At 63.5% G+C, this 57,671-nt stretch carries 52 protein-coding genes and 2 pseudogenes (2 of these 54 only partly in view); 25 read left to right on the forward strand and 29 right to left on the reverse strand.

Annotated features, from left to right (window positions below; genetic code table 11):
- From M511_RS05125 to M511_RS05165, 9 genes are all read right to left on the reverse strand, one after another.
- Positions 1-532: the 5' portion of an aldehyde dehydrogenase (NADP(+)) gene (locus tag M511_RS05125; protein ID WP_085501550.1), read on the reverse strand. 983 nt of this gene lie to the left of the window's left edge; the window shows 532 of its 1,515 coding nt (coding positions 1-532); its start codon is at positions 530-532; its stop codon lies beyond the left edge, outside the window.
- Positions 533-560: 28 nt separating this feature from the next.
- Entirely contained in the window at positions 561-1,562 is a 1,002-nt protein-coding gene (locus M511_RS05130; RefSeq protein ID WP_176224512.1) for an ABC transporter permease, read from the reverse strand.
- Positions 1,563-1,588: 26 nt separating this feature from the next.
- Complete coding sequence (locus M511_RS05135; RefSeq protein WP_085501551.1) at positions 1,589-3,100, reverse strand: sugar ABC transporter ATP-binding protein; 1,512 nt, start codon at positions 3,098-3,100, stop codon at positions 1,589-1,591.
- Positions 3,101-3,167: 67 nt separating this feature from the next.
- Positions 3,168-4,250 (reverse strand): sugar ABC transporter substrate-binding protein, encoded by a 1,083-nt coding sequence (locus tag M511_RS05140; protein WP_010399500.1) that lies wholly within the window; start codon positions 4,248-4,250, stop codon positions 3,168-3,170.
- 208 nt (positions 4,251-4,458) lie between these two features.
- Complete coding sequence (gene rpiA, locus M511_RS05145; protein ID WP_085501552.1) at positions 4,459-5,166, reverse strand: ribose 5-phosphate isomerase A; 708 nt, start codon at positions 5,164-5,166, stop codon at positions 4,459-4,461.
- 45 nt (positions 5,167-5,211) lie between these two features.
- The gene (locus M511_RS05150; RefSeq protein ID WP_010399503.1) at positions 5,212-6,051 is read right to left on the reverse strand and encodes a MurR/RpiR family transcriptional regulator; all 840 of its coding nucleotides are present in this window, start codon (positions 6,049-6,051) and stop codon (positions 5,212-5,214) included.
- Positions 6,052-6,067: 16 nt separating this feature from the next.
- Positions 6,068-6,739 carry an HAD family hydrolase gene (locus tag M511_RS05155; RefSeq protein ID WP_010399504.1) on the reverse strand — a complete coding sequence of 224 codons (672 nt, stop codon included), beginning with the start codon at positions 6,737-6,739 and terminating at the stop codon, positions 6,068-6,070.
- Between the two features lie 18 nt (positions 6,740-6,757).
- Positions 6,758-8,260: a xylulokinase gene (xylB, locus tag M511_RS05160; RefSeq protein WP_085501553.1), complete on the reverse strand. Its 1,503-nt coding sequence runs from the start codon at positions 8,258-8,260 to the stop codon at positions 6,758-6,760.
- Between the two features lie 3 nt (positions 8,261-8,263).
- A complete protein-coding gene (locus M511_RS05165; RefSeq protein WP_139824537.1) occupies positions 8,264-9,745 on the reverse strand; it encodes an aldehyde dehydrogenase family protein in 1,482 nt (493 codons plus the stop codon).
- 236 nt (positions 9,746-9,981) lie between these two features.
- On the opposite strand from M511_RS05165, the gene M511_RS05170 reads away from it, so the two are divergent.
- The 4 genes from M511_RS05170 to M511_RS05185 all read left to right on the forward strand — a co-directional run bounded on the left by M511_RS05170 (position 9,982) and on the right by M511_RS05185 (position 14,214).
- Positions 9,982-11,124, forward strand: a complete 1,143-nt coding sequence (locus M511_RS05170) for a fumarylacetoacetate hydrolase family protein (protein ID WP_085501554.1) — start codon at positions 9,982-9,984, stop codon at positions 11,122-11,124.
- The gene (locus tag M511_RS05175) at positions 11,121-12,086 is read left to right on the forward strand and encodes a C-terminal binding protein (RefSeq protein ID WP_139824538.1); all 966 of its coding nucleotides are present in this window, start codon (positions 11,121-11,123) and stop codon (positions 12,084-12,086) included. The genes M511_RS05170 and M511_RS05175 overlap by 4 nt, the downstream gene beginning before the upstream one ends.
- Before the next feature lie 10 nt (positions 12,087-12,096).
- The gene (locus M511_RS05180) at positions 12,097-12,858 is read left to right on the forward strand and encodes an SDR family NAD(P)-dependent oxidoreductase (RefSeq protein WP_010399515.1); all 762 of its coding nucleotides are present in this window, start codon (positions 12,097-12,099) and stop codon (positions 12,856-12,858) included.
- Positions 12,859-12,933: 75 nt separating this feature from the next.
- Positions 12,934-14,214: an NAD(P)/FAD-dependent oxidoreductase gene (locus M511_RS05185; protein ID WP_010399518.1), complete on the forward strand. Its 1,281-nt coding sequence runs from the start codon at positions 12,934-12,936 to the stop codon at positions 14,212-14,214.
- A 145-nt stretch (positions 14,215-14,359) separates the two neighbouring features.
- Here the strand turns inward: M511_RS05185 and M511_RS05190 are convergent.
- From M511_RS05190 to M511_RS05225, 8 genes and pseudogenes are all read right to left on the reverse strand, one after another.
- A pseudogene (locus M511_RS05190) lies at positions 14,360-14,622 on the reverse strand (electron transfer flavoprotein subunit beta/FixA family protein); the annotation flags it as partial.
- Positions 14,619-16,436 carry an oxepin-CoA hydrolase, alternative type gene (locus M511_RS19120; protein ID WP_240547540.1) on the reverse strand — a complete coding sequence of 606 codons (1,818 nt, stop codon included), beginning with the start codon at positions 16,434-16,436 and terminating at the stop codon, positions 14,619-14,621. The pseudogene M511_RS05190 and the gene M511_RS19120, both read right to left, overlap by 4 nt.
- Positions 16,433-16,870: a PaaI family thioesterase gene (locus M511_RS05200; protein ID WP_085501555.1), complete on the reverse strand. Its 438-nt coding sequence runs from the start codon at positions 16,868-16,870 to the stop codon at positions 16,433-16,435. Before M511_RS05200 ends, M511_RS19120 begins: the two co-directional genes overlap by 4 nt.
- Positions 16,870-17,964 carry an acyl-CoA dehydrogenase family protein gene (locus M511_RS05205; protein ID WP_010399528.1) on the reverse strand — a complete coding sequence of 365 codons (1,095 nt, stop codon included), beginning with the start codon at positions 17,962-17,964 and terminating at the stop codon, positions 16,870-16,872. Before M511_RS05205 ends, M511_RS05200 begins: the two co-directional genes overlap by 1 nt.
- A gap of 4 nt (positions 17,965-17,968) precedes the next feature.
- A complete protein-coding gene (locus M511_RS05210; RefSeq protein WP_085501556.1) occupies positions 17,969-19,153 on the reverse strand; it encodes an acyl-CoA dehydrogenase family protein in 1,185 nt (394 codons plus the stop codon).
- A gap of 4 nt (positions 19,154-19,157) precedes the next feature.
- Complete coding sequence (locus M511_RS05215) at positions 19,158-21,251, reverse strand: 3-hydroxyacyl-CoA dehydrogenase NAD-binding domain-containing protein (protein ID WP_085501557.1); 2,094 nt, start codon at positions 21,249-21,251, stop codon at positions 19,158-19,160.
- An 8-nt stretch (positions 21,252-21,259) separates the two neighbouring features.
- Complete coding sequence (locus tag M511_RS05220) at positions 21,260-22,447, reverse strand: acetyl-CoA C-acyltransferase (RefSeq protein WP_085501558.1); 1,188 nt, start codon at positions 22,445-22,447, stop codon at positions 21,260-21,262.
- Positions 22,448-22,451: 4 nt separating this feature from the next.
- A complete protein-coding gene (locus tag M511_RS05225; protein ID WP_176224513.1) occupies positions 22,452-23,942 on the reverse strand; it encodes a class I adenylate-forming enzyme family protein in 1,491 nt (496 codons plus the stop codon).
- 362 nt (positions 23,943-24,304) lie between these two features.
- Between M511_RS05225 and M511_RS05230 the strand changes: the two genes are divergently transcribed.
- From M511_RS05230 to M511_RS05260, 7 genes are all read left to right on the forward strand, one after another.
- Entirely contained in the window at positions 24,305-25,096 is a 792-nt protein-coding gene (locus M511_RS05230) for an IclR family transcriptional regulator (RefSeq protein WP_176224514.1), read from the forward strand.
- Between the two features lie 422 nt (positions 25,097-25,518).
- Complete coding sequence (locus M511_RS05235) at positions 25,519-26,664, forward strand: ABC transporter substrate-binding protein (protein ID WP_217809575.1); 1,146 nt, start codon at positions 25,519-25,521, stop codon at positions 26,662-26,664.
- A 65-nt stretch (positions 26,665-26,729) separates the two neighbouring features.
- Complete coding sequence (locus tag M511_RS05240) at positions 26,730-27,605, forward strand: branched-chain amino acid ABC transporter permease (protein ID WP_085501562.1); 876 nt, start codon at positions 26,730-26,732, stop codon at positions 27,603-27,605.
- A complete protein-coding gene (locus tag M511_RS05245) occupies positions 27,602-28,564 on the forward strand; it encodes a branched-chain amino acid ABC transporter permease (protein WP_217809576.1) in 963 nt (320 codons plus the stop codon). The genes M511_RS05240 and M511_RS05245 overlap by 4 nt, the downstream gene beginning before the upstream one ends.
- Positions 28,548-29,264: an ABC transporter ATP-binding protein gene (locus M511_RS05250; RefSeq protein ID WP_217809583.1), complete on the forward strand. Its 717-nt coding sequence runs from the start codon at positions 28,548-28,550 to the stop codon at positions 29,262-29,264. Before M511_RS05245 ends, M511_RS05250 begins: the two co-directional genes overlap by 17 nt.
- Positions 29,248-29,976, forward strand: a complete 729-nt coding sequence (locus M511_RS05255; RefSeq protein ID WP_217809577.1) for an ABC transporter ATP-binding protein — start codon at positions 29,248-29,250, stop codon at positions 29,974-29,976. The genes M511_RS05250 and M511_RS05255 overlap by 17 nt, the downstream gene beginning before the upstream one ends.
- Positions 29,977-30,047: 71 nt before the next feature.
- Positions 30,048-31,508, forward strand: coding sequence for a hypothetical protein (locus tag M511_RS05260; RefSeq protein WP_085501563.1), 1,461 nt, complete (start codon positions 30,048-30,050; stop codon positions 31,506-31,508).
- 324 nt (positions 31,509-31,832) lie between these two features.
- On the opposite strand, the gene M511_RS05265 is transcribed toward M511_RS05260, so the two are convergent.
- Entirely contained in the window at positions 31,833-32,309 is a 477-nt protein-coding gene (locus tag M511_RS05265) for a MarR family winged helix-turn-helix transcriptional regulator (RefSeq protein ID WP_227493543.1), read from the reverse strand.
- 62 nt (positions 32,310-32,371) lie between these two features.
- Between M511_RS05265 and M511_RS05270 the strand changes: the two genes are divergently transcribed.
- Both M511_RS05270 and M511_RS19125 read left to right on the forward strand, forming a co-directional pair.
- Positions 32,372-33,883 (forward strand): FAD-dependent oxidoreductase, encoded by a 1,512-nt coding sequence (locus M511_RS05270; RefSeq protein ID WP_085501565.1) that lies wholly within the window; start codon positions 32,372-32,374, stop codon positions 33,881-33,883.
- Between the two features lie 61 nt (positions 33,884-33,944).
- A pseudogene (locus M511_RS19125) lies at positions 33,945-35,072 on the forward strand (MFS transporter).
- Between the two features lie 13 nt (positions 35,073-35,085).
- Here M511_RS19125 and M511_RS05285 read toward each other — a convergent pair.
- From M511_RS05285 to fmdA, 3 genes are all read right to left on the reverse strand, one after another.
- The gene (locus tag M511_RS05285) at positions 35,086-35,382 is read right to left on the reverse strand and encodes a zinc ribbon domain-containing protein (RefSeq protein ID WP_217809580.1); all 297 of its coding nucleotides are present in this window, start codon (positions 35,380-35,382) and stop codon (positions 35,086-35,088) included.
- A gap of 12 nt (positions 35,383-35,394) precedes the next feature.
- On the reverse strand, positions 35,395-35,907 hold the full coding sequence (locus tag M511_RS05290) for an AmiS/UreI family transporter (RefSeq protein WP_085501566.1): 513 nt from the start codon (positions 35,905-35,907) through the stop codon (positions 35,395-35,397).
- Between the two features lie 72 nt (positions 35,908-35,979).
- Positions 35,980-37,206 carry a formamidase gene (fmdA, locus tag M511_RS05295; RefSeq protein WP_085501567.1) on the reverse strand — a complete coding sequence of 409 codons (1,227 nt, stop codon included), beginning with the start codon at positions 37,204-37,206 and terminating at the stop codon, positions 35,980-35,982.
- A gap of 244 nt (positions 37,207-37,450) precedes the next feature.
- On the opposite strand from fmdA, the gene M511_RS19560 reads away from it, so the two are divergent.
- Together M511_RS19560 and M511_RS05305 are read left to right on the forward strand one after the other, a co-directional pair.
- Positions 37,451-40,072: an ATP-binding protein gene (locus M511_RS19560; RefSeq protein ID WP_176224515.1), complete on the forward strand. Its 2,622-nt coding sequence runs from the start codon at positions 37,451-37,453 to the stop codon at positions 40,070-40,072.
- Positions 40,073-40,080: 8 nt separating this feature from the next.
- Complete coding sequence (locus M511_RS05305) at positions 40,081-41,178, forward strand: sensor histidine kinase (protein WP_176224516.1); 1,098 nt, start codon at positions 40,081-40,083, stop codon at positions 41,176-41,178.
- Here the strand turns inward: M511_RS05305 and M511_RS05310 are convergent.
- Positions 41,175-41,927 (reverse strand): response regulator, encoded by a 753-nt coding sequence (locus tag M511_RS05310; RefSeq protein WP_085501570.1) that lies wholly within the window; start codon positions 41,925-41,927, stop codon positions 41,175-41,177. The genes M511_RS05305 and M511_RS05310 overlap by 4 nt on opposite strands.
- Positions 41,928-42,245: 318 nt before the next feature.
- Here M511_RS05310 and M511_RS05315 point away from each other — a divergent pair, with 318 nt between their 5' ends.
- Genes M511_RS05315 through M511_RS05340 form a run of 6 tightly spaced genes read left to right on the forward strand, consistent with a single transcriptional unit; the run spans position 42,246 to position 48,203 of the window.
- Positions 42,246-43,298: an ABC transporter substrate-binding protein gene (locus M511_RS05315; RefSeq protein WP_085501571.1), complete on the forward strand. Its 1,053-nt coding sequence runs from the start codon at positions 42,246-42,248 to the stop codon at positions 43,296-43,298.
- A complete protein-coding gene (locus tag M511_RS05320) occupies positions 43,295-44,155 on the forward strand; it encodes an ABC transporter permease (protein ID WP_085501572.1) in 861 nt (286 codons plus the stop codon). The genes M511_RS05315 and M511_RS05320 overlap by 4 nt, the downstream gene beginning before the upstream one ends.
- Positions 44,131-44,853 carry an ABC transporter ATP-binding protein gene (locus tag M511_RS05325; protein WP_085501573.1) on the forward strand — a complete coding sequence of 241 codons (723 nt, stop codon included), beginning with the start codon at positions 44,131-44,133 and terminating at the stop codon, positions 44,851-44,853. Before M511_RS05320 ends, M511_RS05325 begins: the two co-directional genes overlap by 25 nt.
- A 19-nt stretch (positions 44,854-44,872) precedes the next feature.
- On the forward strand, positions 44,873-46,216 hold the full coding sequence (locus M511_RS05330; RefSeq protein ID WP_085501574.1) for an LLM class flavin-dependent oxidoreductase: 1,344 nt from the start codon (positions 44,873-44,875) through the stop codon (positions 46,214-46,216).
- Positions 46,217-46,276: 60 nt separating this feature from the next.
- Positions 46,277-47,332, forward strand: coding sequence for an NADP(H)-dependent aldo-keto reductase (locus M511_RS05335; protein ID WP_217809581.1), 1,056 nt, complete (start codon positions 46,277-46,279; stop codon positions 47,330-47,332).
- A gap of 31 nt (positions 47,333-47,363) precedes the next feature.
- Positions 47,364-48,203, forward strand: a complete 840-nt coding sequence (locus tag M511_RS05340) for an NADPH-dependent oxidoreductase (protein WP_139824540.1) — start codon at positions 47,364-47,366, stop codon at positions 48,201-48,203.
- Here the strand turns inward: M511_RS05340 and M511_RS05345 are convergent.
- The gene (locus M511_RS05345; RefSeq protein WP_085501575.1) at positions 48,190-48,876 is read right to left on the reverse strand and encodes an adenosylcobinamide amidohydrolase; all 687 of its coding nucleotides are present in this window, start codon (positions 48,874-48,876) and stop codon (positions 48,190-48,192) included. The genes M511_RS05340 and M511_RS05345 overlap by 14 nt on opposite strands.
- A 147-nt stretch (positions 48,877-49,023) precedes the next feature.
- On the opposite strand from M511_RS05345, the gene M511_RS05350 reads away from it, so the two are divergent.
- From M511_RS05350 to M511_RS05365, 4 genes are all read left to right on the forward strand, one after another.
- Positions 49,024-49,338: a ribbon-helix-helix domain-containing protein gene (locus M511_RS05350; protein WP_085501622.1), complete on the forward strand. Its 315-nt coding sequence runs from the start codon at positions 49,024-49,026 to the stop codon at positions 49,336-49,338.
- Between the two features lie 110 nt (positions 49,339-49,448).
- Positions 49,449-49,844 (forward strand): VOC family protein, encoded by a 396-nt coding sequence (locus M511_RS05355; protein WP_010397079.1) that lies wholly within the window; start codon positions 49,449-49,451, stop codon positions 49,842-49,844.
- Between the two features lie 48 nt (positions 49,845-49,892).
- Positions 49,893-50,435, forward strand: coding sequence for a Twin-arginine translocation pathway signal (locus M511_RS05360; protein ID WP_085501576.1), 543 nt, complete (start codon positions 49,893-49,895; stop codon positions 50,433-50,435).
- 12 nt (positions 50,436-50,447) lie between these two features.
- Complete coding sequence (locus M511_RS05365; RefSeq protein ID WP_085501577.1) at positions 50,448-52,028, forward strand: GMC family oxidoreductase; 1,581 nt, start codon at positions 50,448-50,450, stop codon at positions 52,026-52,028.
- Positions 52,029-52,070: 42 nt separating this feature from the next.
- Here M511_RS05365 and minE read toward each other — a convergent pair whose 3' ends face one another.
- The 6 genes from minE to glcF all read right to left on the reverse strand — a co-directional run.
- Complete coding sequence (gene minE, locus M511_RS05370) at positions 52,071-52,346, reverse strand: cell division topological specificity factor MinE (protein ID WP_085501578.1); 276 nt, start codon at positions 52,344-52,346, stop codon at positions 52,071-52,073.
- Between the two features lie 2 nt (positions 52,347-52,348).
- The gene (gene minD / locus M511_RS05375) at positions 52,349-53,170 is read right to left on the reverse strand and encodes a septum site-determining protein MinD (RefSeq protein WP_010397068.1); all 822 of its coding nucleotides are present in this window, start codon (positions 53,168-53,170) and stop codon (positions 52,349-52,351) included.
- Between the two features lie 23 nt (positions 53,171-53,193).
- On the reverse strand, positions 53,194-53,943 hold the full coding sequence (gene minC / locus M511_RS05380; RefSeq protein ID WP_010397066.1) for a septum site-determining protein MinC: 750 nt from the start codon (positions 53,941-53,943) through the stop codon (positions 53,194-53,196).
- Positions 53,944-54,356: 413 nt separating this feature from the next.
- Positions 54,357-55,634 carry a solute carrier family 23 protein gene (locus M511_RS05385; RefSeq protein ID WP_010397063.1) on the reverse strand — a complete coding sequence of 426 codons (1,278 nt, stop codon included), beginning with the start codon at positions 55,632-55,634 and terminating at the stop codon, positions 54,357-54,359.
- 149 nt (positions 55,635-55,783) lie between these two features.
- The gene (locus M511_RS05390) at positions 55,784-56,326 is read right to left on the reverse strand and encodes an NADPH-dependent FMN reductase (protein WP_010397061.1); all 543 of its coding nucleotides are present in this window, start codon (positions 56,324-56,326) and stop codon (positions 55,784-55,786) included.
- Positions 56,327-56,449: 123 nt separating this feature from the next.
- On the reverse strand, positions 56,450-57,671 hold the 3' portion of the coding sequence (gene glcF / locus M511_RS05395) for a glycolate oxidase subunit GlcF (protein ID WP_085501579.1). It continues 74 nt past the right edge of the window; the window shows 1,222 of its 1,296 coding nt (coding positions 75-1,296); its start codon lies beyond the right edge, outside the window; it ends in the stop codon at positions 56,450-56,452.

The following is a 57,671-nucleotide window of genomic DNA, read 5'->3' on the forward strand; positions in this document are numbered from 1 at the left end:
GGCAGCCCGCCGCCAAAGCCGAGGCCGTGTCACCCCCGGCAACCGAAAAGGCGAGCGGAAAGTTCGAGGCACCAAAAACCGCAACCGGCCCGATCGGACGCTGGATCAGACGCAGATCCGGGCGCGGCAAAGGCTGGCGATCCGGCAGGGCCGGATCATGCCTGCGGTCCAGATACTCCCCCTCCAGGATGGTCCTGGCAAAAAGCCGCAACTGTCCGGTCGTGCGGCCGCGCTCTGCGTTCAGGCGCGCCTCGGGCAGGCCGGTTTCACGGGTGCCGATCCCGGTAATCTCGGGACCGCGGGCCTCGATCTCATCGGCGATGGCGTTCAGGAAGGCGGCACGTTCTTCGCGCGTGCTGTAGCCATAGGCCCAAAAGGCCTTTTCGGCGGCCTGCGCGGCGCGGTCAATCAGCTCGATCGTGCCCACCGAGAAATGGTCGGCCTGCCCCCATGCGGGCTCATTGCGGAATGTCTCATCCGTGGCGATCCATTCGCCGGCGATCAGATGCCTGCCATGCGGAGTGAACGTCATTTCTTGCCTTTCCTGGAGTTTTGGCGGGTCAGCCGAAATAGCGAACCCGGATGGCGTCGATGGCCACGGCGATAAAGATCATCACACCGCCGATCATGCCGACATAGAACGAGGGAACGTTGATGATCGCCAGCCCGACCTGAATGACCGTCAACAGCAGCACGCCGCCCAGCACGCCCCGCACATTGCCGCGACCGCCAAAGACGCTGACCCCGCCGATGATCGGGGCGGCGATGGCATAAAGCAGATAGCTCGACCCCTGGTTCGACGTGATCGCCATCTGCCATGAGGCAAGCAGGAACCCCGCAAGCGCCGCCAGAAAACCCGAGATGGTATAGGTGATGACCTTGATGCGGTCGACGCGGATCCCGGCCGAGTTCGAGGCGACGGGATTGCCGCCCACCGCATAGATCGAGCGCCCCAGCACAGTGCGTTGCAGCACCACGCCCATCACCGCAAGCGCAAGCAGGAACACCACCGGCATGATCGGCCAACCGCCAATGGTCGCCTGCCCGATCCAGACATAGCCGTCCGCAAGATTGGTCAGCGTCTTGCCCTGCGTCAGCACCAGCAACGCGCCTTGCAGGATGATCATCATCGACAGGGTTTCGATCAGCGAAACCATCTTGAGCCGGGTGATACAAAAGCCGTTGAAAAACCCGATAAAGGTACCCACGGCCAGCCCTGCCAGCATGGCGATGAACCACGGCAGCCCCAGATCCGAATAGGCAAGTGCCCCGACAGCCGCCGAAAAACCGGCATTGGCGGGGATCGACAGGTCAATCTCGGCCACCAGCAACGGCAGGGCAACCGCCAGACCCAGCATGCCCAGCACCGTCGCCTGGACCATCACGTTTTGCAGGTTGAAGACGGTCAGGAAATAGTCGTTGAACGCGCCAAAGATCGCCACCAGCGCGATCAGCCAGATCCAGACGACATTGTGCAGCACCCAGCCCAGCACTGCGTGACCACTGGCCTTGTCCTTTGCCATGCCGACGCCTGGCGCGGCATTGACCGTTGCGTTGCTCATAGCCGGTTCTCCTTTCGGGGGGCGCGTCATGCCTGCACCGAGGCGCGCAGACGCTCGACAGAGATTTCATCTCCGCTCAGGGTTTCCTTGATGCTGCCATGGTCAAAGACGCAGACCCGGTCGGTGGCGCGCACCAGCTCATCAGTGTCGGTCGAAACGATGATCACCGACACTCCGGTATCGCTAAGCTCGTCGATGATGCGCAGCACATCCTGCTTGACGCCGACGTCGATCCCGCGCGTCGGCTCATCAACGATCAGCAGGCGCGGATTCGTTGCCAGCACCCGCCCAAGGCACACTTTCTGCTGATTGCCGCCGCTAAGCGTATCGACCGCATATTCCGGCCCCGGAGCCTTGACGCCCATCGCGCCGAAATAGCGCGCGACAACCCCGGCCTCGGCCTTGTGGTCGATAAAGCCCATCCGCGAACGTGCATTCAGCGATGACAGCGCGATATTGTCGCCAATCGACATTTGCCCGACGGCCCCGTCCTTGCGCCGGTCGTCGGAAAGATAGGCGATGCCCGCGTCGAAAGCGGCGCGCGGGTTGCCCGGCAAGGCAGTTTCATGCCCGTCAAGCCAGATCAAGCCGGATGCCGGATGCAGCCCAAAGATCGCGCGCGCCAGCTCTTTGGCGCCTGCGCCGGGCAGGCCGGTAAAGCCCAGAACCTCACCCGGCGCGATATCCAGCGCCTCGACTGACAGGTTCTTGCCAGCCACCTTGCGCAACCTGACGGCAGGTGCCTTGCCCGAATGATCGCGGCGGTGGCGCTGAAACAGCTCAAGCCCGCGTCCAAGCACCAGCTCTGTCAGCTGTTCAGAGCTTAGCGCGGCGACATCCTCGGATCCGCCAGCCAGACTGCCGTCGCGCAGCACCGAAACCGCGTCGCAGATTTCCAGGATCTCGTCATTGTAATGCGAGATAAAGATGAAGGTGACGCCCTGAGCCTTGAGCCTGCGCATAAAGTCGAAAAGGGCGCGGCGGTCGGCCACGGTCAGCGCGGCGGTCGGCTCATCCAGGATGATGACCCTGCCGCCCGAAAACATGGCCCGCAGGATGTTCAGCTTGCGACGCGACACCGCATCCAGACGACCGGCGGTGACCGAGCCGTCAATCCCCGACCCGGCCAGCATTCGCGCCGCATCGGCGCGCAGCTTTTTCCAGTCCACGAAACCGCCGCGGTTCGGCCAGATGCCGAGCATCAGGTTCTCCGCCGCGGTCATGTTGTCGATGATCATCGGCTCTTGCGTGACCAGAAAGACGCCGGCCTCTTCCATCGCCTTGACATCGACCTGCTCCAACGGCCGGCCATCCATCAGGATGCGCCCGGATGTCGGGGTGTTCTGGCCCGAGATGATGCCAACAAGTGTCGATTTTCCGGCACCATTCTCGCCCAGAAGGCCATGAATCGTACCGCGGCGGATTTCCAGCGACACACCGCGCAGCGCCCTGACAGCACCATAGGTCTTTGTCACGTCCTCGATCCGCAGGATCGTGTCAGCGGCCATATCCATGCCGCGCGTGTCATGAACTGTCATCGCATCCCTCCCCGGACCTCAAACGGCCGGAGCGCGAACCGCTCCGGCAAGGATCGCAATGCGGCGATCAGGTATAGGGAATGCCCCATTCCTTTTCGGCCACAGCACCCCAGTGACGCGGATCGGCCGCATTATCGCCGTTGATGACAAAGGGCGGGATAATCAGCGTCGGACCGGTCTTGCCCTCGACGATCTCGCCCTTTTCCCAGAAATATTTCTGGTTCTCATAGGCGCCGATCGGCACCGCCTCGCCCTTGAGCGCATGTTTGACGATCATCTCGACAGCGATCTCGCCATAGGCGATCGGGTCTTGCGAGACGCAGGCGTCCATATAGCCTTCCTGAATCCATTTCAGCGCGACCGGCTCACCGTCGATATTGACAAAGATGACATGGCCATCCTCGCCCACCTTCTTCCAGCGGCCCTTTTGCTGCAACGCCGTGGCGATGCCGCGTGCGGGCGAATCCGAAGGCGCGTGGACCGCGTCCAGATCGGGATATTCCGACAGGGTCGACAGCGTCACCGACAGCATCTGTTCAAGCTGACCTTCGGTCGGGCGGTCCAGATACCTGATGTCGGGATATTGCGCAAAGACCGAGTCCATCCCCTCTTTGCGCAGCCGCCACGCCACGGATGCCAAGGCACCATAGCAGTTCAGAACCGTGCCTTTGGGGCTGCCGTGTTTCTTGATCAGCCGGTCCACGATCTCTTGCGCGGCCATGACGCCGCCCTGGAAGTTGTCAAAGCTGACGGTGATCGCGACATCGCCGCCATCGGCGGGCGTGTCGATGATGCCGACCGGGATATTCTGGCGATTATAGCGCCGGATCGCCGAGACGATGGCCTGGCTGTCGATCGGATCCGAGATGATGGCCGAAGGCTTGGACAAAAGCAGGCTCTGCCATTGTTCAAGCTGTCGGGTGTTGTCGAAATTCGCATTGGTGGCCTGAAAATCACCACCGGCCGCAGCGACGGCGCGTTTGACCGCCTCTTCCTGGATCACAAAGAAATAGTAATCGAGGCTCTTGTTCGAATAAGGGATCGACAAGGCGCCCTGCGCGAAAGCGCGCGGCCCCATCAACGCCCCCAATCCCAGCGCCGCACCCCCTGCAAGTACGTTGCGCCGGCTGATTCCGATCTGCCTGGTCATGGCTCCCTCCCCAGAGTTTTCTGGTATGTAGTAATACTAGATATTCTCTGATTCTGTCAAGCAAACCCGCCGATGAGCTTGCTGTTTATTAGCAGATAATCCCCACGAACCGACGGGTTTTTCTAGGAAATTTTGCAATCTTCGTCTGCCCCGCGCAGGAACTGCCCGCGCGGGTCTGCTTTTTGGGCGGATTTGAAGTTTTACTAGATCAGCGCATCTTTACATAGGACGTACCGTCGAAACAGCCGACGACCATGCCGGCCGCCTCGCGGGTGAAAAGCCCGTTCTCGACCACGCCCGGAATGCGGTTCAGTTCGATTTCCAAAGCTGCGGGATCAGCGATCACCGGGCCGCAATGGCAATCAAGGATAAAGTTGCCGCTGTCTGTCACCACGGGCTGATCATCGCGCATACGCCGTTCAATGCGGACACCCTCGATACCATGCCTGGCGAGGGTGCGTGCCACCATGCGCTGTGTCTGTTTCCAGGCAAACTGCACCACCTCGACGGGCAAAGGAAACTTGCCAAGGCAATCTACGATCTTGGTCTCATCGCACACACAGATCATCTGCTTTGAGGCATGTGCAATGATCTTTTCCCACAACAGACAGGCGCCACCGCCCTTGATCATGTTAAAGCTGCGATCAATTTCGTCCGGGCCATCCACGGTCAGGTCCAGTTCGCCGATATCATTGGGATCAGTGATTTCGATACCCACTTCGCGGGCCACGTCGATGGTCGAACGCGAGGTCGTGGTGCAGGTCAGCTTCAGCCCTTGGGCGACGTGTTTGCCCAGTTCGCGCACAAAGAAATGCGACGTGGTCCCCGAACCAAGGCCCAGCTTCATCCCGTCATGGATAAAGTCCTGGATCACCCGGCGCCCCGCGAGTTTCTTGGCTTCGTCTTGCTGGCTCATTCCTGTCTCCTCCGGCGCGGACCCTGCCGCACATCTTCATGGTCTTCAGATCTTGTCCGTCTGCCAGCTATCCAGTGCCGGAAGCTGGTCGGGGAACTCGCTGCCACTGGCGATGGCAATGGCGGTCACCAGCATATTGGTGACCAGATGATGGTTCAGCCGCGAGGCAAGGGGCGTCATCAGCTCGGTCCGGTCATAGGGCAGGACCGCGATGACCGCGTCCGAAACACGGGCAAGCGGGCTGTCTGCGGCCGCGACCGAAACCACGCGGGCACCCCCGGCGCGGGCGGCAATCGCGACCTCGACCATCTGTTTGGTATGGCCGGATTGCGAAAAGATCAGCGCGACCTCACCCGGGCGTGCGCGTTCGGCGTGCATCCATTGCCGTTGCTTGCCCAGCAGCGCCTGACAGCGCATCCCCAGCCGCTGAAACTTGTGTTCGGCGTCCAGAGCGTTCACCTCGGAAATGCCGGTGGCATAGATGCCGGTCCAGCTTGCCGCCTGCAAAAGCCGCGCGCCCTCGCCCACCTGCTCGGGGTCCAGATCCTCGGCCAGCCGCTGTACCGCGTTCAGCGAGTTGCGGCAGGTCTTGCGCACGATATTGGCGACGCTGTCCTGCGGCGTGATCTGCTCATAAGCAAAGGGGGCCGACGGCACGAGGCTTTGCGCAAGGTTCAGCTTGAAGTCCTGATAGCCTTCGAACCCGAACCGGCGGCAAAAGCGCATGATCGTCGGATCGCTGACCGAACACAGTTCCGACAGCCGCGCCATGCTCATATGGATCACCTCTGACGGAGAGGCGCCGACATAATCGGCAACCCGCCGCTCGGCCGGGCGCATTTCGTCGCGTTCGTGCAAAATTCGCTGCAGCAGGCTGACGGTCATCGCTAACTCCTGATCATTATCCCGCCGCAGCGGCCACCCGTTCCTGCTGCAACAGATCCGCCAGACGGGTCAACCTGTGGCTAGCTGCCACCTCGACCCCCGCGCCGCCGCCCCAGGGCACCGCATAGAACGGCACCGCCGCCGCCCGCGCCGTCGCCTGATCGACCGGAGTGTCGCCGACATAGGCCCAGGTTCCGGGTTGCAGCTGCATCGCCTCGGCCACCGCCATCAGATGGCCGGGGTCGGGCTTGCAGGCTGCCACCGCATCCGCACCCACCGCCGCATCAAACAGATCGGCAAGGCCCAGCCGCTCAAGCACCTTACCGGTGATCGCATGGTTTTTGTTCGTGCAGATTCCCAGCCGCAGCCCCGCCGCGCGCAGGGCGGCAAGATCCTCGGGGACGTGATCAAAGAACCGGGTCCGGCCAGCCGGATCGCCCAGATAGGCGCGCAAATAGCCCTGATACGCCCGCTCGACCGCCGCATCGTCATAGAGGATGGCCTGATCGTCCAGAATGTCAGTGATCAGGCGACGTGAGCCGTTGCCGATGAACTGTTCGACATAGCGGGGGTCAAGCCCGGGCCAGCCGTTGTCCTGAAAACCCACGCTCAACGCCGCGGCAATGTCGGGCGCGCTGTCGATCAGCGTTCCGTCCAGGTCGAATATGAACGCGGAATAGGCGGGCATGAAAGCGGGCTCCTGCTGTTACTGGTCGAAAATGGCATCGCCGAGCGCGGCAAACCTGTCGCTCAGCACCGGATAGAGTGAGCGATAGATCTGATGGGCGCGCGCATAGACCACGCTGGCTGCGGGGTCGGGTACGTCGCACGTCAGGTCACGGCATGAGCGCGCGGCGGTCGTCGCATCGGGCCAGACCCCAGCGGCAACCCCCGCGACCAGCGCGGCACCAAAGGCCGCGCCTTCGGCGGCACCCTCGGTCGTCACCACATCGCAGCCGAACATATCGGCCTGAATCTGACGCCATAACGCCGAGCGCGCACCGCCACCCGAGGCCTTGACCACCCGCCCAGCAATCCCCATCGGCTGCATCAGTGCGTGCATGTCGATAAAGGCATGGACCACGCCTTCCATCAGCGCGCGGGTCATGTCACCCCGCTGATGACGGGCCGTCAGGCCGACAAAGGCACCCCGGGCTAAGGGGTCGGGATGGGGGCAGCGTTCCCCGTTCAGATAAGGCAGAAACAGCAATCCCCTGGCCCCGGCCGGGCTTTCGGCCGCCTCGGCCACAAGCTGATCAAACGAGACGTCAGCGCAAAGCGTATCGCGGAACCAGCCCATCGCGCCCCCCGCATTCAGCGACACGCCCATGCAATGCCACTTGTCAGGTGCGACATTGCAGAAAACCTGCAGCTTGCCATCGGGATTGTCCTGCGGAACATCCAGCGCCGCGGCCAGAATACCGGCCGTGCCAATGGTCGTTTGCAACTCGCCCGGTGCGATCACGCCCGAACCGATGGTCTGAATGACGCTGTCACCGCCGCCGCCCGCGACGGGCACCCCTTCGGGCAGGCCGAACAGCGCCGCGCCCTTGGCAGAGATACGACCAGTAACCTCCTGCGATTCAAAGACCGGAGGCAAAAGCGCGGGGTCGATACCGGCAGTCTCGATCAGCCCCTTGGCCCATTGCCGCCGGCGGACGTCAAAAAGCCCGGTCCCCGAAGCATCCGACACCTCGCTTGCCACCTCACCCGTCAGGCGCAGCCGCAGGTAATCCTTGGGGTTCAGCATCAGGGTCATGCGCGCGAACAGCTCGGGCTCGTGGTTGCGCATCCACAGGATCTTGCCCCCGGTATAACCGACGAGCATCCGGTTATTGGTGGCGGCAAGCAACCCCTCTGACCCGCCGGCGGCCTTGGCCAACGCCTCGCATTCGGCGCTGTTGCGCTGGTCATTCCACAGGATCGCCGGGCGCAGAACCCGATGCCCTGCGTCCAGAGGCGTCAGTCCGTGCATCTGACCCGAAAGGCCGACGCAAAGGATATCGACCCCCGGCGCCTTAACCAACGCCCCGGCGACGGCCTTTCGCGCGCCCTCGATCCACAATTCGGGATCCTGCTCGGTCCAGCCGGGTCGCGGCTGCGCCAGCGGATAGGTCGCAGTATCTGCCGCGATCACCGCACCGTCGGTGCCTATCAGCAGCGCCTTGCAACCCGAGGTGCCGATGTCGATGCCCAGAAGCGCCTGCATGGCTCAGCCCCCGACACCGTGATGCAGCCTGACATGCTTGAAGTTGAAATACTCCAGCAGCCCCTCGCGCCCATGTTCATAGCCGACACCGCTTTGTCTGCGGCCGCCATAGGGGGCATTCATGATACCGGCATCAACATTGTTCAGCGCGACATTGCCATAATCCAGCCCGCCCGACAGGGCATGAATCTCGGTCAGATCGCGGGCATAGGCATAGGCGGCCAGCCCGTAAGGCGTATCATTGGCAAGGGCGATCGCTTCGGCCAGTTCATCATAAGGCGCAACGCCGACCAGAGGGCCAAAGGTCTCTTCGGTCATCACCAGCATCTCATGGGTGCAATCGGCGACCACCGTCGGGCGGAAGAAATGCCCTTTGGCATATTCCGCCCCCTCAGGCGCCCTGCCGCCCGCAACCAGCCGCGCCCCGCGCGCCAATGCATCCTCAAGATGGGCGCGGGTCTTGGCCAACGGCTCGGCCGAGGCCATGGCACCCAGATCAGCCGACGGATATTTCAACCCATCATGCACGCCAAGCGCATCCGCCGCCTGCCCCAGCCCGGCCAGAAACTCTTGGTAAATCGAGCGGTGGACATAGATCCGGTTGATCGCAATGCAGATCTGGCCGCAATTGCGAAAGCTGCGCCGCGCAGCACCCTTGACCGCCGCCGCCACATCCGCGCTGGCGGTCACGATCATCGGACAGTTGCCGCCCAGCTCAAGCGACAGCCGCTTGACCTGCGGGCAGGTCTGCTGAATGTGCAGACCCACCGCGCTGGAGCCGGTGAAGGCAATCTTGTCGACCTGCGGATGTTCGACCAGCGCCTGTCCGACCTGCGACCCCTTGCCCGTCAGCACGTTGACGACGCCTGCGGGAATCCCGGCCTCAAGGCATTTCGCGGCAATCGCCAGCGCGGTAAAGGGCGTCAGTTCGGCCGGCTTGATGACAATCGAGCAACCGGCAGCAAGGCTGGCACAAAGTTTCCACCCCACCAGCTCGGCCGGATAGTTCCACGGCGTGATCGCGCCCACGACGCCGATGGGTTCGCGCACCACCAGACTTTGAAAGCCCGGCTGATCGTTCGGGACAATCTCGCCATGCACGCGGGTCGCCTCTTCGGCGTAGAAATGACAGGCTTCGGCCAGTTTCAGGATCTCGCCCCTGGCCTCATTGACTGGCTTGCCCTGTTCGGCCGTCATGATCTGGGCCATCATCGCGGCATCGGCAGCAATCAGATCGCCCAGCCGGTGCAGCGCCGCGGCGCGGGTCTTGGGCAGCTCTGCCGCCCAGGGACGGAACGCCCGGCGCGCGGCCTGAACGGCAGCCTCGATTTCGGGGGCAGTCGCGGCAGCAATATGGCCGATGACCTCGCAGGTCGCGGGATTTTCGACGGGCAGCCGGTCGCCCGCTCCGCGCTGAAAGGCGCCGTCGATAAAGAGCATGCCGTCCAGCCGGACAATCGCTTCCAAGATTGACTGATCTGTCATGGCTTCGGCCTCCCTCATCGTCATGGCGCCAAAATATAGCATAACTACATTCTGACAAGAGGGATTGTTCCGATAGGTCGAAAAACCATCAAACCTTAGATATTACATTAATATTTCTTACGGAATTTCTCTTATCAACGTGATTTCTGGAAATTTTCGCCTGTGCCTGCGCCATCCCGCTTGACGTAAATCGCGGCATGTATGTAGTTTCACTAGCAACCGAGGAGGTAAGACTCATGCTACCCAATTCCCCCGAAACCGCAAAGCTTGTTGGCCGCATCTGGCGCCCGGGCATCGGCCCATCCGTGGTGATCCTGCGCGCAGGTGCCGTGATCGACGTGACCGAATCGGTCGTCTCCATGGCCGATTTTCTGGACAATGATCCAGCCGCCCGTTTCGATACCCTGACCGGGGAAACCATCGGCACCCCTGATGATCTGGTGCTGGACCCGGCCGAGATGGGCTATCACGGCACCCGGCCATGCCTGCTTGCCCCTTGCGATTTTCAGGCGCTGAAGGCCTGTGGGGTCACCTTTGCCCGCAGCATGGTCGAACGGGTGATCGACGAGCGCACATCGGGCGATCCGGCCCGCGCGGATCAGCTGCGCCAGCGCATCGGCGCACTGATCGGGGACAGCCTGTCAAATATCGAGGCTGGCTCGGCCAAGGCGGCCGAGGTCAAGGCGGCGCTGATCGCCGAGGGGCTATGGTCGCAATACCTTGAGGTCGGGATCGGCCCCGACGCCGAAGTCTTTACCAAATCCCAACCGATGTCGGCGGTCGGCCATGGCGCGCAGGTCGGCGTGAACCGCATCTCGAACTGGAGCAACCCCGAACCCGAGGTGGTGCTGGCGGTGGACAGCAGGGGTAACATTCGCGGTGCGACGCTGGGCAATGACGTAAACCTGCGTGATGTCGAGGGCCGCTCGGCCCTGCTGTTAGGCAAGGCCAAGGACAACAACGCCTCCTGCGCCATCGGCCCCTTTATCCGGCTGTTCGACGATGACTTTACGCTTGCAGATATCGAAAAGGCGACGCTGACCATGTCGGTGACCGGCACCGACGGCTTTCACATGTCCGGCCGTTCGAACATGGCCGAAATCAGCCGCAAGCCCGCCGATCTGGTCGCCCAGACGATGAACGCCTCGCATCAATATCCCGACGGGTTCATGCTGTTTTTGGGCACGATGTTCGCGCCGACACAGGACCGGGCCGAAAAGGGTTCGGGCTTTACGCATAAAACCGGCGATGTGGTCGAAATCTCGACCCCGCTGCTCGGCACATTGCGCAATACCGTGGTCCATTCCGACGAGGCCGCACCTTGGACCTTTGGCACCCGCGCCCTGATGCGTAACCTGGCCGGACGGGGGCTGCTGTGAGCGACGCCACTCTGAAACTGGTCGTCACCGATCAGGCATTTGGCAATACCCGGCATGAGCAGGCTGCCGCCAAGGCTGCCGGCGCGACATTCGCCGAGTTTGCGTGCCGCAGCGAGGACGAAACGCTGGACGCCGTAAGGGGCGCAAATGCCGTGCTGAACAACTTTGCCCCGATGACCCGCAAGGTCATGGCCGCGATGGCGCCGGGCGCGGTCGTGGTGCGCTATGGCGTCGGTGTCGATAATGTCGATCTTGCCGCGGCGCGCGATCTGGGTGTGCGGGTCTGCAACGTTCCCGATTACGGGGTCGATGAGGTCGCCGACCATGCCGCCGCAATGACGCTGGCATTGGCCCGCAAGCTTGGCCGCTATGACAGCGGCATCCGCGCCGGAGAGTGGAAGATTGACCGGATGGTGGACGGCCTGCGCTCGCTGCGCGACACCACGGTCAGCCTGATCGGGCTGGGTCGGATCGCGCGGGCCTATGCGGCGCGGATGGCTGTTTTTGGTTGCCGCATCACCGGCTTTGACCCTTTCGTCCCCGAGGATCAGATCCGCGCGGCGGGCATCACCCCCCTGTCCCGCGATGAGGTGATCGGCACGGCCAATATCCTGTCGCTGCACGTCCCCCTGACGCCCGAGACCCGCCACCTGATCAATGCCGCCGCCATTGCACGGATGCCGAAAGGGGCGATCCTGATCAACTGCTCGCGCGGGGGGCTGGTGGACGAGGATGCGTTGGCCACAGCGTTGGTTTCTGGGCAACTGTCGGGCGCCGGTCTGGACGTCTTTGAAAAAGAGCCGCTGCCGCAGGACTCGCCCCTGCGCAAGGCGCCACATGTGATCATGTCGCCCCATGCTGCCTTTTATTCCGACGCCTCGGTCGATGCGCTGCAAAGACTGGCATCCGAAGAGGCCTTGCGTGGACTTCGCGGTGAACCGCTGCGCTGCGCGCTGACCTGAGGGGGATCGAATGGACTACAGGACAAGACAGGATCTGACCGGCAGGCTGGCGCTGGTTACCGGCGCAGGTCAGGGCATCGGCGCCGCTATTGCCGAGGCGCTGGCCGGGACCGGGGCCGAAGTAATCTGCACCGACATCCAGCGCGACCGGGCCGAGGCGACCGCCAGCGATCTGACGGCCAAAGGCTTCGCCGCCCGGGCCAAGGCGCTGGACGTGACAGATAGCGCCGCAATCGAAACGCTGGCAAAGAGCCTGCCGCCGCTGGATATTTTGGTCTGCAACGCCGGGATCGTTTCGAACACTCCGGCCGAGGAAATGACCGATGCAGAATGGGACAAGGTCATCGCCGTCAACCTGACCGGGGTGTTTCGCACCTGCCGCGGCTTTGGACGGCGGATGATTGAGGCCGGGCGCGGGTCGATCATCAATATCGGCTCGATGTCGGCCCAGATCGTCAACGTGCCACAACCGCAATGCCATTATAATGCGTCCAAAGCCGGGGTGCATCACCTGACGAAATCGCTGGCGGTCGAATGGGCCGCGCGGGGTGTGCGCGTCAATGCCGTTGCCCCGACCTATATCGAAACGCCGCTGCTGCACGGGCTGGAAGGCCAGCCGGGGCTGGTCTCTCGCTGGCTTGAGATGACACCCGCCGGACGGATGGGGCAACCACATGAGATCGCCTCGGTGGTGCAGTTTCTTGCGTCGGACGCATCAAGCCTGCTCACCGGTGCGATTATCAATGCGGATGCAGGCTATACTTGCATTTGACGGCCGCGCGACCCAGGATCACCGGACACCGTCAGGTTCTGACGGCCCACTTTCCGCGAACAAGGGAAAACAGGGATGAGTCACAGGGTCGTCGTCATCGGCGCGGGCTTTGCCGGGCTGCAAGTCGTGCTGGGCCTGAAGGGCGCGGATTGCGCCATCACCCTGATCGACCAGCGCAACCATCACCTGTTCCAGCCGCTGCTCTATCAGGTGGCGACGACGCTGCTGGCCACTTCCGACATCGCCTGGCCGATCCGCGCGCTGATGCGCGAGCGAAAGGACGTCACCACGCTGCTGGCGACGGTGGAAGGCATCGACCGAGCCGCACGCGAAGTCGTCCTGAGGAATGGCGAGCGCGTGCCCTATGACACGCTGGTCATCGCCACCGGCGCCCGCCACGCCTATTTCGGCAAGGACCAGTGGGAAGCCGATGCGCCGGGCCTAAAGACGCTGGAGGATGCGACCACGATCCGCCGCCGCCTGCTGCTGGCCTTCGAACGCGCCGAACTGGCCGAGAACGAGGAACAGCGGCAAGCGCTGCTGACCTTTGCAGTCATCGGCGCCGGACCGACCGGGGTCGAACTGGTCGGCATCATCGCCGAACTGGCGCATCGCATCCTGCCGCGGGAATTCCGCCGCATCGACACCCGGCAATCACGCATCCTGCTGCTCGAGGCCGGGCCGCGCGTCCTGCCCGCCTTCAGCGACAAGCTCTCGGATTATGCGAAGCGCGCGCTGGAGCGGCACGGCGTCGAGGTAATGACCGGCGCCCCGGTCACCGAATGCTCGGATGGCGGGATCGTGCTGGACGGGCGCTTCATCTCGGCCCGCACGGTGATCTGGGCGGCGGGGGTCCAGGCCTCGCGCGCCAAGGACTGGCTGGGGGCCGAGGCGGACCGCGCCGGCCGCGTCGTGGTGACGCCCGAACTAACCCTGCCCGGCGATCCGGCGATCTTCGTCCTGGGCGACACGGCGCATGTCGAGTCAGGCGGCCAGTCCGTGCCAGGCGTGGCGCCCGCCGCCAAGCAACAGGGCAAGCATGCGGCCCGGACCATCCGTGCAAGGCTTGCGGGCAGGCAAGGGCCGGGGCCGTTCCGCTATCGCGACATGGGCAACCTCGCGACCATCGGGCGCAATGCGGCGGTGATCGAGTTCGGGCGCTTCAGGATGACCGGCTGGTTTGCTTGGTGGATCTGGGGAATCGCCCATATCTATTTCCTGATCGGCACCCGTTCGCGGCTGTTTGTCGCGCTGAGCTGGCTGTGGGTTTTCCTGTCCGGGCAGAACTCCGCCCGGCTCATCACCCAGAAGGAAACGCTCAAGGAAGCCGCGGACGAGGCGCACCGGGATCTATAAAAATTGGCCGTGCCGCTCAGGGCGCAACCCTAGCGTGTCTTCGATAGCTATCGCCCCCCGTGAGAGAGCCGATTTAAGCCAGCCGTCATTCGGGCATTCATGCCCGGATCGCCGCCCAGGCCATGTCGGCAATCACCCGTCGTGCGGCTGCAGCCACCAGGATCGCACGGTCCGCGCCCATCGCAAGCGCCGTCCGCAGCGTCTCGGCTGCCTGCTTCACACCGAAACCGCGATCACCTCAGAGGCCTTCCCGGACTCCTTCAGGCGGATCGCCTCCTCAACCGCAATCTCGTCGAACGGGTTCATCGACATCCTGACGTTCGCAAGATCAACACCAGTGCCGTCAGACCTAACACGGGCCTTAACGTTGCAGTCAATCACACGCTTCAATGGCACGAGAACCTTCATCGGCCGCTCCCCTTTGGGTTCAGGCTCGCGACACGGTCCAGCGCCGCAAGCAGTTCCAGCCGCATCTGCGCGACAATATCTGCCAAAGGCTCGGTTCTGTGGACCGCGCCAAGGCTTTGCCCGACCGAAAGGACGCCCCGGCTGACATCGCCGGTTTCATAGGCGCGGCGGCCGATGATGCCGCTGATCAGCGGCATGAGATCGTCGATGGTCGCATCGGGTCGGGTGGTCTCAAGCTCATGCAGTTCGCGCATGGTATCATTGGCAAGCGCCCGCACCGTATTGCGGATCGTATGCATCCCCAGCGCAGTGTCATTTTCGGTCGCGCGGATCAGCGCCTGTTTATAGGCGTCATGGGCCCAGATCTCATCCGCGACCAGAAACCTTGTGCCGACCACAGCACCTGCACCGCCCATGGCAAGGATCGCCGCCACCTGGGCGCCGGTACCAACCCCGCCGCCGATCAGCCAGGGCATGTCGAGCCGCGCCCCGGCAAGCCCGGCATTGACAAAACTGCCGATGAGGTCCAGCCCGGGGTGACCGCCGCATTCCGCACCAACGATGGTAACCGCATCGACACCGATTTCCTGCGCCTTGACAGCATGGCGCAGGCTGGCAACCTTGTGCAGCACCCTGATGCCCGCCGCGCGGGTAATCGGCAGATAGGCTGCGGGGCTGCGGCCCGAGGTTTCGATAAAGCGCACCCCCTCTTCGGCGACGAGGCGAAAGACCCCGGCCGTGCGGTCACTGTCAACCAGCTTGGGCAGCATCGAGATATTGACGCCAAACGGCAGATCCCCGGCCAGTTCCCGACAGCGGCGGATTTCATCACGCAGCGCCTGCGGATCGGGAAAGCTGGCTGCGGTGATAAAACCGATGATCCCGGCCTGCGCCGCCGCCGCGACATATTCGGCATTCGCAAGCCACATCAGCCCACCCGCAACAATGGGCAGGCGGGTGCCGAACAGGCGCGTGACGGGGGTATCAAATTCAGGCAGCGGCGCAGAGGGATAAGAAGGCACCGCCGGAAAAACCGGAAGGCGACGTTCACGGAATGCGCTGATGCCCTCGGCCGCCTCTGGACTGCCAAGTGCATGGGCCATCGCGGCCTTTTCAGCCTCAAGCTGATCGTCAAAGCCCTGATCAGAGGCACCGTCGAGCAGCGCGAGAATGGCCGATTGCGCCCCCCTTGCCCCCTGCGCCAGCTCCGAGGCCAGCCCCAGCGCCGCCTGCAAAGCCTGACCCGCAGGGACGAGACGGTTGATGACGCCCAGCTCGGCCAGTCGCCGCGCCGGAAAGCGCCCGCCCAAAAGCGCAAGTTCAGCCGCAGCCTGCGGCGGCAGAGCGCGCAAAAGCGAGGCCGTGCCGCCGCCATCCGGCACCAGCCCGGCCTTGACATAGGCCATCGACATATAGCTGTCTTCGGCGGCGACGATCAGATCGGCAGCCAGCGCGATCGAGGCCCCCGCCCCGGCCGCACCGCCCTCGATCGCCGCAATCACCGGCTTGGGGCAGCTGCGAATGCGCCGCACCAGCCGGTGCAACAGCTCGATCCGCGCCGCCCTTTCCGCAGGTGGCAGGGCCGCGCGCGTGGCCAGCTGGTTCAGGTCACCGCCGGCGCAGAAAAATCCCCCCGCCCCCTGCAGGACGATATTGGCAATCCCGGCATCGGCCAGCGCCAGATCCAGACCAGCATTCAGCCCGTCATAGATCGCGGGGCCAAGAACATTGCGCTTTTCCGGCACATTCAGGGTCAGCACCAGGGTCGCGCCATGGCAGGCAGAGAGCACCGGCTGGCGGGCGGCTGAATTCATCTGCGCCTCATCATGCGAAAGATGGCAGAGCCAGTCGCCAGCAGACGGCCGCTTTCATCGCGCAACTCGGCCTCAAGGAATTTCAGGCTGCGTCCACCGCCGGTCACGCGCCCCTTCGCAGAGACGCGCTGCCCCGCTGTGGCACCGGCGATGAAATTCACCGACAGCGTAACAGTCACGGCCGAGACATCCATATCCCCGGTCGCCTCGCGCAGCGCCACGCCGCAGCCATTGTCGAGCAGCATCGACACAAAGCCGCCGTGCAGCACCCCCAGCCGGTTCAGATGCTGAGGCCCGACCTCAAGCGAGCACGAGCCCCCCACGCCCCCCGGCGCGGCCACGACCGAGCGATAGCCGACCAGTTCGCTTGCGCCAGAGGCATCCACGGGCAGAAATTGCCCCTCGGCAGGGGGTCCGATCTGGGGATCGGCCATCACGCGGCCTCAGCGATAGGCTGCAGACGGATCATGCGCAGGGCGTGATCGTTACGATCCCCCAGCTGATGGTCGATCATCACCAGACGTTTGGCATAATGAGAGCCGGGATATTCCCAGGTCATGCCGATACCGCCATGGAGCTGGATCGCCTCTTCTGCGATTTTGCTGCCCATCCGGCCGATCAGGTTCTTGGCCATCGAGACGGTCCGCGCCTGCGCGGGCGTGCCATAGGCCGCGACCGCCGCAATGGTGATCGAACGGCATTGCTCGCGTTCGACGACCATATCGACAATCCGATGCTGAAGCGCCTGAAAGCTTGCCAGACTGCGGCCAAACTGTTTGCGCTGCCTGAGATAGTCGATGGTGATGTCGATCAGATGCGACATCGCGCCGACCGCCTCGGCGCAAAGCGCGATACGGCCAAGGTCCAGCGCATCCTCGATCAGCCCGCCACAGTCGGGCGACAGGCATTCAGCCCGCAACCCATCCAGAACGATATCGGCAATGCCGCCGCCGTCGATCATCGGCGCCGCAATCAGATCAGGCTGATTAACCAGGAACAGGCCAAGCGTGCTGCCGTCCGCCCCTGTGATACGAGCAGCGACCAGAACCAGATCGGCACCGGGCGCACCATAGACGGCGGATTTGCGCCCGCTTAGACGCCAGCCATCGCCCTCGGGCCGGGCCGAGGCGTCAAGGCAGAACAGATCGCATGCTGCCTGCGGTTCAAAAGCCGCCAGCGCCGCGCGGCTTTCGCCGCTGATCACCCGCCCGACCAGATCGGACCGGCCAAGCGCCGCAAGCAGGCGCAGACCAAGCAGCGTCCCCAGCATCGGCTCGGCGCACAAGCCCTGACCCAGCTCTTCAAAGATCACGGCAACGTCGTCGGCGGTACCGCCAAAGCCGCCCTGCTCCTCGGACACAAAGGCCCCGATCACGCCCAGTTCGGCAAGGCCTGACCAGACCTCGGGTGCATGAAAGGGTGCGGTAAAGGCTGCGCGGTTTCGCGTCTCGATATCGTAATTCGCGGCCAGAAAGCGGCGCAGTGAACCGGATAGAAGCTGATGGTCCTCGGACAGATTGAAATCCATCGGATCACTCCCTGAACAGTTCTTTGGCAACGATGTTGCGCTGGATTTCGTTGGAACCGCCAAAAATCGACAGCTTGCGGTGGTTGAAATAAACCGGCGCGGCCCGGGCTGCCTCGACAGGCACGGTCAGTTCGTTTTCGGACAACTCATCCGCTATCGGCGCCGCCTGCGCGCCCAAAGCCGAACGATAAAGGTCCTGCAGCGCCTGCCGGACCTGCGTGCCCTTGAGTTTGAGCAGAGAGCTTTCGACCCCGCCCGCAGCCCCGTCCCGGGCATTGGCAAGCATCCGCAGATTGGTGATGCGCAGGGCCTCAAGCTCTGCCTCGATCTCGGCCGCGCGCGCGGCATAAAGCGGGTTTTCAGACAGGCGCTGCCCATCGCGGATAATCTCGCGCGCCAACTGCCGGAAACGCTCAAGGTCCTTGGTGGCGAAACCGACGCCGGCGATATTCGTCCGCTCATGGGTGAGCAGATATTTCGCAATCGTCCAGCCCTGATTTTCCTGCCCCACCAGATTGGTCACGGGCACGCGGACATCGGTGAAAAAGACCTCGTTCACCTCATGCCCGCCATCGATCAGCTTGATCGGCCGCATCTCAATACCGGGGGTGTCGAGATCGACCAGAAGAAAGCTGATCCCCTCTTGCGGCTTACCCTCGGTCGAGGTCCGCACGAGGCAGAAGATCCTGTTGGCGTATTGGCCCAGCGTGGTCCAGGTCTTTTGCCCATTGATAACATAATGGTCGCCGTCACGAACCGCGCGGGTCCTCAGACTGGCAAGGTCCGAACCGGCCCCCGGCTCGGAATAGCCCTGGCACCACCAATCGCTGCCATCAAGGATGCGCGGCAGGATATCGCGCTTTTGCTGCTCGTTGCCAAAGCGGATCAGCACCGGACCCAGCATGTTCAGGCCAAATGCCGGCAGGCGCGGGGCACTGTGAAGCGCGCATTCCTCGGAAAAGATATGCCGCTCAACCGCGGACCAGCCGGGGCCGCCATACTCTTTCGGCCATGTCGCGGCCACCCAACCCTTTGCATGCAGGATCGCCTGCCAGCGCAGGATATCCTCGCGCCCCAGCTCTTTCCCGGCGGCAACTTTTTCGGAAATGTCGCGGGGCAGCTCTGTTTGCAGAAAGCTGCGCACCTCTTCGCGGAAGGCGCGTTCCTGCCCGGTGAATTCGAGATCCATCCGCTTACTCCTTGTTCAGATCGGCAAAGCTGCGCCCGCTGTGGGCGAGTTCGCGCAAAAGCGCAGGGACCTGCCAGTAATAGGCATCCTCCGCTGCATAGGTCTCGATCCGTTCGATCAGCGCCGCCGCGCCGATCCGGTCGGCATAGTTCAGCGGCCCACCCAGATGGCGCGGAAAGCCATAGCCGAACAGGAAAACCGCATCGACATCAATGGGACGTAGCGCGATCCCCTCTTTGACGACCCGGGCCGCCTCTGAAATCATCGCCGTCATATAGCGGGAAACGATCTCATCATCGGAAAAGGCCCGGGGGGTGATGCCCTTATCCGCCCGCTCGGCCTCGATCATCGCCGCGACCTCGGGGTTGGGCTCACGCGTTTTGTCATCGCCGTAAAGGTAGTAGCCGCGACCGGTCTTGCGTCCGAACCAGCCCCGTTCGCAAATGCGATCCGCAACCGCGACATAGCGTTCTTTGACGGGCCGGGTCGCCGCCTTGCGCTTGCGCGTCGCCCAGCCGATGTCCAGCCCGGCAAGATCGCCAACGGCAAAGGGACCCATGGCAAAGCCAAAATCCTCAAGCGCGCGGTCGATTTGCTGGAATGAGGCACCGTCGAGCAACATGTAATCCGCCGCCTTGCGGTAATGCGCAAGGATGCGGTTGCCGATGAACCCGTCACAAACGCCCGAGCGTACGGCCACCTTTTTCATCCGGCCCGCCAGCGCCAAAGCGGTCGCCACCACCTCGGGCACGGTTTTATCCGCAACCACGACCTCAAGAAGCCGCATCACATGGGCGGGCGAAAAGAAATGCAGCCCGATCACATCCTGCGGGCGCGAGGTCGCCGCCGCAATGGCGTTCACATCCAGATAAGAGGTGTTGGTACCAAGGACCGCGCCCGGCTTGCAGATCTGGTCAAGCCGACCAAAGATCCCGGTCTTGACCGCCATATCCTCATAAACCGCCTCGATGACCATATCGACATCCGCCAGCCCCTCAAGGTCCGCCGTGACGGTCAGCATCGCAAGCTGAGCGTCGCGCGCGGTCGCACTGACCTTGCCGCGCCTGACCGCATTATCGAGATTGCCCGCCACCGCCGCCCGTGCCGCCTCGGCACGGGCGGCCGCGGTTTCAACCAGGATGACGGGAATACCCGCCTGCAAAAGCGCGGTGGCAATGCCCGAACCCATGGTGCCGCCACCGATCACCCCGACCTGTCCGACAGGACGCGGGGTGGCCGAGGTCTCGGGGAAATGCCGCGCCACGCGCTCGGCATCAAAGGCATGGATCAGCCCCTGCCGGTCGGGACTGTCCATCAGTTCCAAAAACAGCGCACGTTCGGCCTTAAGACCCTCGGCGATGGGTTTTTCGGCATGTGCAATGGCCTCGACCGCCTTGATCGGCGCGGCCAGCGCCGGGCGCTTGCGCTGCAATTTCTCAATGGCCTGCCGGATTAGTTCAGGGTCGATCCGCGCCACGATCTGACCGGTGCGGCGGGTAGGCATCCCGCCCCGGGCCACCCCGGTCGCGGCGGCAAGCGCCGCTTCACGCGGAGAGCGGGTGTCGGTCCGGTCGAGAATGCCCAAAGCCGCGGCCTCATCCGTGCCGACCCGGCGGCCCGAAGAGATGATATCGACAGCTTCTTGCAGGCCGATCAGACGGGGCAGGCGCTGCGTGCCCCCTGCGCCGGGCAGGATGCCCAGCGTCACCTCGGGCAGGCCAAGCTGCGCACCGGGCAGGCCGATACGGGCATGGCAGGCAAGCGCCAGCTCAAGCCCACCGCCAAGCGTCGTGCCATGGACCACGGCGATCACCGGCTTGGCGCTGGCCTCGATCTGGTCCAGCACATCGGGCAGGCGCGGCTCTTGCGGAGGTTTGCCAAATTCCCGGATATCCGCCCCTGCCGAAAGACACCGGCCGGTTCCGTAAACCGAGATCACACGCACCGCCGGGTCATTGTTCAGCGCCGCGACTGCATCCGAAAGACCCTTGCGCAGCGCCGCACCCAACGCGTTGACCGGCGGGTTATCCAGCCCGATCAGGCCGACGCCGTTTTCGATGCTGACAGAGACGGGATCATTACCTGCCTTGGTCATCATCCCCTCCGTCAGCTCACGCGCTCGATGACCATGGCGATGCCCTGCCCGACCCCGATGCACATGGACAGACAGGCATAGCGGCCGCCCGTCCGCTCAAGCTGGCGCATCGCGGTCAGGATGATCCGCCCGCCCGAGGCACCCAGCGGATGCCCGACCGCAATCGCGCCGCCATTGGGGTTCAGCCGGCTGTCAGAGGGATCAAGGTCGAGCTGGCGGCAGCAGGCCAGCACCTGGCTGGCAAAGGCCTCGTTGATCTCGATCAGGTCCATGTCCTTCATGGTCAGGCCCGCACGCTCAAGCGCCTTTGGCACCGCAAAGGCGGGACCGATCCCCATGATGCGGGGCGGCACACCTGCGATAGCGCCGGAAACGATGCGCGCACGCGGCTTGGGTCCCAGATCGCGCGCGCCGATCATCAGCGCCGCCGCCCCGTCATTGACGCCCGAGGCATTGGCGGCGGTCACGACGCCGCCCGCAAACAGGGGCTTCAACGCCGCCATCTTTTCCTGTGTCGTCTCGGGCCGGGGATGCTCGTCCGCATCCACCACCGTCACACCCTTGCGCCCTGCAATCTCGATCGGCTGGATCTCATCACGAAAGAAGCCTTCGGCACGGGCAGCCTCAAATTTCTGCTGGCTGCCATAGGCAAAGGTATCGCACTCCTCGCGGCTGATCCCGTATTCGGCGGCCAGGTTGTCGGCGGTCTGCGGCATGCTGTGATCGCCGAATTGCGCGGCAAATTCCGGGTTCGGAAAGCGCGAACCGATGGTAGAGTCAAATATCGGCTGCTGGCGATGCCAGGGCGCGGGTGCCTTGCCCAGAATAAAGGGGGCGCGGGTCATGCTTTCGGTACCGCCCGCGACGTAAAGCCCGGCCTCGCCCAAAGTAATCGAACGCGCAGCATCAAGCGCCGCCGCCATCCCCGAGCCGCAAAGCCGGTTCACCGTCAGCCCCCCGGCCTCTGTCCGGATGCCCGACAGCAAGCCGACGAAACGCGCCACGTTACGGCTGTCTTCACCCGACTGGCAGACGTTGCCCAGAATGACATCCTCGATCTGCCCGACCGGCAGGTCCGAACGTGCAACAAGCGCCCGGATCACCTGCGCCGCCAGATCATCTGGCCGGATCGCCGAAAGCGCGCCGGCATGACGACCGAACGGACTGCGCAGCCCGTCATAAATATAACCCTGCAGCATCAAGCTATTCCTTCTGTTCAAGCTGGTCGCGGAAATGGTCCAGCAGCTTGCTTTTCAATATCTTTCCGGTCACGGCCTGCGGTACGGCGTCGGCGATGACGATGCGCGCAGGCACCTTGTAGGGCGCCAGCCGTTCACGCAGCCAGTTGCGCAGTTCGGCCTCGGTCACTTCGGATTGAGTGGTGACAAAGGCGATCACATCCTCATCACCGTCACGCGCCCGGCCAACCACCGCGCTAAGGGAAACCGCGGGGTGCAGGCTCAGCACCGCCTCGACCTCGGGCGGATAGACGTTAAAGCCGGAATGGACGATCAGCTCTTTCAGCCGCCCGACGATATGGATCGCCCCGTCGGGGTCCTGACGGGCAAGATCACCCGTGCGCAGAAAACCATCCCCGGTCAGCGTTGTGCGGGTGGCCTCGGGGTTGCGGTAATAGCCCTTCATCACGTTGGGGCCGCGCACCCAAAGCTCGCCCACGCCATGTTCATTCGGATCATGGACGCGCACCTCGGTCCCCGGTGCGGCCAGCCCGACCGAAGTGTCGCTGCGCGGGCTTTCGATCCGCGTGGTGGCGATACCGGGCGAGGCCTCGGTCTGGCCATAGCCGTTGTGCAGCGGCAAGCCAAAGACCCGTTCGACCCGCTGCTTGATACCCAGATCCAATGGCGCTCCGCCCGCATAGATATAGCGCAGCCTGCGATGTTCGAGCCGCTCGACGCCCAGTTCCGAAAGCCGGCGCAGCAAGGCAGCAAAAACCTGTGGCACTGCGGGCAGGATCGTCACATCCTCGCGCAGGCATTCCAGCACCGTATCCGCATCAAAGCGCGGCATGGCAATGATGCGCGACCCCTTTGACAGCGCCGCAAGGAAAACCGAGGTCAGCCCAAAGATATGGGTGCCGGGCAGCAGCGCCAAGGTGACATCCCCATCCGAGATGCGGCGCAGCGTGGATGAGGTCTGGGCCGTGAACAGCAGGTTTCCATGGCTTAGCATCACCCCCTTGGGCTCGCCCACCGTGCCGCTGGTATAGATCAGGATCGCGGTTTGCCCCGGACCTTCCTCAACTGGTTCGGGCACGGCATCGCGCAGAGGTGAAACCAGCAGTTCGCCACAATCCAGCCGACCCAGCGAAATACCCCCCATCCGCGCGGCATGGCCGCGCGCGGCGGGGGAAACCTCTGGGGTGTAGATCGTGCAGCGGATATCGGCGACCTGGGCAAGCCGGTCGACCTCGGCCGCTGTCAGCCGCGCATTGGCAAGCAGCGTCCACGCATCCAGCCGCCCCAGGGCCAGCGTGGCGGCAAGATAGGTGACACTGTTCTCGCTAAGCAGCATGACGCGGTCACCGGGGCGTATCCCATAGCCGGAAAGGCGCGCGGCCATATCCTCGACCAGACGGGACAGATCGGCATAGGTGTAATCCACGCCGTCGTGATCGGTGATCGCGACATGCGACGGATCCCCCTTTTGCAGCAATTCATGGATACGCCTCACGGTCTCCCCCTGTCTGCGATCCGTCATGTGAGCCGGGCAGCGGTGGCCAGCCACCTGCACCCCACGCCGGATTCCCCTTTCCGGCCCGCATCGCCGCAAAGACACCCGCCTTGAGGCAATTGGATTGATCAAATTTGCGAACCATTGTTTCGCATAGCGAGCAGTATTCATCCAAAATGCGTCGCGTCAAGCCCCTATCACGTGACTTTCGTACGCCACTGCCCGATCAGCAGGGATGCCGGTCAGGACGTCAGCGCAGTATAAATTTTGCGAAATAGCCGTTTGCTTTGCGAAAGGCCTTGTTTGAATAGCCGGTCTTCGAGATGATCAGCAGATCAATCATTCAGCCTGTGACAGGATTCATGACCGAAGATCTGATGCAAGATGACACCGAATCCGGGGACCGTCAGTTCGTCACCGCCCTTGCCCGCGGCCTGGACATCCTGGGCTGCTTTAAGCCGGGGGACCGATTCCTGTCGAATCACGAAATCACGCGTCGCACCGGACTGGCGCGGCCGACCGTCTCGCGGCTGACTTATACGCTGACCCGGACCGGCCACCTGATCCGCGACAACAATAGCGGCGAATACCGGCTTAGCCCCAGGGTGCTGCAGCTGGGCTTCAGCGTGCTGGCCGCGACCAGCATTTCCGAGCGATTCTCAGCCGAGATGGAGGCGCTGTCCATGGGGCCGAACCCCTATGTCACCGTATCCCTGGGTGAACGGGCCGGTACCCGCGCCATCATTCTGGCCGCCCGTCGCTCACATCAGGCAGTATCGCTTTCGATGGAGGTTGGCGCGCGGCTGCCGCTGTTCTACTCGGCCATCGGACGCGCGATGCTTGCCAGCGTGACAGCGGATGAGCGTGAGGAAATCCTGGCACAGGGCATCCGCGAATTTCCCGGTCAGCGCCAGCGCATGGAAGAAGGCGTCCGCGATGCGCTGCGGGATTTTGAGACTTACGGCTATTGCACCAGCTTTGGCGGCTGGCGCCCTGAAATCAACGGCATCGCCGCACCGCTGCGTTCAATCGACGGCACCACGGTCTATGGCGTCAATACCGGGGGACCGTCATTCCTCGTCTCACCCGAAGAGCTGCACGAACATTATGGCCCCCGCCTGCTCGATGTCGTGGCCAGCGTCAGTCGAACCTGACGTTCGCAGAAGCGAACCCGTATCACACCCGCGCGAAAGCACAACCCGGCCAGATGCGCGGCCCGGGGCGGGAAAATTCATATCGCCGCGGGGTCAAAAGCGGTTTCGTCCTCCATCAGTCGAATATTCTATCTCGTTCGCATTGCGAAATGATGGTTCATTATTATTGACAAGCTCTCTCACCCGTGCGATGCCGATGACAGAAGGCTGCATCAGCATTCGGAGGCTGCTGACCAGACGGGCTGACCGCCCTGCGCCAGCGCCCCATAGGAGGGTTTACCGCTGATGCAGTGCAGCGCTGTGGGGACCGCGCTGCCAATCGAACGCATACGGACGAAGCTGACAGGCAGCCTGCGGGTGCCGGCTTCCACAGGTATGCGTCTAATCAGGAAATAGGTGAGGAGGATCAGATGATTGCAAGAATGATATCTTCAGTCCTGGCACTGACGCTTGGGCTGGGCGCTGCAAATGCCGATGAGCTGATCATCGGATCGCAAATTCCGCTGACAGGCAGCGCCGCCCGGGCCGGCATGGGCATGAACGAAGGTATCCAGGTCGCCGCCAAGGTCTTTAACGAGACGAATGGCAAGCACACCGTCAAGGTCATCACCATCGACGACGAAAGCCAGCCTGCCAAAGCGGTGGCCGCCATCGAGCAGCTGAATGCTCAGGGCGCGCTGGCCTTTACCGGCGGATATGGCTCAAACATCATCGGCCCGGCCTCGGACGCGGCCGAGCGGCTGGGCAAGGTCTATATGACCTCGGGCGGCGTCGCGACCGAACTGTCCCAGCGCGGCCTTAAAACCTTTTTCCGCATCAGCAACGCCACGGGCTATGCCAAGGCGCTTGCCGGTCTGTCCGATACGCTGGACCTGCAATCCTTTTCGCTGATCTATTCGACGCGCGAATCCACCGCAGAGGTGGCCAAGCTGCTGGAAGAGATCTGGACCGCCGAGGGCAAAAAGGTGACGCTGCATCCCTTTGATCCCTCCATCGCCGATTTCAAGCCGGTGCTGCACAAGATCAAGCTGCAGGATAGCCCCGAGGCGATTGCGATGGTCGGCTATGAAAACGACTATGTCGGCATCATCCGCGCCGCCAAGGTGCTGAAACCCGATGCCAAGGCCATCATGGGCACCTGGTCCCTGGCGACACCCAAGATGTGGCAGGACTTTCCCGACCTGATGAACAACGTCTATGGCACCGCCCCCCTGCCCTATCCGGCGCAGTTCAACACGCCCGAAGAGCAGACCTTTGCCGAGGCCTATAAGGAAATGCACAACAAAGAGCCCGACTACCTTGGCATCTTTGGCTATGTGCAGGGGCTTTTGCTGTTCAACGCCGTGGCAGAGGCCTATGACGCCGGGACGCTGAACAGCGGCGGTGTACAGGATGCCCTGCGCAAGACCGAACATGACACGCTGATCGGCAAGGTCATTTTTGACGAATCCGGTGACAATACCAACTTCGCCCACCGGATGGCACAGCATCAGGACGGCGCTGTCGCCATTGTCTGGCCCAAGGAAAGTGCCACCGCCGAGGCAAGATTCCCTGCTGTCCCCTGGTAAGCATCCGCAGCGCGCCGCCCCCTGGCTTGCGGCGGCGCGGCCCTTTCAATTCCAGGAAATGCTGAATGTTCGATCTCGTCGCACAATCCGTGTTCTCGGGGCTGTTGGCCGGTGCCTATTACGCACTGATCGCCCTGGGGCTGGCGCTGGTCTTTGGGACCATGCGCATCATCAACCTTGCCCATGGCGAACTGGTCCTGCTGGCGGGCTATATCGCCTATACCGCTGAAAGCCGCTTTGGTCTTGACCCGCTGGCCGCACTGCCGGCCGCGATCATCATCGTCGCGCTGACCAGCGTGATCATCTATCTGCTGCTCACCAGAATTCGGGTCGACCGCGAGATCAACTCACTGATCCTGACCTTTGGCATCGCGATCATGCTGACAAACGGCATCCTGATGATCTGGTCGGCTGATATCCGTTCGACAACCTCCGGCTGGTATCTCGACTCGATCATCATCGGCGACACGCTGTTTGCCATGAACACCGAGATCCTGTTTGCGGTCATCGGCGTGCTCGTCGTGGGCGCGGTATGGTGGTGGCTGTCCAAAAGCTGGTATGGCCGGGCGCTGCGCGCCGTCTCGTCCAACCGAGACGCGGCAAAACTGATGGGCATCGACCCACGCACGACAGAAATCCTTTCCTTTGCCGTCGCCGGCCTGCTGGCGTCGATTGCAGGGATTGCGCTTTACAGCGGCAAGGTGATCGAACCTTCGCTGGGTCATTCGCTGACCATCAAGGCTTTCATCATCACCGTACTCGCCGGTCTGGGGTCGGTCCCGGGCGTGCTGATCGGCGCCGTGCTGATCGGGGTCGCCGAAAGCCTGACCGCGACGCTGTGGTCCTCGGCGTTGCAGGGCCTCGTCTCGATGCTGTTGTTCCTGATCGTACTGCTGGTCATGCCCTCGGGCCTGTTTGGCCGCACCAGGAGGCGTGGATGATGAAATATCTTTCCCTGATCATTATTCTGGCCGGTGCTTATCTGGCCGTTCCTCTGCAGTTTGGCGGCAACGATTACGTCATCGGCATCGTCGTCTCGGCCCTGACCATCGCCGGCATCGCCGTGGCATGGGCCATGCTTGGCAACCTTGGCGGCATGATCTCATTTGGTCACTCGGCTTTCTTCGGGGTCGGCGCTTACGGTTCGGCCCTGCTTGCGATGAACGCGGGGCTGCCGGTCTTTCCCTCGATCCTTGCGGGGGGTGTCATCGCCGGGGTCGTCTCGATCCTGACCATGCCGACGCTGCGCCTGCGCGGGCCCTATTTCGCGCTTGCCATGCTGGCTTTTGCCGAGATCTTTCGCATTCTCGCGATCGAGATGCGCTGGCTGACCAACGGTTCGGGCGGGCTTTTGTCGATCCCGCGCCTGCAGACGGTATTTGGCTTCGACTTTGGCTCGCGTCTGGGGGGATATTTCGTCGTCCTGACCCTGGTCCTGCTGACCGTATTTGTCTATTGGCTGATCCGTAACCGCCCCGAAGGGCTGGCCCTGCGCGCCATGCATGACAGTGAGGATGCGACGCTGGTGGTCGGGGTCAACGCGACCCGTCTCAAGGCGGCGGTTCTGGTCGTCTCGGCCTTTCTGACCGGGATCATGGGGGCGTTTAACGCCCATTACATCAACTTTCTTGAACCCGATTACGCCTTCAACGGCAGCTGGACGACGCTTGCCATCGTTGCGGCGATCTTTGGCGGCTACAAGACGCTGTGGGGGCCTGTCGCCGGCGCTTTGATCGTCTATCTGGTCGATCAATTCGTCTTCAAGGCGATCATGCCCTCGGGTCACCAGCTTATCCTTGGCGGCCTGCTTGCGGCCATTGTCATCTTCTCGCCCAGCGGGCTGTTGCCCTGGCTGGCCAGTCGCTTCAGGAAGGAGGCCGGCGATGCTGCTCACCCTTGATCATGTGACGGTGGCCTTCGGCGGCCTCGTGGCAGTCTCGGATGTCAGTTTCTCGGTCTCCGAGCATGAGGTGCTGGGACTGGTCGGGCCGAACGGCGCAGGAAAAACGACCCTGTTCAACGCGATCTCGGGTCTGGTCCGGCCCAGCAAGGGCAAGATGACCTTCTGCGGCCATGACCTGACCGGCATCCCGATCCACAAGCGTGCGCGGATCGGGATCGGCCGCGCCTTTCAGGTGCCACAGCCCATGCATGAGCTGACGGTACGGGAAAACCTGATCGTCGCACAGCATTTCGGCACCGGACACAGCAACCCCGGAAAGATCGACGAAATCCTTGATCTGACCCGGCTGGGTCACAAGGCCAACCGCGACGCCGCCAGTTCGCTGGCCCTGACCGAACAAAAGGCGCTGGAGGTCGGCAAGGCCCTGGCCACCAACCCCCGGATGCTGATGCTGGACGAGGTGCTGGCCGGGCTGGAAACGAACGGCAAACGCGCCTTCATGCAGACGCTGGACGACGCGCGCCAAAGGTTCGGCGTCGCGCTGCTGATGGTCGAACATGATATCGAGACCATCTCGAACACCTGCCAGCGCGTCCTTGTGCTGAACTTTGGCAAGCTCATCGCCGATGGCAGCCCGGAAGAAGTCTTCCGCAACCCCGAAGTGATCAGGAGTTATACCGGTGGCGAAACTGCTTGAAATCGACAAGGTCCGGGCCGGTTATGACGCGATCAACGTGCTGTGGGACATCTCGCTGACAGCCGAAGAGGGCAAGCTGACCTGCATTCTTGGCCCGAACGGCGGTGGTAAGACCACGCTGATGCGGGCGATCATGGGGCTGATCCCGCTGCGTCAGGGCGCAATCCGGTTCGGGGGCAAGGACATCTCGAATGTGCCGACATGGAATCTGGTCGCGGATGGGCTGACCATGATCCCCGAAGGCCGGATGATCTTTCGCGACATGACGGTCGAGGACAATCTGCTGATCGGCGGCTTTACCCGGCGCTGCCGGGCAAACGCGCGGGCCAATCTTGAGATGGCCTACAGCACCTTCCCCCGCCTGAAAGAGCGCCGGCACCAGCTTGCCAGCTCGCTTTCGGGCGGAGAGGCGCAGATGCTTGCCATGGGCCGCGGATTGATGGAGGAACCAAAGCTGATCCTTGTCGATGAGCCCTCTCTGGGCCTCTCTCCGCTTCTGACCGATGAGGTCATGGCGATCCTTGAACAGCTTAAGGCGCAGGGCCGTACCATCATTCTGGTCGAGCAAAACACCCATAAGGCACTGAAAATCGCCGATCATGTCTATCTGGTCCGTGGCGGCAAGGTCGTGCTCTCCGAACGGAAAGAGGATGTGGACATGGACCGGCTGCACGATCTCTATTTCGCCCGTGACGTCGCAGCCAACCGGTAGGACGCCTGAGCCCGCGATCAAAGGAGCCTATGTGGATAGAGGTTTCATGCAGCGCCTGAAGGACGGGCCTGATGGTTGCTGACGTCCGACCCCGTCCGACCCGGACCCGCCGCCCCCCCGACCGGGGCAGGGTCAGCGCCATCATCCTGATCACGCTGATCTTTTCGGTTCTGACCGAGGTGCTTTTTCCCTCGGTGGTGCTGCGCAACCTTTCACGCGGGCTGCTTGTCGCATATCTGCTGCTGGAATGGCCCGGCATCCAGCGCAATGGCCGGGTGATGCTTGCCATAGCGGGTATGCTCACCATCGCGGCAATCGCCGCCGGGGCCGAGCTAAGGGCAGCGGGGCAGGCGCTGGATCAGGGCGCATTCTTTGCCACCTTCTTTGCCAACCAGTTCTTTTTGCGAGAACCGGCCCGCAGCTCGGTTCTTGTGCGGCGCTGCGCGTCCTTTTTCATCGACCAGCCCCCGGCGCGCCGTTACGGCCTGCTGACCATCGGCGGCTATCTTTTCGGCATTATCCTGAACCTTGGCGTGTTAAGCCTGTTGGGCCTGATGATCCGGCAGCGCAATTCGCTGGCTGCGGCGGGCGGCAATGATGAATTGCGGCAGGTTCGGGAACGGAGGATGCTTCTGGCGCTGCTGCGGGGGTTTTCGGCAACGCCGCTCGCCTCTCCGCTATCCATCGCCATGGCGGTGCTTTTGTCGGTCCTGCCCGGTCTGGAATGGGTCCAGCTGCTTTTGCTGGGCCTGACCACCGCCGCGATCCTGCTGACATTCGGCTGGGTGATCGACCGGATCACCGCACCCCGGCATCTGGCGCATCTGGTCCCTCCGGCCAGAGGCCATCGCGATCCTGCGGCCTTGGTTGGGCTGGTGACGCTGGTCCTGTCGGTCTTTGGGCTGGCAGTCGTTATTGAAACCACCGCCAGCCTGCCCCTGAACCGCGCGGTTCTGGTCGCCCTGCCCCTTGCCGGCATGGCGTGGCTTGGCTGGCAATACCGCCATTTCCGCCCCGTTACCGGAGGACGGCTGGTCGGCAGGCGCCTTGTGCGCGAAGGCGCCCGCGTCTTTCCCCGCTACCGGACCGAAATCGCAATTCTTTCGTCAGCGGGGTTCATCGGCACGATGCTTTCGGCACTGGTACCGCCCCCGGTTCTGGGGGCGGCCCTGACAGGCTATGCCCCGGGCGGTTTGCTGATGCCCGCATTCTTTATGCTGCTGGTCATATTGCCCGCGCTTGTGGGGATGAACCCGATCATGACGGTGACGATCCTTGGCGCGGCGCTTGCTGCCGCACCCGCGACCGGGCTGCCGACCGTGGTTCTGGCACTGGCGCTGATCTCGGGCTGGGCCCTGGCGATCAACACCTCACCCCTGACCGCCTCATCAATGGTGCTGGCTGATATGGTCAACCGCACACCGCAAGAGGTCACGCTGCGCTGGAACGGGCGTTTCGCATTGGCTGCCTATGTCCTGCTGTCGGGCTGGTTCGCGCTGCTCGTCGTGATCCTGCGCAGTCAGGGCCTTTGATCAGCCAGAACGATGCCCACACACCCGTTGACGCAGTGCTGATCGACGCCGGGTGGCACGGCCCCGCCTGTTGCGAGGGCGAGCCGCTAGTCGATCATCGCAATGCGCCCGTCGCGGATCGCCACAAAGCTGCCGGGCTGCTCATCCCCGGTCAGAATGACGCGCCCCGTCAGAACCGTATCGAATTCAGCCATGATCTCTCCCTCCATGGCTGAATTATGAAGAGGTCACGGGTTCTTGATATATCCCAAAAGGTGCGCACGAGATGCGAGATGAATCCGGTCACCTGACCGGATGGCGCGCAAAGCGATGGCGCGGGGTTGGTCAGGCCTCGCCCGCCTCGTCCATCGAATGGGTCATGGCGTCGGCAAATTTCCGCATCAGACGGACCAGCTCATCGACCTCGCCCGGCTCCCAATTGGCAAAGGCGGCCATGGCGATACGTTCGCGGGCCGCGTCGATCTTGTCGGTCATCTCTTTGCCCTTGGCGGTCACGACCGCCTTGTTGACGCGCCTGTCGGTCGGGCTTTGCCGCCGCTCGACCAGCCCAAGGCTTTCAAGTTTCGACACCTGACGGCTGACGGTCGTGTAGTCCCGCCCCACCCCGTCGGCCAGTTCGACAACCCCGATCGGGCCGCGCCGCTCGATCCCGACCAGCAGCGGAAACAGCGCCCGGTCCAGCGAAATCCCGGCCTGCCGCGTCAGCGCCTCATCGCGCTGGGGCTGGTTCATCAGCGTGGCGATATCAACAAGCGCCTCATGCAGATTGCGGATCTGACTCTTAATATGTGTATTTTGCATATTTTTTATTGACATCGCACTTACCATCCATTTATGTGCGTAATACACATATGGAGAGAGAAATGGCAAACGAATATGCCGCAGATGTGCTCATCTGCGGTGCGGGGGCGGCTGGCCTGACGCTGGCCATCGACCTTGCGCGCCGCGGTGTGAGCTTTCGCCTTATCGACAAGCTGGCGCAGCCTTTCCCCGGCTCGCGCGGCAAGGGCATCCAGCCGCGTACGCAAGAGATTTTCGAGGATCTTGGCGTGCTAGACCGGCTGGTCGCAGCGGGCGGGATCTATCCGCCGATACGCGATCACCGCCCCGATGGCAGCTTTGCCGAGATCAGCCCGGTCGAGCTGCAAGAGCCGACTCCGGCCGAGCCCTATCACCTTGCCCTGATGGTCCCGCAATTCCTGACCGAGGCGGTCCTGCGCCAGCGATTGGCGGAACTGGGTCACCACGCAGAATTCGGCTGCAAGCTCATTGCGTTGCGGCAGGACGCGGACGGGGTCACTGCCGACCTGATCAGCGCCAAAAGCGATGAGACTGCGCGCTTTCGCTATCTGGTCGGCACGGACGGCGGGCGCAGCTTTGTGCGGCAGGCGCTTGATATTGCCTTTCCGGGCCGCACGCTGGGCGCGCGGGCCATGGTCGCGGATGTGGCGCTGACCGGGCTTGATCGCACGGCATGGCACCGCTTCAACGGCGACGACAAGGAACGGATGCTGATGGCCTGTCCGCTGGCCGGAACCGACCTCTTTCAGATCCAGGCCCCGATCCCGGCCGAGGGTGGGGCCGACCTGTCAGCAGAGGGGATCGAGCGGATGTTTCTGGACCGCACTGGTCGGGCGGACATTCGCATCACCGCCGTCAACTGGGCCTCGGCCTATGCAATGAACGCACGGCTGGCCGAGCATTACCGCGGCGGGCGCGTATTTCTGGCCGGAGACGCCGCCCATATCCATCCGCCAACCGGTGGGCAGGGTCTGAACACCAGCGTACAGGATGCCTATAACCTGGGCTGGAAACTGGCTGCGGTGCTGGGTGGGGCGGACGACACGCTGTTGGACAGCTATGAGGCCGAGCGGCGACCGGTGGCCGAGGGGATGCTGGGCCTTGCCACGCGGCTGCTTAGGGAAAGCCAAAGCGGTGGGATGCGGCGCGGGCGCGAGGTGCAGCAGCTTGATATCGGCTACCCGGACTCTGCGCTTATCCCCGACCTGCCGCCACGCAAGGGCACGCTTCGGCCCGGCGAACGTGCTCCGGATGCGCCGGTCATGGGCGCGGCGGGCCAGCCGTCGCGGCTGTTCCACTGGTTCCGCGGACCGCACTGGACGCTGCTGGTCCATGGGGCCACGGGGGTCGCGCCAACCCCGCGCGCCGGGCTGCATATCCACCACATCGGCCCGCAGGGCGATCTGATTGATCACGACGGACATGTCCGCGCGGCCTACGGGCTTGCCCAGGGCGAGGCGGCACTGATCCGCCCTGACGGCTATATCGCAGCGATCCTGCCCGCGGTAAGCGAGGCGACAGCGCAGCTTGAGACATTTCTTAACCGCATGGGCCTGAACCGTTGTCGTGGGTAACCCTGTAAGCGCCGGCCCCGCGCCCTGACTGGCGGCGCATGCTGCCGGTCAGGGCCATCGTTTGCACCTATTCGGCGGGGACGGCGGCCGTCCTGCCGGTCCTGCCCTTTCTGGTGCGATCTATGGGGGCTCTCCGCTGGTTCTTGGCATCGTCATCGCGGCCGAGGCGGTGGCGCAGTTCACCTCGGCCCCTGTTGTGGGCCAGCTCTCCGACCGGCCGGGCCACAAACGGGTGCTGATGGCCAGCCAGATCCTTGCGGCTGCCAGCCTGTTGCTGCTTGCCCTTGTGCCGGCCGTCGTCTTTGTCCTGATCGCGCGGGTCATGTTCGGGCTGACGGCCGGCAATGTCTCGGCCTCCACCGCCTATATCGCCGATCACACCGATGCGGCGGGCTATCTGATGGCCGGGTCCGGCCATGGCGGGATCATGGGCGCAGGGCTGTAAGGTCTGCTCTCGGGCCTGTCGCTCGATGCGCCGATCCTTGCTGCGCTGGGGCTGGTGCTTGTCCCGACGCTGGTAACGAAGCTGCGGCTGGAAGACGGGGGTAAAGCGCCAGCCAAGGACCGCCCGCGACCCAAGCCCGCCCAGATCTTGACTATCGCAGCCGCGCCGATGATCCGGGTATTGATCGCGGTCATCCTGTGCCATTTCATCGCTTATGGCATGTATAGCTCGCAATTGCCGGTCTATCTGGGCGAAACCTTCGTCTGGAACGGCCACGCCGTCGGCGTGCGTGAGTTCAGCTATCTTGTCATGGCGGATGGCGCGATCAACATCCTTGCCCGGTTCTTTCTGCCGGGATGGCTTGGCCGGTTGATGACCGGGCGCGGGCTGATGCTGATGATCTTTGCGCTGATCTGCACGGGCTTCACGACCGCAGGGCTGGCGACGACGATCCCGGCGCTTGCGGTTCTATGCGTCTGCACCGCCGATGCACTGGCCGAACCCACCTATCTGGCCGCTTTGTCGCGCCATGTTCCGCCCAAGCGGCAGGGCGTCGCATTGGGCGCAGCGCAGTCGCTGATCGCAGGGGCGGATGTCTCTCGCCCGTGCTGGCAGGGCTTGTCGTCGGTCAGGCGCTGTACGGGTTGCGGATTGGCGCGACCGTCGCCCCTGGCGGGGCCGCCATTGCCGCAACCCGCATCCCCGCATCTGGCGGGGGGGTTGGACGGGGGCGCGTTCGAATAGCGCGCCCCCAGCTTCAGCACTGCCCCAGCATCCAGCGCCGCGAGGTGGGCGGCGCCTTTTTCTTGCACAGGTTGCAGCCGCAACTGGGCAGATGGCTGCGCTTGACCACGCGCGGCTCGGACGAGCTTGCCTCTGCCCTGTGCTCGGCCCGGCGCAACCCGCTGGAGAGGGTGCTGATCTGCGGCAGCGCCGGCAGCACACCAGCAGGGGCACCGCAGCAGGGGCAGGCCGCGCCGGCGCGGCTGGCCTCATAGCTCATCCGCTCGGTAAAGATGCCATGTTCAGAGCAGGCGAAATCATAGATCGGCATGGAAAGCCCTTCTCACATCAATCCATCAAGCAGCAGAAAACCGGGCAGCCAGCCGGTGAGGATCCCGGCCAGCAGCGTGACCCATGCAGTCTGGCGCAGGATCGGACGGCCTAGCGCCAGCAGCAGGAAATACATGAACCACAAGACGCCCCAGATCGCCCAGTTCGCGGCCAGCCACAGCTCGGTCGCGGAACCGGCAGCCATCACCGCGCGCAGGAAAACCGGCACGGTGGTGATGGCGACAAACAGGCTGAACCAGCCAAGGCCACGCCCGTCCACGGCGACAAGCCGGTTATAGGCGACCCAGAAATAGGTCGTGCTGAACATCAGTGTCAGCGCCGCCGCACGCACGCTTTGCCCGTCCGCGCCCTGGCCAAAGGCGCCCTGCACCACCACTGCGCCCGCAACCAGGCCCGAGATGATGTTGATAACGACGATCTCGCGGTCCTCGATCCGGCCCATCAGCCACAGGCCATTCAGAAACAGCACAGCGCCGACGTAGAACAATAGAAAGCCAAGCAGCATGATCTTGTCTCCTGCAGATCCTCGCGCGCGCCCCGGCGAACTGCGGGACGCGCGACTTGGGGGGAGGAACCGTCAGCTGGTCCTGGCGACCGGGACATCGGGAACCGAGCGTGTCGGCCCATCGCCGTTTGGCCGGATATCAAAGTCGAAAATCGCCGTTGGAATGGCCAGGGTCGCGCAGACGTTGGGAATGTCGACGATGCCGGCAATGCGCCCCTCAACCGGAGCGGTGCCAAGGATCATATATGCCTGTTCGCCTGTATATCCGAATTTCTTTAGATATTCTATGGCATTAAGGCAGGCACGACGATAGGCGACATGGGCGTCGAGGTAATATTGCTCGCCCGTGTGTTCATCGACCGAGATCCCCTCAAAGATCAGGTAATCGTCGAAATGCGGATCAATGGGCGAGGGACGGAAGATCGGGTTCACCACGCCGTATTTGGACATGCCGTCCTTGATGATCTCGACCTTGATCTCGATCCAGCCGGCCATTTCGATCGCGCCGCAGAAGGTGATCTCGCCATCGCCCTGACTGAAGTGGATATCGCCCATCGACAGCCCGCCGCCCTTTACATAGACGGGGAAATACACCTTGGAACCGCGCGACAGGTTCTTGATATCGCAATTGCCGCCATGTTCGCGCGGCGGAACGGTGCGCCACGCCTCTTCGGCGGCGCGCTGCGCGGCGGCACCACTCAGATGACCCATCAGCGCAGTTGCGGCATGGGGCGGGTTCGCCAGCGGAGGCACACGCGTCGGGTTGGTCGCGATCAGCTCGGCCTCGCGCCGGTTCGCCTCGGCCAACAGTTTATGATCGGGCAGACAGCCGATCAGGCCCGGGTGAATCAGGCCCGGATAGCGTACGCCGGGGATATGGCGCGAGGTGGTATAGATACCCTCGAAATCCCAGATCGACTTGACGGCTTCGGGGTAATGTTCGGTCAGAAAGCCGCCGCCGTTTTCCTTGGCAAACAGGCCGTTAAAGCCCCAGCGCGACTCGGGCAGCGCGCCGATATCCAGAATATCGACCACCAGCAGATCGCCCGGCTCGGCACCTTCGAACCCAAAGGGACCGGAAAGGTAATGCACCCGCGTCAGATCCGCATCGCGGATATCATTGGCGCTGTCATTGTTGCCAACCTGGCCTCCGGTCCAGTCATAACATTCAACCCGCAGCACCTCGCCGGGCTTGAAGGTCTCGACCATCGGAATATCGGGATGCCAGCGGTTATGCGGCTTTTGAATGGCCTCTTCGGGGGCCTTGTTAAGATCGACCTTGAATACGGTTCTGGACATGATTTGCTCCCTGACTGGCGACCGGCCTCTGGGGACCGGTTCCGCGCCTAGCCTGGGGCGCGCATGTAATCGCCATTCATGCCGAAAGAGGCAGAAATGTAATTCTTTGTAACCGGCGCTTGCGCGGCACGGGCTTTCGCGGCGCCATGCAAGGCACGGGCAATTCCCAGCCAGGGCAAAGCCCGCTAGGCTGATGGATGCCACAGGGACAAAGGCAGCCCGCACAGGCAACCGGGGAGGATCGGTGAACAGGCATAGCGCCATCGACGAAGGGGACCTGCCGGCCGGCGCCCCGGGCGGTTTTCCGGGCCTTGAGCCCGCACCACGCAGCTATCAGTCCTGGGTCGCCGATGAGACGATCGAGGATTACGCCCTGCGTTACGCCCCGGCAAGCCACCGCCGCTGGAGCCCGGGCATCATCACCCATACCGCGCTGGGGGGCATTTCGTTTCTGGCACTTGAGGCGATTGGGGCGGCACTGACCATCTCATGGGGGGTGCATGTGACGGTGGTGGCGGTGCTGATCGTTTCGGCATTCATCTTTGTCACCAGCCTGCCCATTGCCTATCACGTCGCGCGCTCGAATGTGGATATGGACCTGCTGACGCGCGGGGCGGGCTTTGGCTATATCGGCTCGGCCATCACCTCGCTGATCTACGCGACCTATACGATCATCTTCTTTGCGCTCGAAGGGGTGATCATCGGACAGGCGCTGCATGTATGTTTCGGCCTGCCCCTGCCTTTGGGCTATCTGTTGTCGGCGCTGTCGATCCTGCCCATCGCCTCACGCGGGATGACGGCGATCTCGCGCTTTCAGGTGGTGACACAACTGCCATGGATCGTGCTGGCGCTTTTGCCCTTTGCCGCCATCGCCTGGACCGAGCCCGATGCCGCGCAGAGCTGGCTACATGCCCCCGGCCCCGCCTTTACCATGTTGTCGCTGGGTGGTGCCATCGGCGTCCTGTGCGCACTGACGCTGCAAATCGGCGAACAGGTGGACTATCTGCGCTTTCTGCCCCCGCGTGAGGCCAGCAGCCGCCTTGGCTGGTGGGGGGCGCTGATCATGGCCGGGCCGGGCTGGGTCCTAATCGGCGGCACCAAGGTGCTGATGGGCAGCTTTCTTGTCTGGCTCGCCATCGGGGACGGTATGTCCCCCGATTTCGCGGCCGAGCCGATCGGCATGTTCTGGCACGCCTATGAATATTTGTTTGGTCCGCGCGCCGCGCTGGTGGTGGCGACGGTTTACATCCTTGTCGCACAGATCAAGATCAACGTGACCAATGCCTATGCAGGCTCGCTTGCGCAGTCGAATTTCTTTCTGCGCGTCGCACGCTATCATCCGGGGCGGCTGATCTGGCTGCTGATCCATGTCGCGATCAGTTGCGCGCTGATGCTGATGGGGGTCTTTGCCACGCTTGAGGCGGTGCTGGCCATCTATGCCAACCTTGCACTGGCCTGGCTGGGCGCGATCTTTGCCGATCTGGCGGTGCTGAAGCCACTGGGCCTTAGCCCGGCCCGGATCGAGTTTCGGCGCGCCCATCTGCCCGATTTCAACCCGGTCGGATGCGGCGGCATGGCACTGGGGGCACTGGTGGGGCTGGCGCTTTACGCGGGCCTTGGCGGGCAAATGGCACAGGCCTGGTCCGCGCCCATCGCCTTTGCCCTGTCCCTGATCGCGGCGACGGGGCTGGGTCTGATGCGACAGGGGCATGGCTTTATTGCCCGCGCGCCCCATGTCTTTCGCCGCCGCACACATTGCGACTGCGCGATTTGCAGCCACGGCTATGAAACGCGCGACATGGCCTATTGCACCTTCTATGAGCGGCCGATCTGTTCGCTGTGTTGCAGTCTTGAGCCGCATTGCCGCGATTTTTGCAAGCGCGGGCGAGCACCGGACGCGGTTGATCCCGCCGCCCCTGCCCTGCGCCTGCAGCGGATGCCGCCGCGCCTTGGGCAGCGCGCCTGGCAGGTCGCGGCGGTTTTCGCGCTGCTGATGGCGGGGCTTGGACTGGTCTACCTGCTGGCGCGGTACCTCTCGGCCAGTCTGCAGAACCCGCAGGCGGCAACGCATGTGTTTTTGGGCTCGGCCCCTTTGCTGGCGCTGCTGGCCTTTTGGGCCGTGATGGCGAATGAGCGCCGCCGCCTGACCGAGGATGATCTGATCGACGCCCTGCGCCGGCTTGGCTCGACCCAGCGCGAACTGGCGGTTCGCCAGCGCCTTGCCGCCGTGGGCGAGGTCGCGGCGACGATCAGCCATGAACTGCGCAACCCGCTGGGTACCATCACCAGTTCGGTCGAGGTGCTGTCACGCAGCCCCGGCCTTGGTCCCGAAGCCGAAGAGGACGTGCAGCGCATCCGCCGCAACATCGCCCGTTGCAGCCGCATCATCGACATCTTGCTGGATTTCGCCCGGCAGGGCGCGCATGAGACGGTGCCGGTCGATCTGCGCGACTGGCTGGCGGGGCTGGTCGCGGAACATCCCGCCGCGCAGCAGATCACCATGCAGGTGCCTGAAGGGATGCGGCTGCGCTGCGATCCGACGCGGCTGCAATTTGCCATCCGCAACCTGATCGAGAACGGGTTGCAGGCCGCCGAAACCGTCCCCGGCCGGGTTCCCCATGTCACCTTGCGCGCCTTTCACGACGGCACGCGGACGATCCTTGAGATCGGGGACAACGGCCCCGGCCTTGCACCCGAGATCCGCGCCCGCGCCTTTGACCCTCTGGTCACGACCAAGGCCTCTGGCGTGGGGCTGGGCCTTGCGCTGGTGCGCCGGGTGGCGGAACTGCACGGCGGTGATGCCTGGATCGCCCGCACCGGACCCGAGGGTACGGCCATGCGGCTAAGCATCCACGAACAGCCATGAGGCCAGCCATGACCCGGCGGCTGCTCATCCTCGACGACGATGCCGATTTCGCCGTCTCGACCTCGCGCGCGCTGGCGCTTGAAGGGGTGGAATGCCGCATAGCCCCGGACGGCGCATCTGCCCTTGCGTTGCTGGAGGCCGAGCCGATTGAGGTGGTGCTGATCGACATCCGCCTGCGTGACGAGGACGGGACAGAGCTTGCCGCGCGGCTAAGCACGCTGCATCCCGGTCTGGTGATGGTGATCATGACCGCATATGCCTCGGTCGACAGTGCCATCGCGGCGCTGAAAGCGGGGGCATACGATTATCTGCGCAAGCCCTTCTTTCTGGATGAGCTGATGCAGGCGCTTGAGCGCTGCTTTCAACTGGTCGAACTGCGCGCCGCCAAGGCCCGTGCCGAACGCGAACTGGCCCTGATGCGCCAGATCGAGGCGACATCGCGGCTGGCGGCAGGCCTGTCACATGATTTCAAGAACATGCTGGCGGTGATCCGCGCCAATCTTGCGGTGATCGCCGAACGTTTGCCAGCGCAGGACGGTCTTGCACCCTATGCGGGGGACGCGCTTGACGCTGCGATGACGGCGGGTGATCTGGTCACGCGGCTGATGGGATTTGCCCGCCAGCCCACGCAATCGCCCGATCCGGCCGATCTGCGCCAGCCGGTCGGCAATGCCGTGTCCATGCTGGCGCGTACGCTGTGTCAGGGCATGCGCATCGAATGCGACCTGCCCGACCGGCCATTGCTTGCCCCCGTCGATCCTGTCCAGATCGAGACCGCTGTGGTCAATCTGCTGATCAATGCCCGCGACGCGACCAAGGGCCGGGGGCCGGTGCGGGTCCGGTTGCGCCATATCTGGCGCGGCAGCGATTACGCGCGCCTTACGGTCGAGGATGAGGGACCGGGATTTGATGCCGTAGTCCTTGATCATGCGCCAGAGCCGCTGTTCACCACCAAGCCGGGTGGCACCGGGCTGGGACTGCCGATGATCCAGCAGCTGGCACTGGTCAGCGGCGGGGATTTCCATATCGGCAATAGCGAAGGCGGCGGCGCGCGGGTAGTTCTTGACCTGCCATGCCTGCGCCCCGACAGCGCCGCGCAACCCTAATTCTCGGGCGAGAACATATAGCCCGCGCCACGAATGGTGCGGATGCGCCGCGGCTGCGGTCCGGTATCGCCGATCTTGCGGCGGATCTTGCCGATCATCACATCGACCGAACGGTCGTAAGGCGACCAGTTGCGGCTGACGGTCAGGTCCAGCAACTGATCGCGGCTCAGCACCCGTCCGGGCCGCTGCGCCAGCACGCTGAGCAGGTTGAATTCCTGGGTGGTCAGATCCTGCACCTGACCATGCTGGTCGCGCAGCACCCGCGCATCAAGATCCAGCACCCAGCCGTCAAAGACGATCCGACGCGTCTCGGCCTGCGCCTTTGGCCCGCCCGAGGGCAACCGGCGCAGAATGGCACGGATACGGGCCAGAAGCTCACGCGGTTCGAACGGCTTGACAAGGAAATCATCCGCCCCGATCTCCAGCCCGACGATGCGATCCAGTGCCTCTTGCCGGGCTGACAGGAACAGAATGCCAAGGTCGTGTTCCTTTTTCAGTTCGCGCGCCAGCGCATAGCCGTCCTCGCGTCCCGGCAGGCCCACGTCCAGCACCACCAGATCAAAGCCCTTGCCTGCCAGCGCCCGACGCATCGCCGCGCCGTCATGGGCAGCCTCGACCTGATAGCCCTGTTCAGTGAAATAGCGGCACAGGAATGCGCTGAGCTTGCGGTCATCCTCGACAAAAAGGATGCGCTGCGGCGGTTCGGTTTCGGGCGTAGGGACCGGGGTTCCGGTCGGGCAAGAGATCATGGCGTGGCGTTCCGTCGGACCTCAGGGCCCTTCGTTCAAGCTGCAGGGCGTCCGAAGATTTCGCCAACATAGCTGCGCAAAATCAAGCTTCATAGCCCCAGGAAAAGCCAAGTTTACCGACCGCTTGGCCAGAGCCCGCGCAGGCGGCCGTTTCGCGCCCGCGCGATTCTTGTTGCAGTTGTAACATGCTCTGCGGTGCAGGACGGGCGAAAAATCCTGCCTCTCGGCAGGCGAATTTAAATACACCATATCTATCGACATTAAGTGATTTCTGGTTAGCTTCTGATGTCCGGAACCATCACTCTGGACAGGTTGAACATGACCAAGATTCCATCCCGCCGGCTGCTGGCATTGGCTGTCAGCCTGGCAATTCTTGCCCCACCCGCCATCGCGCAAGAGCCGCTGCCGGACAAAATACCCGAAGGTACCGTACTGCGCGTCGGCGACCCGGTCACCCAAAAGGCGCTTGAGCTTTCGGGCCTGATCGACGAGGTCGGCTTCAAGATCGAATGGGCCAATCTTAGCGGCGGCCCACAAACCAGCGAGGCGTTTCGCGCCAAGGCGCTGGACGTCGCCAGCGTCGCCGAAATCCCCTCGATCCATGCGACATGGAACGACCTTCCTGTCCGCAACATCGCCTATCGCGAACGGCAGGACCCGATCGCCCATCCGATCTATCGCTTTGGCGTCAGCCCCGCCCTTGGCGAACAGATCAGAAGCATTCAGGACTTCAGGGGCCGGCGCATCGCCTATAGCCCGGGACAGGCGCAAGGCGCGCTGGTCCTGCGCACGCTTGAGGCGGCGGGCCTGACCCGTGACGATGTGACCTTGGTCGAGATCCCCAGCACGGGCGATGTCTATCCGGTCGCGCTTGCCTCGGGTCAGGTGGATGTCGCCCCGCTCGGCAGTGTCTATATCGCCCGCTACATCCGCCAATATGGCCCCGACGGTGCGCGACTGGTCGATCATGGGCTGCGCGACGACCCCAGCCATCTGTGGGCGCCGCAATGGGTGCTTGACGATCCGGCCAAAGCGGCAGCGGCGGCTGAATATGTCCGGCTCTGGGCGCGCGCCACGGAATGGATCAACGATCACCCCGAAGAATTCATTCAGGGCTATTACGTCAAGGATCAGAGCCTTTCCTATGAAGACGGCAAGGCCGCGGTTGAACAGACCGGCACTCAGGTCATTCCCGCGAACTGGGATGAGGTCATCGCCCGCCACACCCATACGATCGAGCTTTTGGCCGAGGCGACGGGCAACACCCCCTTCAGCGCCGAAAAGATCTTTGACCGGCGCTTTGAACGGATCGCCGCCAAGGCGCTGGCGCAAGGCTCAAGCGCAACCAGGCAAGAGGAGCTGACCCAATGACGCTGATCGCAACCGACGATTTCAAGCCCGCGACGGCAGCGGCGCCAGCCGCCCCGCTTGTACGTGCCCGCAGGGGCGGCCGGGTGCGGCTGGGACCCGGTCCCGCCATCCCCTTTGGCATGCAGCTGGGCAGCCTCTTGCTGGTGGCGTCGTGGGTGATCGGCTCGGGGCTGGGGCTGATAGATCCGCGCATCTTTTCAGCGCCATGGACGGTCGCAGACGCATTCCGCCAGCTGATCGCCGATGGCCGCTTGCAGGAACATTTCGGCGTCTCGGCCTGGCGTGCCGTCTCGGGGCTGGTGATCGGCGTCGCCATCGGCACAGTGCTGGCCGTGATCGCCGGCCTGTCGCGGCTGGGCGAGGCGCTGATTGACGGCCCGATCCAGATCAAGCGCGCGGTGCCGACGCTGGCGCTGATTCCGCTGTTGATGCTGTGGTTCGGCATCGGCGAGCAGATGAAGATCATCACCATCGTCCTTGCCGTGATCGTGCCGATCTACATCCACACCCATAACGCGCTGCGCGGCATCGACAACCGTTATGTCGAACTGTCCGAAACGCTGAATCTGCCGCGCTGGACCTTTATCCGTCAGGTCGTCCTGCCGGGGGCGCTGCCGGGCTTTCTGCTGGGGCTGCGCTTTGCGGTGACGCTGTGCTGGGTGTCGCTTGTTGTGGTTGAACAGGTGAACGCCACCAGCGGCCTTGGTTACATGATCAACCTCGCGCGGACCTATGGCCAGACCGAAATCATCATCGCGGGCATCGTGGTCTATGCCGTGCTGGGCCTCGCCTCGGATGCCGCCGTACGCTTTGTCGAAAGGAGGGCCCTCACATGGCGCCGCACACTGTCGCAATAGATGATCTGGTGGTTCAGACGCAGAATCTGCACCGCAGCTTTGACGGGCGCACCATACTTGACGGGCTGAACCTGCGGATCGCCAGGGGCGAGTTCGTGGCCCTGCTTGGCCGGTCGGGTTCGGGCAAAAGCACCTTCCTCAAGGCGCTGGCCGAGCTTGACCATGAGGTCACCGGGTCTGGCCGTCTGGATGTGCCGGAAAACAGGTCGGTGGTCTTTCAGGATGCCCGGCTGCTGCCCTGGCTGCGGGTCCTGGAAAACGTGACGCTGGGCCTGACCGGGGCCGATGACGCGGGGCGGCGCATGCTGCGGGAGGTGGGCCTGACCGGGCGCGAACGCTCATGGCCGGTCGAGCTTTCGGGCGGTGAGCAACAGCGCGTGGCGCTGGCCCGCTCACTGGTGCGCGAGCCCGAGCTTTTGCTGGCCGATGAGCCCTTTGGGGCGCTGGATGCGCTGACCCGCATCCGCATGCACGCCCTGCTGAAAGAGCTTTGCGCCCGTCACCGCCCCGCCGTTCTGCTGGTCACTCATGACGTGGACGAGGCGATCAGCCTGGCCGACCGGGTGCTGGTGCTCGAACAGGGGACATTTGTCGAGGACCTTTCGATCGACCTGCCCGCGCCACGCCAGCCCGACAACCCGCGCTTTGGCCAGCTTCGCCGTCATCTGCTGACCAAGCTGGGCGTCGCAACCCATTGAGTTACAAGGACAAAAAAACATGAGCCGACAGCTTCACCTGAACCTCTTTATCTATCCCGGCGGCCATCATGAGGCCGGCTGGCGCTACAAGGGCTCGGACCCGCATCGGACGGTGGATATCTCGGACTATCAAGAGCTTGCCCGCAAGGCTGAGGCCGCGAAATTCGACGCCGTTTTCTTTGCCGACGGGCCGGCGCTGGCCGATAACATCCGCTACGCGAGCCGCTTTCGGCTAGAGCCGCTGACGACGATCGCGGCGCTTGCTGCCGCGACCAGCCGCATCGGGCTGATCGCCACCGCCTCGACCACCTATACCGAGCCCTACAACCTCGCACGGCTGTTTGCCTCGGTCGATCACATCTCGCAGGGGCGCGCGGGCTGGAACATCGTCACCACCGGGGCGGCTCAGGCCGCGCAGAACTTTGGGCTGGAGGCCCATCCCCTCCACGCCGACCGCTATGGCCGTGCGCATGAATACCTGGAGGTCGTCACCAAGCTGTGGGACAGCTGGGAGGATGAAGCGCTGGTCATCGACCCCGAAAGCGGCATCTTTGCCGATGACAGCCGCATCCATACGATTGATCATGCCGGGCAGCATTTCAGCGTCAAAGGGCCGTTGAACCTGCCGCGCAGCCCGCAAGGCCGCCCGGTCTATGTGCAGGCCGGTTCGTCCGAGGACGGGCGCCATTTCGCCGCCCTTTATGCCGAGGCGATATTTACCGCCCATCAGACCCTTGCCAGCGCACAAGAATTTTACGCCGATATCAAGTCGCGGGCGCAGGGCGTTGGCCGCAATCCCGACCATATCAAGGTGCTGCCCGGCATCAGCCCCTATATCGGCTCGACCACCGCCGAGGCGCAGGCGCTGCATGACGAGTTCAACAGCCTGACCCAGCCCGCCTATTCGCTGGATGTGCTTAAGCGGATGACGGGTCTGGACCTCAGCGGTCATGATCTGGACGGCCCTTTCCCGCGCCACCTGATCGCACCTGATCCCGACCGGGCCGAGGCAAGCCGCTTCAAGCTGGTCCTCGACATCGTCGACCGCGAAAAGCCGACCATCCGCCAGCTCATGCATCGCATCGCGGGGGCGCGCGGACATTGGGTCGTGGTCGGCACGCCGGAAAAGATCGCCGATGAGATCCAGACCTGGTTCGAAGGCGGCGCGGCGGATGGCTTTAACGTCATGCCACCATGGCTGCATGGGGGGTTTGACGCCTTTGTCGAACATGTCCTGCCTATCCTGCGCAAACGCGGCCTGTTCCGCGATGAGTACTCGGGCCGGACCCTGCGCGACCATTTCGGCCTGCCCCGGCCCGAAAACCTGTTCACCGCGCGCCGCAATATCTCGGCCGCAGAGTAGCGCCCACCAACCGGACAGGCGCGCCCACCGTGCCTGTTCATGACCTGCAGGAGAATTTGCATGACACTGGACTATCGCCCTCTTGGCCACAGCGGCATCAAGGTTTCGGCCATCGCCCTTGGCACCATGACCTGGGGCGAACAGAATACCGAGGCCGAGGGGCACACCCAGCTTGATCGGGCCATAGATTTCGGCATCAACCTGATCGACACGGCGGAAAACTATGCCATCCCGCCCCGGCCCGAGACACAGGGCGCAACCGAGCGCATCATCGGCAATTGGCTTAAGGCGCGCGGTAGACGTGACCAGATCGTACTGGCATCGAAAGTATCGGGGCCAAGTGAGCGCACCTATCTGCGTGCCGACGGCCAGCCACCGCGACTGGATGCGAAAAATATCAACGAAGCAATCGAAGGCTCGCTGCGCCGCCTGCAGACCGATTATCTGGACCTCTACCAGATCCACTGGCCCAGTCGCCCGGTGCCGCTGTTTGGTAATGGCAGCCATGCCCCCGGCCGAGGCAATGACAGCGCCGAAGTGCCGATCGAGGAAACGCTCGGGGCGCTGGACGCGCTGGTCAAGGCAGGCAAGGTGCGCCACATTGGCCTGTCTAATGAAACCGCATGGGGCCTGTCGCGCTTTCTGCATCTGGCCGAAACGCGGGATCTGCCGCGCGTCGTCTCGGTCCAGAACGCCTATAACCTGATCAACCGCACCTATGAGCAGGGGCTGGCCGAATTTCACGAGCGTGAGCAGGTCGGACTGCTGGCTTATTCCCCGCTGGCGCAGGGTTTTCTGACCGGGAAATACCAGGGCGGCGCGCGGCCCGAGGGCGCGCGGCTGACCCTTTTCAACCGGGGCGACCGCTACACCAAGCCGGGCGTCGCCGAGGCGGTCGATGCCTATCTGCAGATCGCCCGCGATTTTGGCCTGGACCCGGCGCAGCTTGCCATCGCCTATGTCACCAGCCGGCCCTTTGTCACCGCCAATATCATCGGAGCGACCAGACCCGATCAGCTTGAGGCCGATCTGCGCTCGGTCGAGGTCAGGATCACCCCCGAGATCGAGGCCCGCATCAATGCTGTCTTTCAACGGCACGGCAGTCCCGCCCCCTGAAAAGGACAGGCCCTGAAAAAGGAGCTACAGAATGAACATCCCCCTGACCCCGCCCCAGCCCGCCGAGGCGGTTGACGCAGCCAGCCGCCGCTATCGCGAACCGGTGCCGCTGGCCGGCTGGAACCCCGTGCTGGCAAGCCTGCTTGACCATCGCTCGGTCCGCGCCTACCGACCCGATCCGCTGGCGCCCGGCACCGTCGAGACGCTTGTTGCTGCCGCATCCTCGGCGCCGACCTCATCGAATATCCAGGCGTGGAGCGTGGTCGCCGTCACCGATCCCGACCGCCGCGACCGCCTGGCCGAAATCGCGGGCGGTCAGGAACATATCCGGCAGGCGCCGCTGATCCTCGTCTGGATCGCCGACCTTGCCCGGGCCGAGGCGGTGGCCGACACCGCCGGCGTCACCTTGCAGGGTCTTGACTACACCGAGACCTTTTTGCTTGCCGCCATTGACGCGGCTCTCGCAGCGCAAAATGCGCTGATCGCTGCGGAATCGCTGGGGCTTGGCACGGTCTATATCGGCGCCTTGCGCAACGACCCCAAGGCAGTGGCCGAACTGCTGAACCTGCCGCGCCGGGCGGCAGCCGTGTTCGGTCTGGTTGTCGGTCATCCTGACCGCAAGGTCGAAACGGCGGTCAAGCCGCGCCTGCCTCAACAGGCGGTGCTGCATCACGAGACCTATTCGACCGCCCCGCTGGCCGAGGCCATCGCCCGCCACGACCGCGCGACCGAAGCCTTTCGCGCCGAGCAGTCCCTGCCCCCGCAAAGCTGGAGCGCGCTTCTTGTCGACCGGCTGCGTGATGTCGCGGCACTGAAGGGCCGCCATAAGCTGCGCCAGACACTGGAACGGCTGGGCTTCATACTGGGCTAGGCACTGCCCCGGCGGGGGTCTGCGCGCCATGCTCGGCGATCCAGTCAAGCGCCCCCGCCAGCACCGCGTCATAGACCGCCGCCCCGATTGCCTCGCCCAAGGGCGTGTGCAGCCCGGCATGGCAGGTCGCGCCTGCATCGCAAGCCAGCGCGATGCAATCGGTCCCTGTGCCGGTGGCGCGGCCCGTCGACAGCTCGATCCCCGCCATCAGGATGGCTGTGGTGCGGGCCTCGGCGATTATGCTCAGCGCCTCGATCATCGCGGGTTCGGTCAGCCCCTCTTCGATCAGCAGGGCAATGTTGATCGTGCCATGGCCGCGCCGCGGGATCATGCCGCGGTGGCCCACCCGCTCGGCATTGCCAAGGCCTACCGTGGCAAGACAGCTTACCGGCCCGGATGAGGCGCATCGGTAATGGCTGATCGCGCGTGAGGTCATCATACCAACACCACCGGCATGACCGATGCGCCCCATCTGATCCCCCAGCCAGCGGGCAGCGTCCAGATCCGGGGTCAGATCAGCGTCACGCACCTGACGGATCAGGATATGCCGCGCCCGACAGAAACCGGGACGATGCGGGGCAAAGGACAGAACCCGCCGCTGATGCCCCAGATCGGCGATAAGCCACGGCGGGGTCAGGCCGACCCGCATGGAACCCTGCGGCAATGTCATCATATCATCCCTCTGCCTGTCTTGCCTGCCCATGCCGGTTTGCGTCATCGTCAGGGGGCGATCAATATCTCAGAAGATCCGCCCGGCCCATGGCCGGCGCTGATCTTTGTGCTATCATCGCCGAACGCTTGCCAGTCTGGGAACCATGCCATGTGTCAGGTATTCTCGCATCAGGATCCGCGCCGCTATCAGCCGGTGACCCGCAAATTGCGGCTGAACGGGCAAAGCACCTCGATCCGACTCGAGCGGGCTTTCTGGGATATCCTGGACGGGATCGCTGCCAGCGAAGGCATGGCAACACCCGCCTTTCTTTCCACCCTGCAATCCGAAGTCCTGCAGCTTAGGGGAGAGCCGGTGAACTTTGCCTCTCTGCTGCGTTGTGCCTGCCTGGTCCAGCTTGAGCTGCGCGGACAGGGCGCACAGGATTTTCGTCGCGCCGCAAGGCAGGTTTCGCAGGCTGCCTGACCTGCCCCCGGCCGGTTTTCAAGGAAATTTTCATCGTGGTAGCATGATGCTACCCACGGGCCCGCGCCTGATCCGATATTCCAGATGGAAGATCGGAAAGGACACCCGCAATGGCCAAGATGATACATTCGATGATCCGCGTGCTGGACGAGGCGCGGTCGCTTGCCTTCTATAAGACGGCGTTCGGCCTTGAACCCGTCGAGCGCCTGGATTTCGACAACTTCACCCTTGTCTATCTGGCCAGTGCCGAAAGCACCTTCGAGCTGGAACTGACCATCAACAAGGGCCGGGAGGAGCCCTATGAACTGGGCAGCGGCTATGGCCATCTGGCTGTCTCGGTCGACGATGTCGCGGCCGAGCACAAGCGGCTGACCGATGCAGGCCTTGCCCCGCGAAAGCTGGTCGATTTCGCACCCGGAGGCGAGGTGATCGCCCGCTTCTTCTTCATCACGGACCCCGACGGCTATGAGATCGAGGTGCTGCAACGCGCTGGCCGGTATCTCTAGGCAGGCACCCCGCCGAGGCGGCGGGCCCACCAACTAAGGGAGGAAAGAATGACTGTTGCACATAACTCCCCCTCTGGCAGCAATGTCAGGGGGCTGACCCGGCGTGGCCTGCTGGCGCGCGCCATGGCGGCGGGGGCGACCTTTGTGGTCGGCTCGGGCTTTGTCGCCGCCCGCGATGCCGCCTGGGCGGTCGAGACCACCACGCTGAAGCCCGCCACCATGGCGACGCTGATCCAGATGGCGCGCGATATCTATCCGCATGATCGCATCGCCGACCGTTACTATGCCATCGCCGTCAAGGGATATGACACGGCCGAAAAGGCACAGATGGTCGAAGAAGGCATTACCGGCCTGAACCTTGTCGCCAAGGCGCAGGGCTTTGACGACTACCTTTCGGCCGGCTGGGAAAAGGACCGTGTCACCATGCTGCGCATGATCGAGCACACGCCCTTTTTCCAGACCGTGCGCGCCGGGCTGGTGACCGGGCTTTATAACCAGAAAGAGATCTGGCCGGTCTTTGGCTATGAGGGGGAAAGCTTCTCTCACGGCGGCTATATCGAGCGCGGTTTCAACGACATCGACTGGCTGTAAGGGGGGACGGACATGGCTGATAATGTTGCTAAATTCGAACATGACGATGCCTCGGTCGTGGTCGTGGTCGGAACCGGCGCAGGTGGAGGCGTGCTGGCAAACGAACTGGCCCAAAGGGGCATCAAGGTCGTCGCGCTGGAGGCCGGAGGCCGCTATCTGCCCGAAGATTACATCAACGACGAATGGGACAGTTTCGCCCAGCTCAGCTGGGGCGACATGCGCACCACCTCGGGCGACTGGCGGATCGCACGCGATTTCGCCAACCTGCCCGCATGGATCGTCAAAGCGGTGGGCGGCACCTCGATCCACTGGGCTGGCGCCTCGCTGCGTTTTCAGGAGCATGAGTTCAGGGCGCTCAGCACTTATGGCCGGGTCGATGGGGCAAACCTGCTGGACTGGCCGATCACCCTGTCGGATCTTGAGCCTTATTACGATCTGGCCGAGAAAAAGCTGGGCGTGACCCGCACCAATGACTGGCCGGGCCTGCCCGGGAACAACAATTACCTCGTGCTTGAAAAAGGCGCCAAGGCGGCAGGCTATAGCAAGGTCTCGACCGGGCGCATGGCCATCAACTCGGTCGACAACGACGACCGTATGGCCTGCCAGCAGACCGGTTTTTGCTTCCAGGGTTGCAAATGGGGCGCGAAATGGTCGGCCGCCTATACCGATATTCCGCGCGGCGAGGCGACCGGCAACCTTGAGGTCCGCGACCATTGCCACGCCACCCGGATCGAGCATGACGCCGACGGCAAGGTCACCGGCGTGCGCTATATCGACAAGGACGGAACCGAACAGCTCCAGCGCGCGCGTATCGTCGCAGTGGCCGGGAACTCGATCGAAAGCCCGCGTCTGTTGCTTGCCTCGGCCTCGGAACGGTACCCGGACGGGCTGGCGAACAGCTCGGGTCAGGTCGGACGCAACTACATGCGCCACACGACCGGTTCGGTCTATGCGATCTTTGAACGCCCGGTACGCATGTGGCGCGGCACGACCATGGCCGGCATCGTCCAGGACGAGGCCCATCACGACCCCTCGCGCGGGTTTGTCGGCGGCTATGAGCTGGAAACCCTGTCGCTGGGCGTGCCCTTCATGGCGGCATTCATGGACCCGGGCGGCTGGGGACGCGAGTTCACCTCGGCCCTCGACAGCTATGAAAACATGGCGGGCATGTGGATCGTGGGCGAGGATCTGCCACAGGAAACCAACCGCATCACCCTGAACCCCGGCGAAAAGGACCGGTTCGGCCTGCCGGTGGCAAATGTGCATTACGACGATCACCCGAACGATATCGCGATGCGCAACCACGCCTATGCGGCGGGTGAGCGGATCTATCGTGCGGCGGGCGCGACGCGGGTTCTGCCGACGCCGCCCTACCCCTCGACCCACAACCTTGGCACCAACCGCATGTCGGAAAATCCGCGTGACGGCGTGGTGAACAAATGGGGCCAGTCGCATGACATCCCGAACCTCTTTGTCTCGGACGGTTCGGTATTCACCACCTCGGCAGCCGAAAACCCGACGCTGACCATTGTCGCGCTGGCGATCCGGCAGGCCGAACATATCGCCGCCGAGATGGAAAAAGGAACGCTCTGACCCTGAACCACCACAGAGGCAGTCAAGGCGACGGCGCGGACCCTACAAGGTCCGCGCTTTTTCAACCTTTACCGAGGGCAGCTCGATATTGATTTCGAGGCTCGACAGATCGTCGCTGCGCTCCAGCTTGATATCGACGGCATCGCTGTCGATATCCATGTGGCGGCGCACCACCTCAAGGATGTCGCGCTGCAACAGCGGCAGAAAGTCGGGGCTTTTCGCGCCGCTCGACCGTTCATGGGCAAGCAGGATCTGCAAACGCTCCTTGGCGGTCTGGGCCGAGCTGGGCTTTCGCTGGCGGGTCAGGAAACTGAACATGGTCAGGCCGTCCGTCCCAGAAGCCGCTGGAAGAAACCGCGCCGCTGTTCACCCGGATTGGCGCGCATCTCGATCTGCTCGCCGACCAGACGGCCGACCGCGTCAAGATAGGCCTTGCCTGCGGGCGATTTCTCATCCAGCGACACCGGCGTCCCCTCGTTCGAGGCTTTCAGCACCGAAGTACTTTCCGGGATGATGCCCAGCAGCGGGATGGCCAGGATTTCAAGCACGTCATCGACGCTCATCATCTCGCCATTGGCCGAACGGTTCTGGTCAAAGCGGGTCAGCAAAAGCTGCGCCTTGACCGCGCTGCCGTCGCCCTTTTCAGCCAAAGCGGTCTTGCTGTTCAAAAGCCCCAGCACCCGGTCACTGTCGCGCACGGACGACACCTCGGGGTTTGTCACCACGACGGCCTCGTCGGCGTAATACATCGCCAGATGGGCGCCGCGCTCGATCCCGGCGGGGCTGTCGCAGACGATATAGTCGAACTCTTCGCGCAGTTCGTCGAGGACGGCCTTGACGCCCTCTTTCGTCAGCGCGTCCTTGTCACGGGTCTGCGAGGTCGGCAGGATGAACAGGTTCTCAAGCCGGCGATCCTTGATCAGCGCCTGTTTCAGCTTGGCATCGCCCTGAATCACGTTGATAAAGTCAAAGACCACGCGCCGTTCGCAACCCATGATCATATCGAGGTTGCGCAGGCCCACGTCGAAATCAATGACGACCGTCTTGTGACCGCGCATGGCGAGCCCGGCGCCGATAGCGGCCGACGAGGTTGTCTTGCCGACGCCGCCCTTGCCGGAGGTGACTACGATAACCTTGCTCACGAGCGTTTCCTTTCGATCATGGGTTATTTGAGGGACTCGATGCGCAGCACCTCGCCCTGAAGATAGACCTGCACATATTGCCGCGGTGTGTCGGCGCCCAGATTTTCGCTGGTGCGGTACAGCCCGGCGATGGCCAGCAGCTCGGCATCAAGCGCATGGCAAAAGATGCGCGCCGAGGTATCGCCGTTCACCCCGGCCAGCGCACGACCCCGCAACCGGCCATAGATATGGATATTGCCCGCCGCGATCACCTCGGCCCCCGAACTGACCGAACCGACGATGACAAGATCGCCCCGGTCGGCAAAAACCGTCTGGCCCGAACGCACCGGCTGGGTGACCATGCGGTTCGCGGGCTCTTTCGGCGCGGGTGCGGGGGTGGCGGGTACGGAGCGGCTGCCCTGACGGGTCACTCGTTCCAACGCGACATCGCGGCCTGCGGGCAGCGAAATCAACCCGGCCTCATTGGCGGCGCGCGCCTGTGCGGGGGTGCCGCTTTGAATGCCAAAGACCGACAGCTTGCGGCGGCGCAGCTCGGCGGTCAGGCGCATCAGCTCTTCGGCACTGTCCAGCCCGTCGGCCAGCTCAAGGTCGATGACCAGCGGCGCGTTCTCGAAAAACAGCGGGGTCTGGTTCAGCCGCGCCTCAAGCGCCTGGAAAAAGGCACGGTCGGGCCGGCCGGTCAGATGCAGGGCCACCGCCGTAAAGGAACGGCCGCGGATCTGGAATGGCTTCACGGTCGCGACGACCTCGGCCGCGCTTTTGCCGGATTGCATCTGTCTGCTCGGTTTCGCTTTGTTCTTCGTTTTTGCTCTGGCACGGGACATGCGCGCCCGCGCGTCGGCAGCCTTCCTAATACGTCCGGACGCCAGCGTCCATCCGCAACTGCCCCGGCCCCGGCATTCAGCGGAACCATGCCGGCAGAACAAGGCGATATGCGCGGGAATCCGTCGCATCCCCGCCGTAAAGCAGAGTGAGAGACAGCAGAATCAGGCAGCAAGACGGCAACTCCGGCCCCGTTTCATGCCGGGCACGCACTCAGCTGTAACGCGAGCGCGAAGGGTGATATTCCCGCGCCCGCAGCAGGTTGTTGAACACCAGACCGAGATATCAGCGGTGGCGGGCGGCTTCTATACCCCCAGATTGGGGGCCGATCCGCGCGGGGTGGCGACGAATCGGCCCTTGTCGCTCAGGCCCGGCGGCCAAAGCCCAGCAGCTGATACAGAACCAGCGCCGCCAGGGTCGAAGTACCGATCCCTCCCAGCGCGAAATTCCCGATGCTGACAGTGAAATCGCCCGCCCCCAGAATCAGGGCCACGCCGACGGTAAACAGGTTCCTCGGGTCCGAGAAATCGACCTTGTTATCGACCCAGATCCGCGCCATGGCCGAGGCGATCAGGCCAAAGACCGAGACCGCAAGCCCCGCCAGAACCGGCGCCGGGATGGTTTGCAGGATCGCTCCGAACTTGGGCGACAGGCCCAGCATGATCGCGATGACGGCCGCCATCGGAAAGATCAGCGTCGAATAGACGCGGGTCATGGCCATCACGCCGATATTTTCGGCATAGGTCGTGACGCCGGTGCCGCCGCCCATCCCGGCCAGCATCGTGGCAAGGCCGTCACCCAGAAAACCACGGCCGACATAGCGATCCATGCTTTGTCCGGTGATTGCACCCAAAGCCTTGATATGGCCCAGGTTCTCGGCCACCAGCACCACAGCGACCGGCGCAATCAGCGTAATCGCGGTCCAGTCGAATTTCGGCCCGGTGAAATGGGGCATCCCGAACCACGGCGCGGCCGCGACAGAAGCAAAGTCGATGCCCGGCACGATCCCAAGCCCGTTGCCAAAGATCAGCACCAGCGCATAGCCAAAGGCCAGCGCGATCAGCACCGCAACCCGGCGCGTCGCCTGCCGCCCATAGACCGAAACCAGCGCCATACACAGCACCGTCGCCAGTGCAATGGTCAGATGGGCATGACTGCCCGCCAGTTGCTTGACCGCCACCGGAGCAAGGTTCAGCCCGATCGACATGCCGATGGCGCCGGTCACAGCCGGCGGCATCAGCCTTTCGACCCAGCCCGAACCGATGGCCATGACCACCAGCCCGATCAGCGCGTAAACAAAGCCCGCAGCGATGATACCGCCAAGCGCGACGGCGATATTCGGGTTCGGCCCGCCTCCGGCAAAGCCGGTCGCCGCCATGATCACGGCGATAAAGGCAAAGGACGACCCCAGATAGCTTGGCACCCGGCCCCCGGTCACCGCGAAAAAGATCAGCGTGCCAATGCCGGAAAAGAACACCGCGACATTGGGATCAAAACCCATGATCAGCGGCGCAAGGATGGTCGAGCCGGACATCGCCAGCAGATGCTGCAGGCTCATCGGCACGGCTGCTGTCAGTGGCAGCTTTTCGTTGGGTAGAACCGTGGCCCCCACGGCGGGGCGCCATTCAGGAAAATAGCCCATCTTGTCCCTCGGATCTGATTATGTGGACAGGCTAATGCGAGTCCGGCCGCAAAAAAACCAGAGCGAACCGCAGTACCTCACAGGAAAATCGCATATCCCTGTACGCACGCCCGTCCGCCCTGGCATTTCAGGCCGCGCCCGGCCCGGCGTTACAGCCCCGAGGCAAAGCCTGCGAGGTATTTGCGCAGGCTTTCGCGGGTGCGTTCATCGGTCAGGTTGCCTTGATCATCAAACAGCGATTCGGCCCGCGACACCATCAGCCGCCCTTGGGTCCACAGATCGGTCTTGAGCGTGCGCAGAACCGGCAGCCAGTGGTTCTGGGCCAGGATGGTCCCGAACCCGCCCGGAGACGCGCCGATCACCGCAACGGGCTTACCGACGAAAAGGCCTAGCCCCTCGCCCCGCGACAGCCAGTCGATGGCATTCTTGAGCACGCCCGGGATGCCGTTGTTATATTCAGGCGTCACCAGCAAAAGCGCGTCCGCCGCACCCAGCTGCGACTGCAATTCGCGCACCGCGGTGGGCAGACCCGAGGCTGCCTCAAGATCGCCGTCGTAAAGCGGCACCTCGCGGATCGAGCCGATCTGAATAGTGACGCCCTCGGGCGCCACATCGGCTGCTGCGCGCAATAGGCCCGAATTGAACGAAGCCCGCCGCAAACTGCCGCTGAGGCCCAGAATGGTCTTGGTCACGGGATTTGCCCTCCTGTCTGGCAATGACACCTATGCGACAGGGAAAGGCTTGCACAGGCGCGGGGCCGACTCAACGCCGGCCTTCAGGGGCGCCCGTGTAAAAGCACTTTCCCGCGCGCAGCCTCAGGCGGCGGGTTGCAGGGCGCGTGGCCTTGGCCCCCCGGTCGCCCAGTCCAGCAGTTCGGCGGTATGGACGACCGGAACCCCGGTGCCCGAACCGATCTGCATCATGCAGCCGATATTACCGGCGCTGATGACCTGCGGGGTCAGCGCCTCAAGCGTCTCGACCTTGCGCCGCTTTAACTCGGCCGAGATTTCCGGCTGCATCAGATTATAGGTCCCGGCCGAGCCACAGCAGATATGCGCGTCCCTGGGCTCAAGCACGGTAAACCCGGCTGCCGCCAGCAACTCTTTCGGCGTCGCGCGGATCTGCTGGCCGTGTTGCAGCGAACAGGCGGCGTGATAGCCGACGCGCAAAGGCTCGGCATGGCCGGGATCGCACAGACCCAGATCGGCCATGACCTCGGTGATGTCCCGGGCCAGGGCCGCGACCCGCGCGGCATCCGTAGCCAGGGGGTCATTGCGGAACATATGCCCGTAATCCTTGACCGTGGTACCACAGCCCGAGGTGTTGATGACCACCGCATCCAACCCATCGCCTGCGACCTCGGCCATCAGCGCGCGGATATTGGCGGCAGCCTGCGCATGGCTTTCCCCGGTCCGGCCCATGTGATGGGTCAGTGCACCGCAGCAGCCAAGGCCGCGCGGGATCACCACCTCGCAGCCATGGCGGCGCAAAAGGCGGATAGTGGCATCGTTGATATCGGTGTTCAGCGCCCTTTGCGCACAGCCGATCAGCAGCGCCACCCGCCTGCGGCGCTGCCCCTCGGCGGGAAAGACCTGCGGGCGGTCGTTCAGACTGGGCGGCGGCACTTTGCACGGCGCCAGATCCAGCATCGCCCGCAGCCGCACATCGGGCATCAGATGGCGCAAAGGCCGGGCCAGCTGCGCACCGCGCAGCGCCAGACGAAAGCGCCCCGGATAGGGCAGGATGCGCGACAAAAGCCAGCGCAGCGCCCGGTCACCAAAGGGGCGACGGTAGTTCTTTTCGATATATTCCCGGGCGTGATCAACCAGATGCATGTAATGCACGCCCGAAGGGCAGGTCGTCATGCAGGACAGGCAGCTAAGGCAGCGGTCGATATGGCGCACGGTCCTGACGTCGGGGACCTTGCCGTTTTCCAGCATGTCCTTGATCAGGTAGATGCGGCCGCGCGGGCTGTCCAGCTCATCGCCCAGCACCTTGTAGGTCGGACAGGTGGCGGTGCAAAACCCGCAATGGACG

It is taken from the genome of Paracoccus sp. J56, assembly GCF_019633685.1.
Classification (GTDB): Bacteria; Pseudomonadota; Alphaproteobacteria; order Rhodobacterales; family Rhodobacteraceae; genus Paracoccus; species Paracoccus kondratievae.

Excerpts from the sequence above, each read along its gene's own strand:
- xylB (WP_085501553.1), bottom strand. The coding sequence starts at position 8,260 with ATGCAGGCGCTTCTGGGCATCGACATCGGCACCTCGGGTTGCAAGGCG.
- M511_RS05260 (WP_085501563.1), top strand. The coding sequence starts at position 30,048 with ATGGTTGCTGACGTCCGACCCCGTCCGACCCGGACCCGCCGCCCCCCC.
- minC (WP_010397066.1), bottom strand. The coding sequence starts at position 53,943 with ATGCAATCCGGCAAAAGCGCGGCCGAGGTCGTCGCGACCGTGAAGCCA.
- M511_RS05230 (WP_176224514.1), top strand. The coding sequence starts at position 24,305 with ATGACCGAAGATCTGATGCAAGATGACACCGAATCCGGGGACCGTCAG.
- M511_RS05290 (WP_085501566.1), bottom strand. The coding sequence starts at position 35,907 with ATGCTGCTTGGCTTTCTATTGTTCTACGTCGGCGCTGTGCTGTTTCTG.
- M511_RS05335 (WP_217809581.1), top strand. The coding sequence starts at position 46,277 with ATGACACTGGACTATCGCCCTCTTGGCCACAGCGGCATCAAGGTTTCG.
- M511_RS05360 (WP_085501576.1), top strand. The coding sequence starts at position 49,893 with ATGACTGTTGCACATAACTCCCCCTCTGGCAGCAATGTCAGGGGGCTG.
- M511_RS05210 (WP_085501556.1), bottom strand. The coding sequence starts at position 19,153 with ATGGATCTCGAATTCACCGGGCAGGAACGCGCCTTCCGCGAAGAGGTG.
- M511_RS05180 (WP_010399515.1), top strand. The coding sequence starts at position 12,097 with ATGGACTACAGGACAAGACAGGATCTGACCGGCAGGCTGGCGCTGGTT.
- M511_RS05345 (WP_085501575.1), bottom strand. The coding sequence starts at position 48,876 with ATGATGACATTGCCGCAGGGTTCCATGCGGGTCGGCCTGACCCCGCCG.
- rpiA (WP_085501552.1), bottom strand. The coding sequence starts at position 5,166 with ATGAGCCAGCAAGACGAAGCCAAGAAACTCGCGGGGCGCCGGGTGATC.
- M511_RS05245 (WP_217809576.1), top strand. The coding sequence starts at position 27,602 with ATGATGAAATATCTTTCCCTGATCATTATTCTGGCCGGTGCTTATCTG.
- M511_RS05310 (WP_085501570.1), bottom strand. The coding sequence starts at position 41,927 with ATGATCTCTTGCCCGACCGGAACCCCGGTCCCTACGCCCGAAACCGAA.
- M511_RS05305 (WP_176224516.1), top strand. The coding sequence starts at position 40,081 with ATGACCCGGCGGCTGCTCATCCTCGACGACGATGCCGATTTCGCCGTC.
- M511_RS05170 (WP_085501554.1), top strand. The coding sequence starts at position 9,982 with ATGCTACCCAATTCCCCCGAAACCGCAAAGCTTGTTGGCCGCATCTGG.
- M511_RS05150 (WP_010399503.1), bottom strand. The coding sequence starts at position 6,051 with ATGACCGTCAGCCTGCTGCAGCGAATTTTGCACGAACGCGACGAAATG.
- M511_RS05330 (WP_085501574.1), top strand. The coding sequence starts at position 44,873 with ATGAGCCGACAGCTTCACCTGAACCTCTTTATCTATCCCGGCGGCCAT.
- M511_RS05385 (WP_010397063.1), bottom strand. The coding sequence starts at position 55,634 with ATGGGCTATTTTCCTGAATGGCGCCCCGCCGTGGGGGCCACGGTTCTA.
- M511_RS05325 (WP_085501573.1), top strand. The coding sequence starts at position 44,131 with ATGGCGCCGCACACTGTCGCAATAGATGATCTGGTGGTTCAGACGCAG.
- minE (WP_085501578.1), bottom strand. The coding sequence starts at position 52,346 with ATGTTCAGTTTCCTGACCCGCCAGCGAAAGCCCAGCTCGGCCCAGACC.
- M511_RS05320 (WP_085501572.1), top strand. The coding sequence starts at position 43,295 with ATGACGCTGATCGCAACCGACGATTTCAAGCCCGCGACGGCAGCGGCG.
- M511_RS05355 (WP_010397079.1), top strand. The coding sequence starts at position 49,449 with ATGGCCAAGATGATACATTCGATGATCCGCGTGCTGGACGAGGCGCGG.
- M511_RS05340 (WP_139824540.1), top strand. The coding sequence starts at position 47,364 with ATGAACATCCCCCTGACCCCGCCCCAGCCCGCCGAGGCGGTTGACGCA.
- M511_RS05315 (WP_085501571.1), top strand. The coding sequence starts at position 42,246 with ATGACCAAGATTCCATCCCGCCGGCTGCTGGCATTGGCTGTCAGCCTG.
- M511_RS19120 (WP_240547540.1), bottom strand. The coding sequence starts at position 16,436 with ATGAATTCAGCCGCCCGCCAGCCGGTGCTCTCTGCCTGCCATGGCGCG.
- M511_RS05205 (WP_010399528.1), bottom strand. The coding sequence starts at position 17,964 with ATGGATTTCAATCTGTCCGAGGACCATCAGCTTCTATCCGGTTCACTG.
- M511_RS05200 (WP_085501555.1), bottom strand. The coding sequence starts at position 16,870 with ATGGCCGATCCCCAGATCGGACCCCCTGCCGAGGGGCAATTTCTGCCC.
- M511_RS05220 (WP_085501558.1), bottom strand. The coding sequence starts at position 22,447 with ATGCTGCAGGGTTATATTTATGACGGGCTGCGCAGTCCGTTCGGTCGT.
- M511_RS05140 (WP_010399500.1), bottom strand. The coding sequence starts at position 4,250 with ATGACCAGGCAGATCGGAATCAGCCGGCGCAACGTACTTGCAGGGGGT.
- M511_RS05350 (WP_085501622.1), top strand. The coding sequence starts at position 49,024 with ATGTGTCAGGTATTCTCGCATCAGGATCCGCGCCGCTATCAGCCGGTG.
- M511_RS05240 (WP_085501562.1), top strand. The coding sequence starts at position 26,730 with ATGTTCGATCTCGTCGCACAATCCGTGTTCTCGGGGCTGTTGGCCGGT.
- M511_RS05235 (WP_217809575.1), top strand. The coding sequence starts at position 25,519 with ATGATATCTTCAGTCCTGGCACTGACGCTTGGGCTGGGCGCTGCAAAT.
- fmdA (WP_085501567.1), bottom strand. The coding sequence starts at position 37,206 with ATGTCCAGAACCGTATTCAAGGTCGATCTTAACAAGGCCCCCGAAGAG.
- M511_RS05250 (WP_217809583.1), top strand. The coding sequence starts at position 28,548 with ATGCTGCTCACCCTTGATCATGTGACGGTGGCCTTCGGCGGCCTCGTG.
- M511_RS05270 (WP_085501565.1), top strand. The coding sequence starts at position 32,372 with ATGGCAAACGAATATGCCGCAGATGTGCTCATCTGCGGTGCGGGGGCG.
- M511_RS05130 (WP_176224512.1), bottom strand. The coding sequence starts at position 1,562 with ATGAGCAACGCAACGGTCAATGCCGCGCCAGGCGTCGGCATGGCAAAG.
- M511_RS05215 (WP_085501557.1), bottom strand. The coding sequence starts at position 21,251 with ATGATGACCAAGGCAGGTAATGATCCCGTCTCTGTCAGCATCGAAAAC.
- M511_RS05155 (WP_010399504.1), bottom strand. The coding sequence starts at position 6,739 with ATGCCCGCCTATTCCGCGTTCATATTCGACCTGGACGGAACGCTGATC.
- M511_RS05365 (WP_085501577.1), top strand. The coding sequence starts at position 50,448 with ATGGCTGATAATGTTGCTAAATTCGAACATGACGATGCCTCGGTCGTG.
- M511_RS05285 (WP_217809580.1), bottom strand. The coding sequence starts at position 35,382 with ATGCCGATCTATGATTTCGCCTGCTCTGAACATGGCATCTTTACCGAG.
- M511_RS05265 (WP_227493543.1), bottom strand. The coding sequence starts at position 32,309 with ATGCAAAATACACATATTAAGAGTCAGATCCGCAATCTGCATGAGGCG.
- M511_RS05185 (WP_010399518.1), top strand. The coding sequence starts at position 12,934 with ATGAGTCACAGGGTCGTCGTCATCGGCGCGGGCTTTGCCGGGCTGCAA.
- M511_RS05165 (WP_139824537.1), bottom strand. The coding sequence starts at position 9,745 with ATGACAGATCAGTCAATCTTGGAAGCGATTGTCCGGCTGGACGGCATG.
- M511_RS05135 (WP_085501551.1), bottom strand. The coding sequence starts at position 3,100 with ATGACAGTTCATGACACGCGCGGCATGGATATGGCCGCTGACACGATC.